Source organism: Mesorhizobium sp. LNHC229A00 (assembly GCF_000502415.1).
Lineage (GTDB): Bacteria > Pseudomonadota > Alphaproteobacteria > Rhizobiales > Rhizobiaceae > Mesorhizobium.
In genome coordinates this window covers 173015-228910 of sequence record NZ_AYWQ01000004.1, presented here as the reverse complement: position 1 = coordinate 228910, position 55896 = coordinate 173015, and the positions used below count along the sequence as shown (strand labels likewise).

The following is a 55896-nucleotide window of genomic DNA, read 5'->3' as shown; positions in this document are numbered from 1 at the left end:
CGGCGGAAGCCGGCGGGCTTGGTCATTTCCGCTTCGCCCTCAACGACACGATGCTTGTCGGCGCCCGCAAGCAACCGCTGCAATCGGTCGACAACATCCGCAAGGCTATCGAAAACGGATCGCGCAAGTTCCGCTCGCCGGCCGAGTTGATCGAGGCTGTCGTCGGCCAGTCGTTCGACGGAATGGCGGCGGAACTCGCGGCACTCAGCGACAGTCTCGACGGCATCGAGGACCGTATCGTCTGCGACGCATGGCACAATGAGCGGCAGGCGTTGGTCGATGCACGACGGCACTTGGTGGTCATCCACCGACAGATGGCGACGCTGACCAATCTGTTTCGCCATCTCGACCATTCGCACCGCAACGACCTGCCGGATTCGATCAACGACATGGCGGCGCGGCTTTCGCATCGCGCCCAGACGCTGCACTATGACGGCGAGCAGTTGCAGGCGCGCACGCGGCTGCTGCAGGACGAGCTGATGGCCAAGCTGACGACGCAGTCTAACCGGCTGCTTTATGTGCTCTCGGTGATGACAGCGGTGCTGTTGCCGATGACCATCATCTCAGGCCTGTTCGGCATGAATGTCGGTGGTTTGCCGCTGGTCAACACCCCATTGGGTTTTTGGGTGGTCACGGCCGTGTCGCTGCTGATCGCGGGCGTGACCTATCTTTTCGTCAGGCGGCTCGGACAGATGTAGCCCGGCGCGCCGTCGCCAGCATGGACCAGGAATAGACCGCAAGGGCCGCCCAGATCAGGGCAAAGGCGACGGCCTGCGTAGTGCCGAACGGCTCGTCGAAGATCAGCACGGCAATCAGAAACACCATGGTCGGCGCTATGTACTGCATGATGCCGATGGTCGAGAGGCGCAGCAGCTTGGCGCCGAAGGCGAACAGCAGCAGCGGCACGGCCGTCACCGGCCCGCAGCCGATGAGCAGCGCGGTGTCGGTGCCATTGCTGGAGACGAAATGGTCCTGTCCGGTGGCGATCAGGAAGACGATATAGCCCAGCGCCGGTACCGACAGCAAAAGCACTTCGAGCAGGAAACCCTGGCTGGGGCCGATCGGCAACGTCTTGCGGAAGAAGCCGTAGGCGGCGAAGGAAAACGCCAATGCCAGCGACACCCAGGGCAGCTTGCCGCCGTCGACTGTCAGCACGGCGACGGCGACCGCCGCAAGCACCACCGCCGCGATCTGCAACCGGTCGAGCCGCTCGCCGAGCAGCAGCGCGCCGACCACGACGTTTACCAGTGGGTTGATATAATAGCCGAGCGCTGTCTCGACGGTGCGGTCGACAGCGATCGCCCAGACATAGATGCCCCAGTTGACCGAGATCAGCGCCGCCGTCAACGCCGCCATGGCGATGGTGCGGGGCGAGCGGATCGCCACCTTGAAGTCGGTTGTGCGGCCGGCCCAGACCAGGACCGCCGCGGCAATCGGCACCGACCAGACGATGCGGTGTGCAATCACCTCGGCAAGCGGCAGATGCGCCACCGCCTTCATGTAGAAGGGCAGCAACCCCCACAAGAGATAGGCACCCAGCGCCAGGAGGAAGCCGCGGCGGGCTTTTCCATCTGCATCGGGGGTAATTGCTTCAACGGCCATGGCCCAACGCTATGGCCCAGTAATCTTGGCAAGACCATCGCAAAGTTCTGATGGATCAATGGACTTTCGCTGATGGTTCAAACTTACTCGGCCGCCACCAACCCCGCCATTTCGCGATTCTTCATCAGCTTGTAGACGATCGAATCCATTAGCGCCTGAAACGAGGCATCGATGATGTTTTCCGAGACCCCGACGGTCCACCAGCGCGCGCCGGTCGAGTCATGCGATTCGATGAGCACGCGGGTAATGGCCTCGGTGCCGCCATTGAGGATGCGCACCTTAAAGTCGGCAAGTTCGAGATCCGCGATCTCGTTCTGGTATCTGCCGAGATCCTTGCGGAGCGCAATGTCGAGCGCGTTGACGGGACCATGGCCCTCGGCCACCGACATCTTCTCCTCGCCCTCGACCAGCACCTTGACCACTGCTTCCGACACCGTCTTCAACTGCCCATTGGCATCGAAGCGGCGCTCGATCATGCAGCGGAACGAGGTGACGTGGAAGAATTCCGGCAGGCCGTGCAGCATCTTGCGCGCCAGGAGTTCGAAGGAGGCGTCGGCGCCCTCGTACGCATAGCCCGAGGCCTCACGCTCCTTGACCACCGATATCAGGGCGTCGAGCCGATGGTCCTCCTTCGGCACATCGATGCCGCGCCGCTTCAACTCGGCGAGGAAATTGGCCTTGCCGCCCTGGTCGGAGACCATGACGCGGCGGCGGTTGCCCACGGCTTGCGGTTCCACATGCTCATAGGTCGCCGGCTCCTTGGCCAGCGCCGAAGCGTGGATACCCGCCTTGGTGGCAAAGGCGGACGAGCCGACATAGGGCGCCTGCGCTTCCGGGGCGCGGTTCAACAATTCGTCGAAGGCGCGCGACAGGCGCGAAATGCCGGTCAGTGCTTCGGCTGAAATTCCCGTCTCGAAGCGGTCGGCGAAAGCCGGCTTCAGCGCCAGTGTGGGTACGATCGAGATCAGATTGGCGTTGCCGCAACGTTCGCCGATGCCATTCAGCGTGCCCTGGATCTGGCGCACGCCGGCCTCGACTGCGGCAAGGGAATTGGCCACCGCCTGGCCGGTGTCGTCATGGGCATGAATGCCGAGATGCTTGCCCGGGATGCCCGCGGCGATGACCTTCTCGACGATTGCCCGGACTTCCGAGGGCTGCGTGCCGCCATTCGTGTCGCAAAGCACCACCCAGCGCGCGCCGGCATCGTAGGCCGTTTTCGCACAAGCGAGCGCATAGTCCGGATTGGCCTTGAAGCCGTCGAAGAAATGCTCGCAATCGACCATCGCTTCCTTGTCCGAAGCGACCGACGCCTCGACGGAAACTTTTATGGAGTCGAGGTTCTCCTCGTTGGTGCAACCGAGCGCCACGCGAACATGGTAGTCCCAGCTCTTGGCGACGAAGCAGATGGCGTCCGATTTCGATTGGACAAGCGCCGCCAGCCCCGGATCGTTAGAGGCTGAGACCCCAGCCCGCTTGGTCATGCCGAACGCAACGAATTTTGCGCGTGCCGTGCGCTTCTGCTGGAAGAATGCAGTGTCGGTCGGATTGGCGCCGGGATAACCACCTTCGACATAGTCGAAGCCGAACTCGTCGAGCAGTTTGGCAATCGCGATCTTGTCCTCGACCGAAAAGTCGATGCCCGGCGTCTGCTGGCCGTCGCGGAGCGTGGTGTCGAAGAGATAGAGGCGCTCGCGCTTCATCGTCATTTGCCCGCAAACTTGTCCGTCGCGCGGATCAGCCGGTCGAGAATGCCGGGCTCCGAATAGGCATGACCGGCGCCTTCGATCAGATGAAAGTCCGCCTTCGGCCACGCCTTGTGCAGCGCCCAGGCGTAGCGCGCCGGGCACGGCATGTCGTAGCGGCCGTGGACGATGGTGCCGGGGATGTCCTTGAGCTTCCCGGCATCGCGCAGCAACTGTCCCTCCTCGAGCCAGCCGGCATGGACGAAGTAGTGGTTTTCGATGCGGGCGAAGGCTACCGCATAGTCGTCCTCGCCAAACGGACCGCTCGTTTCGGGTTCAGGAAGCAGGGTGATGGTCTCGCCTTCCCACAGGCTCCACGCGCGGGCGGCCTCGATCCGCGCCTTTCGGTCGGACCCGACCAGCCGCTTGCGGTAGGCGGCCATCATGTCGCCGCGCTCGGCCTGCGGGATCGGTGCCAGGAAACGCTCCCATTTGTCGGGGAACATCTCCGAGACGCCGAATTGATAATACCATTCGAGCTCGGCGCGGGTCAGCGTGTAGATGCCGCGCACCACCAGTTCGCTGGCTCGATCAGGGTGTGTCTCTGCATAGGCGAGCGCCAGCGTCGAGCCCCAGGAACCGCCGAACACCATCCAATCTTCGAAGCCGGCCATTTCGCGCAGTCGCTCGATGTCGGCAACGAGATGCCATGTCGTGTTGGCCTCCAGCGAAGCGTTCGGCGTCGATTTTCCGCAGCCGCGCTGATCGAACAGGATGACATCGTAAAGCTTGGGGTCAAACAGGCGCCGGTGTTTTGGCGAGATGGTGCCGCCCGGTCCACCATGCAGGAACACGGCCGGCTTGGCGCCCTTGGTGCCCGACCGCTCCCAATAGACCATATGGCCGTCGCCGACATCGAGCATCCCCGAGTCGAACGGTTCGATTTCCGGGTAGAGGGTGCGCAAGCTCATATTTTCAGGCCCTGTTGCGGCCGGTTGGCCGTTTCGTGATCGGGGTGTTGGAAGGAGATGATCTGCTCCTGCCGCGCGTAATAATCGGGATCCTGGTGGACAGGTTGGTCGAAGATCGTCTCGACCCAAGGCAGCCGTGCCGCATAGTTGACCTGGATCCTCGGCGCCAGATCCGAGCGGTCGTCGAAGGCGCCGATGGCGATCTCGAGCCCGCCTGGCTGCCGATAGGTCAGCGGCGTGCCGCAACGGGCGCAGAAGCCGCGATCGATGTTGACCGAAGATTGGAAATAACTTGGTTCTTCATGGGTCCAATCGACGCCATCCTTGGGTACCGTCACAAGCGCGCCGAAGAAGGAGCCGAACTGTTTCTGGCACATGCGACAATGGCAGATGGATGCGCGTCCCAGCACCCCCTTGATGCGGAAGCGCACGGCGCCGCATTGGCAGCCGCCGGTTCGGACAGTTTCGGTCATGGTCTTTCCTCCGGCGGCCATTGGTCGGTGTCGTGGTCGGGATGCTGATAGGAGATGAGTTCGGCGAGATAAGGAGCGGAGCCGATATCCGCCATCGTGTCCTCGCCCGGCAATCGCGGAATGGAATCCACATAGGGCAGTTTCGCTTCCGTGCCCCACTGGATGGTCGGCGCGATGCCAGCCGGATCATCGAAGGCGGCGATCGCCAGAGCCATGCCGTCGGGCGCCTCGAAGGTCAGCGGCGTGCCGCATTCGGCGCAGAAGCCGCGCCATACGGCATTGGAGGAACGGAACCGCTTCGGTTCGCCGCGCGTCCACTCGACCTTGGCGCCGCGCACCGAAACCAGCGGCAGGTAGAAATTGCCGCTGGCCTTCTGGCACATTCGGCAGTGGCAGACCGAGGCGTCGCCGAGCGCACCTTCGACGCGGAAGCGCACCGCACCGCACTGGCAGCCGCCTGTGTAGACCGGCCGGTTGTCGAGGCTCATCGGTTTTCACTCCGGATCATGGCAGACCGCCTCGACATTGTTGCCGTCGGGGTCGAGGACGAAAGCGCCGTAATAGTTGGGGTGATAGTGCGGGCGCAGGCCCGGTCCGCCATTGTCCTTGCCGCCGGCTGCAAGGGCGGCGGCATGGAAGGCGTCGACCTCGGCGCGGTTGCGCGCGGTGAAGGCGACGTGCTGATGATCTCGGGGCTTTTCCCCGGCCGCGCTCAACCAGAACACCGGCCGGTCGCGGCCATAGCCGCCGACCTTGGCGCCGCCGGTGTATTCCTGCGGCACCATATAAAGCAACGAGCCACCCAGCGGCGCCATCGCCTTGTCATAGAAGGCCTTGGAGGCATCGAAATCTGAAACGGTGATGCCGAGATGGTCGATCATGGAACGAGCTCCTCCGTTGCTGGTTCCGGCACGTTGGCCATGCCGGCCGAGTTGACGATGTGCTGGCAGACATTGTCGATATCGCGGATCACGTCGTCGTTCCAGAAGCGCAGAATGGTCCAGCCGAGTGCTTCGAGCCTCGCTGTTCTTGCGTCCCATTCCGAGACTGCGACTTGGGCATGCTGAGACCCGTCCAATTCGACCACCAGCTTTTTATTCGGGCAGGCGAAATCGACGATGCAGCCGGCGATTGGCATCTGACGTCTGAAAGCCAATCCCATGAGACGATGGGCCCTGATCTCTTTCAAGAGCTTTAGCTCGGCTTCGGTCATTGACTTGCGCATCTTGCGCGTGTTGCTGCGATTGAAGGGAGATACCCGATGATGGGTCATCGCGAGCCCCCTCTCTGCCCTGCCGGGCATCTCCCCCTCATGGGGTAGATCAGCAGCTTTGCCGGTCGCGCACAATCTGTGACATTGGCGATTGGGGGAGATGCCCGGCAGGGCAGAGGGGGGGTGCCTGGCGCCACCCTCACCGCTTTACCTCCCACGTCGTCACGCGTTCTCCGGTCGCCGGATCCTTGCCGTCTTTCAACTGCACGCCTTGCGACAGGAGTTCGTCGCGGATGCGGTCGGCCTCGGCCCAGTTCTTGGCGGCGATGAACTGCAGGCGCCTGGCGATGGTTTCCGCAATCGCGGCCTCGTCGACCTTGGCCGCGCCGACGTCGAACCCGAGGAATGCGAGCGAGGTTTTCAAGGAAGCCGCAGCGCCATTCTCGCCAGCGCCGCTGAAGTCGGTCGCCTCGCCGGCAAGCTCGGTCAGTTGCTGGAAGGCCGCGTATGTCGCAAGATCATCCGACAGCGCCTCCACGACCTCCGCCGGCACCTGGCCTCCCGCAGCCGGCGCCAGGTCCGACGCCCGTTTCCATTTGCGAAGCGTATTCTCCGCCTCCTCAAGCTTGCGCACGGAAAAATCGATCGGCTCGCGGTAGTGCGTCATCAGCATAGCCAACCGCAGCACCTCGCCAGGCCATTTGCGGCCGCCGAAGGTCTCGGTCTCGAGCAACTCATGGATCGAATAGAAATTGCCGAGGCTCTTCGACATTTTCTGGCCCTCGACCTGCAGGAAGCCATTGTGCATCCACACATTGGCCATGACATCGGTCCCGTGGGCGCAGCGCGACTGGGCGATCTCGTTCTCATGGTGCGGGAAGATCAGATCGAGGCCGCCGCCATGGATGTCGAAGACCTCGCCGAGATAGGCGGCCGACATGGCCGAGCATTCGATATGCCAGCCGGGGCGGCCCCTGCCCCATGGACTTTGCCAACCGGGCTCTTCCGGCGATGACAGTTTCCACAGCACGAAATCGCCGGGGTTCTTCTTGTGGGCGTCGACGGCGATGCGGGCACCGGCCTGCTGCTCGTCGAGATTGCGCTTCGACAATTGACCATAGTCCGGCATCGACGCCGTATCGAACAGAACTTCGCCTGCCGCGACATAGGCATGGCCGCGTCCGATCAGGCTTTTGATCAAGGTGATCATATCAGCCTTGCCGTCGGCGCGGGGTTCGACGAATTCGGTGGCGCGCGGTTCGACCGTCGGCTCAATGCAGCCAAGCGTGGCGACATCCCTGTGGAACTGGCCGGCCGTTTTTTCGGTCACCCGTCGGATCGCTTCATTGAGCGAAAGGGTTCCCGAAGCGATCTCGCCGCCGAAATCGCGGAGCGCCCGCGCGTTGATCTTGTCGTCGACGTCGGTGATGTTGCGCACATAGGTGACGTGCGTCTCGCCGTAGAGATGGCGCAGTAAGCGAAACAGCACGTCGAACACGATCACCGGCCTGGCGTTGCCGATATGGGCGAAGTCGTAAACGGTCGGGCCGCAGACATACATGCGCACGTCAAGCGGATCGATCGGCACGAAACCCTCTTTCATGCGCGTCAGCGTGTTGTAGAGGCGCAGGCCCTTTGATGCGTCAGACATTCCATGCTTCCCGTTCAGAACTTCTTGTCTGGATGGAGCCAGCCCAGCGCCGAGGCGCCAATCAGGTTCCAGCCTGCTGGCCGGGGCGTTTGTCCAATCTGGGGAAGATGAGGCGAAAACGTCCGGACCAGCGCGAGGCTAGCCAATAATGCAAATGCCACAAATGGCGATAGACGTTTTCATCGGCGGCTTTATCGCCCTGAGCAGTGTTGCCGTCAAGTCGCTGATCCCGGGAAAAAGGTAGCGAGGGCTAGCAAAAGCATCGCCCGATCAGACGGAATCAGTCAGTGAAACATTTTATTAAACATGTCGGCACAGTCATGAAACATTCGCCGGCTAGATCACCACGCGTCACGATTTGGTCGGAATCAACCAGCAAACGCAGACACGGAAACGTTACCAGGGAAGAGAAACATGCCTCGAAGCAAGCAGGAAGCCAACCGCGCCAAGCAACCGGCGCTGGCCAACCACTATCGCGCGATCGGCCCGGCCGCCATCGTCGCCGCCCTTCTCCACACCGCGAAGAAGAACAAGCCGGCGCAGAAGATCGTATCGCCCCGCGCCGCCTGAAATGACGCGGCTGGCGCAATCGCCGGCGATGGGCGCGCGAACAGGCGTCCTGAACATAGACCTAGATAGGTTTCGCTAGAGCAGCGTCATCTGACTGTCGTCCGCGCCAGGTTTCTGGCGCCTCACGTTCTCGAGTTCCGGCCCGATTTCGCCCCTCTCTTGAATCTCTGGTCCGGTGTTGGCAACCTTGTTGACGAGGTCGGAGACAGGAATCGCCTCGAAGAAATCGGACCGCGCCGGCCGCAGCAAATTGACGACATCGCGCGGTTCGAGCGTGCGGCAATCCAGCCAACGGGCAAAGTCAGAAATATCCACCACCACCGGCATGCGGTCATGGATATGGGCGATATCGGCGTTGGCGTTGACGGTCAGGATAGCGCCGGTATCCATCTCCGAGCCACCGGGCTCGGCATAGGTTTCGATCAGACCTGCAAAGGCGATCAACCCGCCATGCCTGGGCCGGATCCAATAGGGTTGTCCCTTCTTGCCTCCGGTCTGCCGCCATTCGTAAAAACCGGATGCCGGCACCAGCGCGCGGCGATGGCGCATGGCGGCCTTGAACGAGGCCTTCTCCATCGCACCCTCGGAGCGCGCGTTGAACAGCAGCGGAAACTCCCTGGTGTCCTTCACCCAAGCTGGGATCAGGCCCCAGCGCACCAGCATCGGTTGCCTGTCCGGCAGATTGGAGCCCGGGGCTCGCGGCACGCCAGCGGTCACCATCAGGACCGGCTGTGTCGGTGCGATGTTGTAGCGTGCCGGGAAATCCTCCAGCTCCGCAAGGCCCAGCGAGGCAGCGGTCTGCTCCGGCGTGGCGGTCAAGGCAAAACGTCCGCACATGATCGACTGTGTCTTTCGAATAGCTCGGTGTTGAAAGTGGCGATCGAACCTGCGTTGCGCAACCGCTAAAGCTTGCCCATGCTGTCGATCCACAAAAGACCTGTCTCGAATGAGTTGATCAGGGATCGATGAACACAGCACGCAAGGTACTTCCGGCCGTCTCGGTAGCCGTCGTGCGCGGCGACACCGTACTCTTGGTCAAGCGGGCGCGTCCGCCCTCGCAAGGGCTCTACGCCTTTCCCGGTGGTAAGGTCGAAGCCGGTGAGACGCTGGAGGACGCGGCACGGCGTGAACTGATGGAAGAGACCGGTTTGCTCGCCGACGGCTTTCGCCCGCTTCGGGAAATCCACATCGACGGCAGGCACGAAAGCCACCCGGTCGATTATCTCCTCACGGTCTTCGGCGCCGCCTATGCCGGTGGCGAGGCCGAGGCCAGCGACGACGCCGAGACAGCCGCCTTCTATACACTCAAGGAGATGATGCTGCTGCCGCTCGCCGGCTCGGTGTTCGCGGTCGCCCAGGAACTCCTCGGTCCCGTTCAAGCCCGCTGACGCAGCACTGAAAAACCGCCTTGCAGGCGACAAATTGTTTCGTCACAAGGCTTATGTTGTCTCGCCAGCCACGACGTCTCAGGCCATCAGGCAGACCACAAGGCCTAAGCCGTCGGGCAGAGAAGGTTTATGAACCGTCCGTCAATGCTCCTTGCCATTTGCCTTGCCGTCAGCGCGGTCGTCCCGGCGCGGACTGCCTTCAGTGCCGAGTCGCCGTTCGAGCCGGGGCTGATGCGATTGGCGGAAGTTCTTGGGTCGCTGCATTTCCTGCGCAATCTGTGCGGGGAGAAGGGCGACCAGTGGCGTGGTGAGATGGAAAAACTGCTCGATTCGGAAAACCCGGACCCAGAGCGCCGCGCCCGCTTCATCGCCAGCTTCAATCGCGGCTACCGTTCTTTCGGCGGCACTTACACCCAGTGCACCGCTTCGGCCACTGAAGCCATCAGCCGTTACATGAAAGAAGGCGAGACGCTGTCGCGCGATATCGCCTCGCGGTATGGCAACTGAGCATTCATCAACAGATATCCGGCCCGTCGCCAGGGATCTCGATATATCCGGCTTGTGCCCGCCTTACCTTGGTGCAATTCTGATGTTGCACTTTTGCCACAGCGTTAATCAAACGTTATCGCGCGAATGCGCAATTAACTCAAACTGAAGGTTTTCGCCCCGCAGGCCAGCCTAATCGGCTAAGTTCGATCCGGGTTGAAACGCAGCTTCGCCAAATACAGTTGGTCCCTGTAAATAATGATCAAAAAAATGTCGTATTTACAGTTACTTAGTTGCAGCTGCGTATGAATGGAACAGATCAAGCCTGATCCACACTGATGGGTTGCCGCTTGGAAGGGTGGACATCGCTTATGGAACATGCTGCCAACGACATCGACGCGCTGGTCAGGGAAGAGAAGCGCCTGACGGCGGTTGAGAGCCACAGCGAAGCCTGGGCGGAAGGCCTCTCGGCCGGCATCGAGCCAGAAATCATCGCCGAGGCCGCCCTTGAGACGGCATTCGGTGAAATGTTGCGCGCCAACGGCGAAACCTCGGCCCTTGCCCTGCTCGACCGCATGCGCGAGAAGGTGATCGCAGGCGCCTTCGAACCTGAGCGGCTGCGGCACTGAACCGATATCAGGTTCTCTGACGATCGAATGCCGTTCGGGCGTCATGCCCGGAAGTAGGGAGATACGGGCAGTGAATTTTCCGGTGTCAGGCAAGCCGAAGGGCTTGGTCCTCTACATCCGCCTCGCTGCTTGCTGTGCCGCGGTTGCCTTCACGACTTGCCTGGCTAGCAGTCCGGCCCATGCACTGAGCGAGATTAAACGCGAAGAGCTCCCCGCGCCAGCCACACCGTCGGACGACGATGTTTCGCCGCCCGGAAGCGCGATTCCCATGCCTGACCCGGTGGGAACGCCGCCTTCGGCCAGCCAGCCGGCCGGTCCCGACGCCGCTGAGCCGGACAGCCCATCGGATGGCGGCAGTAATAGGCCGCGCGTCGATCCCGAGGCGCCTCCGCCGGAAGTCGTCTATGATCTTGGCAAGCTGCCCGAGCCCGTGCGGCGCATGCATGACCTGATCATCGAGGCCTGCAAGAGCGGCGACATCGAGAAGCTCAGGCCCTTGATCGGCAAGGGCGATAGCATGACCCAGCTGTCGCTGGCCGACATCGAAGGCGACGCCATCACCTTCCTCAAGGGGATGTCCGGCGACCCTGACGGTCAGGAGATCCTGGCCATTCTGGAGGAGGTGCTTTCCGCAGGCTACGTCCATGTGGATGCGGGCACGCCACAGGACCTCTATGTCTGGCCGTATTTCTTCGCGCTGCCGCTGGACAAACTCGACTCCAAGCAACGGGTCGAGCTGTTCAAGATCGTCACCGCCGGCGATTTCGACGACATGAAGCAGTTCGGAGCCTACATCTTCTATCGCGTCGGCATCACGCCAGCCGGGCAGTGGACCTTTTTCGTCGCCGGCGACTGAAGGTGCCCTGCCTGGTTTGCGCCAGGATGCGAACAGCATCGTAGACGATGTTGCTATTTGAGCGGGTCGGCAGGTTTTGCACTGATGGCGGCATCCGGCCAAATGCGAATGCTTTCGTTTCGAAGAATCGAAATAGCACCGCTAGCCTTATCAGCGTCCATCTGCAGAATCTCGGCTGCGTAACTCAACTCTTCTCCATCCCGAAGCTTGTTGACCACCCACGCAACCTTGCGTTGGATATCCTGTCCATATGCAGTCCGGGCTTTCGCTAAGGCGTCACTCGGGATCTGCCCATAGGCACCGACCAACATTCCGAGGTCAATAGCGTCGCGATAGCCGACAGCACGGTCTTGGCATCGGTCGGCATTCGCCAATAACTTCTCGGCGAACATGTCCGAGAGAAGCAAAGAAGGTACATTTAGATCGTCATCGAAATGACCTTGCAACGAGATGCGGGCTTCACGAACAATTTCGAACTTGATCAATTGCCCCTTCAACCGCACCACGGTCCTCAAGCCATACTGATCAATGCGAAAATCTCGCATGGCCTCAACTGGTTCAGGAAAGAATGCCCTCACCCCGCGTTCGACTGCTGACGTTCGCAATTGCCGATAGCCGTCGGCATCCGCGCACAGGAAATCGACATCCAACGACCGACGATACTCGCCCAGTTTCAACACTATCGCTGTCCCGCCACCGAACCAGCATTGGGCCGCGGTCAGGAAATCGCGGTCCATAAGCGCGAGGGCTTCAGAGATAATCCTGTGCTCAGGCTTTCTGACTTCCTTCATGGCCTTCGCTCGCGACGTGTCCGGTTTAATGTTGCAGATACGAGGCGAAAAAGAGCACGGGAGGACAATTCAGCCGGCAGTCAGAAGGATACCGTGACCGAATTCCCTGGCGAGATTCTGGATAAGCAATTTCTCGCGCGTCGTAAGCCGTGTCTGATCGACAAAGCGCCAATTGCGCTCGTACAACGCAAATGCTTCGTTGGCCGGGATCAGTCGCGCGACATCGCGATTCCACAAGAGCGCTTGCAGCTCTGGAAACTCGGCGGGGTCAATCATAGGCGCGACATGTGTCTGCATTATGCCTTGAACATAGTGCGGAACGCTTAAAAATCAAAGACGTGACGCACAGCCACAGGTGGCTAACCCGGCAACGCCTCGGAAAACTCCACCGCCGTGCCCAGGCCTGGCGTCGCGATTTCACCGTCCCACATAATGCGCTGACCGCGAATGACCGTGCCGACCGGCCAGCCAGTGACCTGCTTGCCGTCATAGGGGGTCCAACCGGCTTTCGAGCCGGCTTGCGCGTTGGTGATGATCTCGCGCCGCTTCATGTCGACAATGGTGAAGTCGGCGTCATAGCCGGCGGCGATGCGGCCTTTTCTGGCCATGCCGAAGATGCGCTGCGGGCCATGGCTGGAGAGATCGACGAAGCGCTGCAGGGTCAGCCGGCCGGCGTTGACATGGTCGAGCATGATCGGCACCAGCGTCTGCACGCCGGTCATGCCCGAGGGCGAGGCCGGATAGGGTTTTGCCTTCTCGGCCAGCGTGTGCGGCGCGTGGTCGGAGCCGAGCACGTCTACGATGCCTTGCGCTATGCCATCCCAGACGCCGTCGCGATGGCGTTTGTCCCGCACCGGCGGGTTCATCTGGATCAGCGTGCCAAGCCGCGCATAGTCGTCGGCGCTCAGCGTCAGATGATGCGGCGTGGCTTCACAGGTCGCAACATCCTTGTGCTGTTCGAGGAACAAGATCTCCTCGGCGGTCGAGATGTGCAGGACNGGCTTCACAGGTCGCAACATCCTTGTGCTGTTCGAGGAACAAGATCTCCTCGGCGGTCGAGATGTGCAGGACATGGATGCGGGCACGAACGTCGCGCGCGATGCGCACCAGCCGCTCGGTGCAGCGCAAAGCCGCGATCTCATCACGCCAGACCGGATGCGATGACGGATCGCCCTCGATGCGCTCGCCAACGCGCTCGCGCAGCCGGAACTCGTCCTCCGAATGAAAAGCGGCGCGGCGGCGCGTGTTTCGCAGGATGGAGGCGACGCCTTCATCATCCTCGACCAACAGGTCACCGGTGGACGATCCCATGAAGACCTTTATTCCCGCGGCCCCCGGCAAACGTTCGAGCTCGCCAACGTCCCTGGCGTTGTCGCGGGTACCGCCAACCCAGAAGGCGAAGTCGCAATGCATGCGGCCGCTGCCGCGCCGGACCTTGTCGGCAAGCGTTGCCTCGCTGGTAGTCAGCGGATTGGTGTTGGGCATTTCGAACACGGCGGTGACACCGCCCAGCACCGCGGCCCGCGATCCCGTTTCCAGGTCTTCCTTGTGTTCCAGTCCCGGCTCACGGAAATGCACCTGGCTGTCGACGACACCGGGCAGGATATGCAGGCCCCGGCAGTCGATCGTCTCGCCAGCCGATGCTTGGCGCAGATCGCCGATCGCGGCGATGCGCCCGCCCCTCACACCAATGTCGCGCAGTCCTTCGCCGTCATGATTGACCACTGTGCCGCCTGTCAGGATGAGGTCGTAGGTCATGGTGATGCTCTCTTGCGGGGGGAGTGTCAGCGGCTTACGTAATGGCCAACCGTTTTGCAAGATCAGGCTTTTAATCCGCCCCATGCCCTTTGCCCTGCTGAAAGATCGCGCGCTCATCACCGTCTCCGGCCCGGATGCCGAGCATTTTCTGCAGAACATCCTGACTACCGATCTCGATACGCTTGGCAATGGCGAGGCAAAGCCGGGCGCGCTTTTGACGCCGCAAGGCAAGATCCTGTTCGACTTCCTGATCTCGCGGGCAGGCGAAAACGCCTTCCGCATCGAATGCCGTGCCGACATTTCAGACGATTTCATTCGCCGGCTGATGCTCTACAAACTTCGCGCCAAGGTTGAGATTGCCAAGTTGGCGCAGGCAGTTGTCACAGTTGCCTGGGGAAAAGAGTCAATCGCCTCAGAAAGCGATTCAACCGCGCTTGCCGACAGGCGCTTTGGCGACGAAGGCGTCACGCGCTTCGATGCCGGCGCCCCAGACGCTGGCGACATTGGCGCGTGGCAGGCCTTCCGCATTGGCCACGGCGTCGCCGAGAGCGGGGCGGATTATGCACTTGGCGATGCGTTCCCGCATGACGTTCTGCTCGACGAAATGGGCGGTGTCGGTTTCAAGAAGGGCTGCTATGTCGGCCAAGAGGTCGTCTCGCGCATGCAGCATCGAGGCACCGCCCGGCGGCGCGTGCTGATTGTCGAGGCTGGGCTTCCCCTGCCCGCTGCGGGTGCCGAGCTAACTGTCGGTGGGCGGCCGGTCGGCACGCTCGGCTCGAGTGCTACCGTGACAGGGCTCGCCATCGCCCGCATCGACAGGGTGAAGGCGGCGCTTGATGCCGGCCAGCCGATCCTGGCGGGTGACATACCGGTGACGCTCACCATCCCCAGTTGGGCCAAATTCGGCTTTCCGCAAGAAACGCCCGGCGTGGAGGAAGCCTAATGGCGGCAGACCGCGCCGGTGCGCCGCCACGGGCCTGGCAGCGTATGCTGTCCGGCCGCCGGCTCGACCTGCTCGACCCTTCGCCGCTCGATATCGAGATCTCGGACATCGCCCATGGGCTTGCCCGCGTCGCCCGCTGGAACGGCCAGACCAGCGGCGAGCACGCTTTTTCGGTTGCCCAGCATTCACTGCTGGTCGAGGCACTGTTCAACGAGCTGGCGCCCCGGGCTTCGGCCGACGACCAATTGGCTGCGCTGCTGCACGATGCGCCCGAATATGTCATCGGCGACATGATCTCGCCATTCAAGTCGGTGATGGGCGGCAGCTACAGGGACTGCGAAGTGCGCCTGCAGCGCGCCATCCATCTGCGCTTCTCGCTGCCGCCGGAACCGGCTGCCATCCTGCGCAAGGAGATCAAGCGCGCCGACCAGATCGCCGCCTATTTCGAGGCGACGCTGCTTGCCGGGTTTTCGACCGCCGAGGCGACCGAGTTCTTCGGCCGGCCGCGCGGTTTTTCCGCCGAGCGCTTCGACTTCGCGCCACGCTCGGTGACCTCAGCGCAGAATGCGTTCCTGAAGCGGTTTTCGGTGATCGAGAAGTCGCGGCATCACGTTCCGACATCCGCGCTTGGGTAGAAAACGCTAAATTAACCGGAAGCGTCAACAGTGTGATGTTCGATCAAGCATCGCAGGGGCGCCTCATGCCCGTCTTGGATGTCAAAGGTGGTTCGGTCGTCCCGGAACGGGCGGCCGGAGGCATGGAACATCAGCGCCGCATGCAAGATGAGCTGCGCGAGCAGAACGAACGCTTTTCAGCTGCTGTCGAAAACATGTCGCATGGCCTGTGCATGTTCGATGCCGACGAACGCATGATCATCTGCAACGGCAACTATCTCAACATCTTCCGCCTCGACGCCAAAGTGGTACGGCCGGGCATCTGCTTCGTCGACATCCTGCGGCACAGCGTCGATATCGGCGTTGCCTCGCAAAGCGCCGAAGAACTCTACGCCATCCGCAAGCCCTATATCGACCAGGCAAAACCTTCGACTTATGAAGAGACTCTGTCGGATGGCCGCATCATCAACATCTCGCACCGTCCGTTGGCCCTGGGTGGATGGGTCTCGATCTACGAGGACATAACCGAACAACGGCGCGCCGAGCAGGATCTCAAGGAGCAGCATCGCCGTTTCGACGCGGCACTCGCCAACATGTCGCAAGGCCTGCTGATGTACGACGCCGACGGCAAGATGATTGTGCGCAACAGACGTTTTCTGGAGCTCTATAACGTCTCCGCGGAGGACTTCCCGCTTGGAACGACGCACCGCAACGCGCTCGAACGATTGCTGGAACTCGGCATCTACATGAAGATCGACGTCGACAGCGAAGTCGCCAAAACCGAAGCCTGTCTGGCGGCGGCAAAGACGCATTCGGCCTACCGGCATCTGACCGACGGCAGGACGGTTCTGGTCACACGCAGGCCGATGAGCGGCGGCGGCTGGGTGGTGACTTTCGACGACGTGACCGAGCGCCGCCGGACCGAAGAGCGCATGACCCATCTTGCGCATCACGACACGCTGACCGGACTGCCCAACCGCTCGATGTTTCGCGAGCGGCTGGATCTTGCGCTGGAGGACGCGGCAGCCAAGCCGTTGGCGATCTTCTCGCTCGATCTCGACCGCTTCAAGGCGGTCAACGACACCTGGGGACACCCTGCGGGCGACTGGCTGTTGAGAAGCGTCGCCGAGAGACTGCGGCATTGCGTCCGCAACGAAACAGACATCGTCGCCCGCTTCGGCGGCGACGAATTCGTCGTCATGCAGTTCCATTTCAAGGGCATTGGCGATACCGAAAAACTGGCGAAGCGCATCGTCGACGCAATCGCAAAACCATTTAGAGACAAGAGCCGGGACATGCATGTCGGCATTAGCATGGGCATTGCCGTTTTCCCCGGCGACGGCAAGGACGCCGACACGCTGCTGAAAAACGCGGATACGGCGCTCTACCGGGCGAAGAGCGAAGGACGCAACCTCTATCGCTTCTTCGAGCCCGGAATGGATGCTGTCGTGCAGGCCCGCAGGGCGCTTGAAGTAGACCTCGAGGCAGCACTGCCGCGCCAGGAGTTCGATCTGCATTTCCAGCCCATCATGAACATCGCTTCCGGCGAGATCACCGGCGCGGAAGCCTTGATGCGCTGGCATTCGCCAGGGCGTGGCACTGTCGCGCCGGACGATTTCATTCCGGTCGCCGAAGAGACCGGGCTGATCGTGCCGCTCGGCGAGTGGGCGCTGAGGAAAGCCTGCGCAGAGGCCGCAAGCTGGCCACCCGGCTTGCGTATTGCGGTCAATGTCTCGGCCGTGCAGCTCAAAAGCAACGGGTTTGCCCGCGGCGTGATCTCGGCGCTGGCATTTTCCGGCGTTCCGGCTGGACGGCTGGAGCTGGAGATCACCGAAACCGTGCTGATGGACGAAAGCAGGGCCGTGCTGAAAACGCTGCGCCAGTTGCGTGAGCTCGGCATCCGCATCGCCCTGGACGATTTCGGCACCGGCTATTCCTCGCTCGGCTACCTCAGGCGTTTTCCGGTCGACAAGATCAAGATCGACCGATCATTCATTCGCGACATGGGCAACCGCGACACGGCGGCGATCGTTCGGACCATCATCGGGTTGGGTGCCGAGCTTGGCATCGTCGTCACGGCCGAAGGCGTCGAGACCGAGGCGCAACTCGACATGCTGCGCGACAATGGCTGTATCGAGGCGCAAGGCTATTTGATCGGCGTGCCGTCGAAGCCGGCCGACATCCAGCGCCTGCTGAAGTCGCGTGCGACACGCAGTCAGACCGGCTGATGGCGTCAGCGCAAGGTCAGCGCAGCGTTTCCAGGTATTTCTCATGGAAGCTGACATAGCCGGGCTCGACCACCTTGAGATGCCGCTCGATCAGCGCATGAAACAGCGGCAATTGGTGAAACGGAACGCCGGGATAGGCATGATGCTCGGCATGGAACGGCATGTTCCAGGCGAGCTTGCGCACCGCCCAGCTGGTCAGCGTCGTCCTGGTGTTTTCCAGCATGTTGGCCACGAACGGACAACGGCCGTGCTCGGCCAGCAGATAGAGGCGCAGGAATGGCTGTCCGAGCAGAGCGGGAACGATCCAGACATAGAAAAGCACGGTGAGCCGGAAATACACGGCGAGCAGAATGAGGACAGCGTAGAAGGCAATCATGGCGCGCGCCTCGGTCCGCACCTTGCGTCGGCCTTTCGGCGGTACATAGTTCTCCTGACTACCGCCAATCGCATTGGCGTAGAGTGTCTTGAGATGGCCCCACCACACCGGAAGCCCCGAGACGTGGACAATGTATTGCCGCAGGGTCTCGGGCTTCGGGAAGGCAAGCTCGGGGTCGTTTTCGGGATCCTGCGTGTACCGGTGGTGGGCGAAATGGAAGTAGCGGAACCAATCGGCCGGCAGCGCGATCGCCAGGCTGCACAGCCGCGCCACGCCGTCGTTCAGCCACTGTGTTTCGAAAGCCGTCCGGTGCGCCGTCTCGTGCAGCAGCGTGAACAGGAACACGATCAGGATGCCTTGCGGCAGCATCAGCAACGGCCAGAATGGGACCTCGGCCGCGATCAAAGATCCAATGAAGATAATCGCACCCAAGTGAGCGCAGAGCTGGACCATGCCCGCAACATCGGACTTGGCCGTCAAGCGGTTGCGCTCTTCCGGTGTTAATGACGCAATGATGTCGCGATGGTCCATTGGCTTCGATCCAGGCTGAAGATTGATGAAGCCATTCTAGTCGACGAAAAAGCTTTCCAGAAACGACGATTCCTGCGATTTGGATAAGCTTACCTTAGCTATCAGCGATCATGGTCTCATCCCCATCCCTGAAAGGGCTTCAGGCTTTCGAGGCCGCGGCGCGCACCGGCAGCTTTGCCGCGGCGGCGGAAGAGCTTTCGGTTTCGGCCGCCGCCGTCAGCCAGCTTATCCGAACCGTGGAGGAGCAGATGGGGCGCAAGCTGTTTCATCGGGTCAACCGCCGCGTTGTCCTCACCGAGGCCGGCGTGGAAATGCTGCCTCGGCTGACGGTGGCCTTCCAGGAGATCGGCAGTGTCTCGCGCGAACTGGGCGCCGATGCATTCCGCCCGCGCCTGGTGGTGTCGGTGCCGCCATCCATGGCCATGGGCTGGCTCTCGCGCCGCCTCGCCGGCTTTGTCGCAAGCCACGGCGCCGCTGACATATCGCTCCGGGGCGATGACGACCCGGTGTCGTTCGACCGCGAGTTGATCGACATCAGGCTTTCCTATGGTCCGCATTATCGCGAGCACCCGACCGAGGAGATCGCCCGGGACGCCGTCTATCCCGTCTGCGCGCCAGGGCTTGCCGGCATCACCAAGGCGGGTGGCGAGCCGCTCGCCGGGCTGCCGCTCATCCACACCGACTGGGGGCCGACAGGCGCATCGTTTCCGTCCTGGCCCAACTGGTTCGAGGTCGCGGGTGCTCACCCTGGCCGAGCGGCACGGCGCGGCCTTTCGGCCAATTCGTCGCGCGCGGCCCTAGACCTCGCCATTTCGGGGTTGGGCGTGGCGCTGGCGCAAGGGATTTATTGTGCCGAAGCGGTGGAGGATGGCAGGCTGGTCCGGCCGGCCGTCGGCGCGATTGCATTGCGCCAGCCCTATTGCCTGACGGTTCCAGAGCGAAGCGCAAGGCGCGATGTCGTTGCCGCGTTCCGCGATTGGCTGGTCAACGAATGCCAGCACGCGGTTGGCTCGCCGGCGCTGCGCTGACCGGGAGGGTTATGGTCAGAGGTGCCCGCTCAAGGCCGCCACCATATCCTTGCTGGTCGCCACGGGCACGATCTCGAACTCGACCAGATCAGCCCATTCGATGACCCAGCGCTGCAGCGACGTGACGTCATCGCTCTCCACCAGCAGGAAACATCGGCTCATATCAGCCGCGATCCAGCTGTGATGCACGACAAGCTCCTCCGGCTTCAGTCGGCCGCGGTCGCGGAACCGGCGGTAGATTTCCTTGCGGTCGCAGCCGGTGAAATCCTCGATGACGATGAACTGCATATTCCCCTCGGATGAATTACCGCCCAGGCCTGTCGAGCCGCTCCAGGAACCACTGCGTCAGCCGCACCCAGACCTCGTCCTTCTCGCCGGAATCCTCCCAGCCGTGATCGAGGTTTGGATTGTCGTTGACCTCGATGACGAAGACACCGTCCTTGGTCTCCTTGAGGTCGACGCCGTAGAGACCGTCGCCGATGCAACGCGCCGCCTTGACGGCGGTCTCGACGACATGGGCCGGCGTCTCCTTCAGCGTGAAGGTCTTGATGCCGCCCTGGTCGGGCTTGCCATTGGCCTTGTGGTTGACGATCTGCCAATGTTTCTTGGCCATCAGATAGTGCACGGCAAACAGCGGCTGGCCACCGAGCACGCCGACACGCCAGTCATATTCGGTCGGGATGAATTTCTGCGCGATGAGAAGGTCAGATTCCTCCAGCCATTCGGTCGCGAGCCGCGTCAACTCCTCCAGGTTCTCGCATTTCTTGACGCCGCGAGAAAAGGACGAATCCGGGATCTTCAACACGAGAGGAAAACCCAGCGTCTGTGCGGCCAGTTCGAGGTCAGAGGTGCCGGCGATCATCACCGTCGGCGGCACCGGCACCTTGTTGTAGGCCATCAGTTCGTTGAGATAGACCTTGTTGGTGCAGCGGATCATGGACAGCGGGTCGTCGATGACCGGCATGCCTTCCTGCTGGGCGCGGCGAGCGAAGCGGTAAGTGTGGTTGGAGATCGAGGTGGTCTCGCGGATGAACAGTGCATCGTAATTCGCGAGCTTGGCCAGATCCTTTCTGGTGATCGGCTCGATTTCGACCCCCATCTTTTCGGCGATCTTGGCCCAGTAGCGCAGCGAAGAGATTTCCGAGGGCGGCAATTCCTCATGCGGATCGACCAACGTGGCGAAGGTGTAACGCGCCGGCGTGCGGCCCTTGGTGTCGCGCCACTCGCGGTTGGTGTAGGTCTCCAGGCACTGGATGAAGCTTTTTTCCTCGTCCTCCGTCATCCGAGCCAGGGGGTGGAAGCCGATCTTGCGGATCGAAGCCCATTCGGCGCTGTCCTTGATATGGACTTCGAGCGCCGGCGCCCGGAACCAGTCGAACAACAGCTTGGCGAAACGGTCCCAGACCTTGGACGGGCCGATGCCGAAGAAGATGCAGACCTTCGCCGGAAATACGCCGCCGAGATCCTTGCGGCATTTGTTGAGCGCCAGTTCCAGTTCCGGCAAGGCGTGCTCGTAGAGCTTGCGCTCCGACAGGTCGATCATCGTCTCGACCGTCGGGATGACCTTGTGGCCGCGCGAACTCGCCAGCAGCGAGGCATAGTAGCCACGGCTCTGATAGCCGTAGTTGTTCGACAGGTTGATGACCTTAGGCCGCTGACCGCGAAACAGCGAGGGATGCGCGAGATAGTCGCGATTGGTGATGATCTTGTGCGGCGTCGCCACCTGGTCGAGATCGCTCTGCCTGCCGGTAAGAATGACCCAGGTCATTATCTCTTTCCCAAAGTGATGGCGGCACGCAGTCCGTCGCGGCCGAACTGCGCCATGTTCATGAAGATGCCGTAAGGCACGGGAATGTTGGCGGCATCAAGGATGGTTTCCTGCCTTTCATCCTCGACCCACGGATCGTGGATCAGAATATGATCGCCATCATCGCCGATGGCCAGCACCCAGTGCGGCACCTTCTTGCCGAACATCAGGAAGCCGCTGATCAGCACCAGCACCAGTTTGCCCCCGGCGAGAGCCGCCCTGATATCGTCGATGGTGAATGGACGGTAATTCACCGGGATGCCGTAAAGTTCCGCGCGGCGGCGAAAGTCGACCTGTGCCAGTTCCATGACCCGGCGCTTGTCCTCGCTGCGCACCGACTGCAGGAACAATGCGCCGTAGAACGAAACGTAAATCTCCGCCGCAAGCCCGCTTTCGTAGCCCGAGACAGCCAGGCCGAATGGTTCGCAGCCGCCCGGTCCTGACATCATGAAGACGGTCGTCGCCTCGCGCCAGAGTCGGATTTCCATCACGGGGTCGGGCACGAAGCCACGATCGAAATTGGCCATGGCCATCATCAGGCAGCATGGGCCGCAGGTGAACTCGCAGGTCTGCTGATAGAATGGCACCCTGGTGGCGACCGGAAGGTCGCCGCGCAGGGTTTTTTCATAGCGCAGTGCCGTCGCGCCGTCCTCGTAGTACCCGGGCTCGCGGCCAATCTTGCGGTAGCCGGCCTGTTCATAGATGCTGATGGCACGGCCATTGTCCTCGCGCACTTCGAGACGCAGCATCATGCGGCCGTGTTCGAAGGCTGTCTCTTCGGCCGCGGCCAGCAATTGACGACCTATGCCGAGCCCGCCGAAAAACGGTCCAACGGCGATCGAATAGAGCCGTGCCACCCCACTGCCCTTGCGAAACAGCACGATCGCATAACCGCCGACGCGGCCATCGATTTCGGCGACCAGCGTCTCGGCGGTCTCGCGCTCGATGAACAGGCGGAAGGAGCGGCGGGAAATGCGGTCGCTCGAGAATACAGCTTTCTCGATGGCGGCGAGGTCATCGACGTCAGACGCGCGGGCCGTGCGGATCTCGGCAGGCATGCGGCTTGAGAAAACCTCGATTGCGTTGCGGCAACGGCCCCGGTCGAAAAGNCCTACACGACGCTCTTCCGATCTATGCGGCTTGAGAAAACCTCGATTGCGTTGCGGCAACGGCCCCGGTCGAAAAGCGTCGCAGACACCGGCCGAAGCGCCGGTATTCACCAAGCGCTATCGCTCCTTGATTAGGGCCGAATTGTGACAGCTTCCGCGACGGCAGGGAAGCCGGCAAGCTTTGAACGGAACCGCTGTTTTCATGCCAGCCGGCCGCGCAAGATCGCTGCCGGCTCAGCTGGACAGACCGGCCAGAAGCTGGCCATACGCGCTCTTGGCCACGGCCGCCAACTGCTCGCGCGGCAGCGAACCAACGACGGCACAGCCATAGCCCTTATCCAGCCAGTAGACGGCCCGCGGACCGTCCTGCGCCGAAGCATAGGTGCCCTTGGCATTCTCGGTCGATTCCGACGTCACGAAGAGGGATATGCGCTCGCCCTTATCGTCTTCGTAGAGCAGCATCGCGGCCTTGCTTTCCCCCGCCGGCAACAACCGGCCGCCAACCAGCTGAAAGCCGTTCGCGCTTAGGTCCGGTGCCACCAGTTTCAGGCCGACCCGGTTGGAGAGCCAAGTCTGCAGATGATCCTTGTCGCTGGCCGGCACTTCCACCGCGTGCCGCTTCTCGGCGGCATAGATGACATGGGCGGCGATCGCCTGTTCGGCGAGCTGATCCTCCGCCGGATCCTCCTGCCCGATCCTTCCGATACCCGCAAAGTAGCCGCCAAATCCGCCCGTGGCGAGAAGGACGGCCGCGGCGGCGGCAAGCCACCAGCGTGAGCGTGGCGCAGCAAGCTTAACAGGCGCTTCACCGAGGACCACCTTGCGCAAGCGCACTGGCACCACCTCGTCCAGCACGCCGGCAAAGGCCGAGCGCAACGCCTCCCGGTCGGCGGTGAAGCGGGCGCTCCTGGCCTTCATCTCGGGATTGGCGTCGAGCCAGGCATCGTAGGCGGCGCGCTCATCGGCCGGCAGTTCGCCGTCGAGCGCCATATGGATGTCCCGTTCGGAAAAATCGCGGCGGATCATTTCTCGACGATCCTTATGGCGCGGCGGCGCGCTGTGTCGTCCAGCAGCCCGCGCAATTCCTCACGCCCCCGCGCGATGCGCGACATCAGCGTGCCGGCGGGAACGCCCAGAATGTTGGCAGCCTCGGCATAGGAAAAGCCTTCTATGGCAACCATGACAATGGCCGCGCGGCGATCGGGGCTGAGCGCCTGCAACGCGTCCATGATCTCGCGCGAAGCGATGCCATCCAACTGTTGGGGCGGCTGGGCAACCGCCTCGCCCGCCTCCAGCGGCAGCATCGCCGCTTCGCCGCGGCGGTTCACCTTGCGCATCTGGTCGATGAACAAATGATGCATGATCGTAAACAGCCACCTCCTGGGGCTTTCTCCCGTCTGCCAGTTGTCGAGCCGCAACAGCGCACGCTCGAGGCAGTCCTGAACGAGGTCGTCGGCAGCATCACGGCCGCGCAGAAGCGAGCGTGCGTAGCGGCGCAGGCGCGGTATTTCGCCAAGGATTGCTGCCTTTTTTTCGTCCATGACCGCTGGTTCTGAGGTCGCCCTTGTTGATCCCGATAGAACGCGCCTTCCCGGCACGGCGCAAGCAGCCAGCGCGAAGCGGTCCACCGCTCCGGTCACCCAAGCATTGAGATAACGCCGGCGGATGGCGGTTTATTCCCGCACAGCGTTGAATTCCGGCTATTATTGTTCGCCGGCCAGCAATTTCTCCTTTGCCGCCCGCGTCAGCAGCCGCTGGTAGAACAGACCGATGCCGATCAGAACGGCGCCGAGCCCGATGAAGGACAGCGCCCTGAGCACCCCTTCCAGTTCCGACATGTCGAACAGGAAGACCTTCAGGACGGCCACCGCGATCAGCGCGGCGGAGGCGATGCGCAGCACCTGCGATTTCAGCCAGACGCCAGCCGTGAGCAGCGCCACGCCGATAACCAGCCAGAGCGCCGAATAGGTATAGGTCTCCAACTGCCCAAGGCCGCTCCACATGCCGATGAACTCGCCCTTGAACAGGCGCCTGACCGAAAGCGTGGCATAGGCGAAGGCAAGCAGCGCCGCCATCAGCGCCAGCATGGCCGAATACCATTTCGGTCGCTTGCCCCTGCTATAGAGCGCCAGACCACCGGCGGCGACGGCGGGCAGGAGATAGGCGAGGAACAAGAGGTTGAAGACCGGGATCCGGCCGGTCGATTCGTCCGTGAACAACGGATTGAGCACCAGGAAATGCTGGATGACGATGAAGGCGGCCGAAAGCACGCCCACCGCCATCGAACCATAGCGCAGCACCGAGCTTGGCGAGCGCCTGTCGATGGCGATCAGGATGGCGCCGGCACCGATGGCGATCAGCGTGTAGATCGCCTGTTCGGCGAGCGTCGGCGCATCGCTGTTGATGGCGCCGCCATGCATTGCGTGACGCACCAGCATGGCGAGCGTCAGCAGCGCAAACAGTGCCGCCGCCGCTTCCATGGCCAGGCGTGGACGGCCATCGGTGGTTCGGGCGAGTTGCCAGGCCGCGAAGCCGAAGGCGAGCGCCGGCACGCCGTAGCCCGGCAGCAACCAGTTGAAGATCGGTGTCGTCGACAGGAATTCGGCGCCGACGATCGTCGGATCGAAGGCGGCGCGGCCAAGCACCACGATGACAGCGGCGACCGAAATCCAGCCGAGCACAGGATAGGAGCGCCAGCGCGTGGCGAGCGCCGGCACGATCGCGGCGGCACCAAGCAGGATGGTGGTCCAACCGGAATCAAAAGCCATATGCAGCATCAGGAGGCCGGCGACTGCCGCGCCGCCCAAAACAAACGACACTGCGGCTCCGCCCTTGAGCGACGGTTCCTCAGCCCGCGCGATCCACTCGCCGCCGGCGGCGAAGGCCAGGACCAGCAGGGCCGCGACGGCGGCATAGACAAAGTCGCGGTCGAGATTGCCGAAGGTGAACCAGAGCGCCAGCAGGATGACCAGCGGCACGATGACACCCCATGCAGCCCAAGAGGCTGCTCGGATCTGCGCCGTGGCGACGAAGCGGCGCGCGGCCCACAAACCAGCGGCGACGAAAACCAGACCGAGGCCAATACCGATACGCAAGCTTAGCGCGTTGGCGCTGGCCACGGGCGCTCCATCAACACCCAAAGCGCCGCCCGAAAAGTCGGAAGCGATAGACGTTGGCGGGATGATGCCGAGATAGATAAGCACCGTCACCAGTCCAGCGGCGTAAAGTAGTGGCAGCGCCAGTGGGCGGTAGAGGGCGACCGTTACCATCACGATAAGCAGCACCGCGCCCGGCAAAGCATCACCGGCAGCGGCGAAGACCGGGTCAACCGAGAGGCCAAGCGCCGAGAAGGCGACGAACAGTCCAGGCACGATGGATGGCCAGTCGAAAGTCCCTGCTTGTCCGGTCTGGCCGCCACGACTGCTCAGCCAGACAAGGGCGAGCACAGCCAGCGTCACGGCGTCGATGAGCAAGATGGCGGAGAGGTTCGCGCCCGGTGCGTCGGTCATGTAGAGGATGGTCCAGACGCCTGTGCCGAAAAAAGCGGCCGCCATCAGGGCATTCCAGTCGCGCATGCGGGCGATCACGCCAGTGGCGGCGAGCACGATGGCGAGATAGCCGAACAACGCCCACGGATTGGGCGCCTGCGAAGCGATCAGCACCGGCGTCACCATGGCGCCGACGAGACCGATGCCGGCCAGCGCCTGGCCATGGACGAGAGCGGCGGCGATGGTGGCAATGCCGATCGCACCGAGCAGCGTAAAGGCAAGCGCCGGGCCGATAAAACCGTAAACGCCATGGGCGGCATAGACGGTGCCGAACAGGATGAAGGCGCCGGCCGCGGTCAGGATCGCCGGAATATAGGCGCCCGCAATACCTTGCACCGGTACCTTGAAGCCGGTGCGGCGAATGAACTCGCCGCCGGCGACCAGCACCAACCCGAGCACCGCCGCCATGGTGAGCCGCACGCCGGGCCCGAAAATGCCGGCCTCGATGGTGTAGCGGATCAGAAACAAGCCGCCCAGAGCCAGCGCAATGCCACCAACCCAGACCGCCCAACGCGTGCCGAGCGCGGTCTCGACGTCGGACTGGCGAGCGGCTTTGGCGACCGCGGCCGGCGCGACCTCTGGCGTTTTCGGTGTGATCTCGGGCGCGCTCCAAGGGCCGGGCACACTCTCTCCTGCCGGAATTTCCGACTCCGTGGCCTGTAGTGCGGGTGCCGGCTCGCCGATTGCTGCCGGGGCGATGTCGGCAGGCGCGGCCACCGGAGCCGTGTCGGCCGTGCCCTGCGCCACTTCCAGTTCCGATGGCTTGACCGTGGGCGATACCGCGCCCGAAAGCACGAGGCTGCGCAGTGCGCCAAGCTCGCGCTCGATCAGGCCGATGCGGCCCTGCTGACGCGAAATGATGACGAACAAGGCAATGATGGCGACGAGGCCGATCAGGCTCTCAAACATGGCGGTTCCCCCAAACCAGGCCAGTTTTCACTGACGCTTCATCTCACTGACATTCAATTACGGCGGCTAAACGGCTGAAAATTCAACGTGCCGCCAGATTGGCGGCTGGAAATATCGAACATGTCTCGGTACCGAAAGCCAGCAGCTTGCCGCCGGCATCCTTCAGCGTCGCTTCCGAAACGGCAAGCGTGCGGCCTTTGTGAACCACCTTGCCTTCGCAGACAACCTCACCGGTCCTGGGCGTGATCGGCCGCGTTAAGTCACCTTGAACTCTGCAGTGGTGTAAGCCTCGCCGTTCTCAAGCAGGGTCCGCACCCCGCAAGCCAACGCTGAATCGAGCAGCGTCGCCGCCCAGCCGCCGTGAACGCCGCCCAGCGGGTTGAGGTGGCGTTCATTCGGCACGCCGCGGAACAAGGCGCGACCTTCCGATACCTCGGTCAACGCGAAGCTGAGCTGGAGGGAGATCGGTGGTGCCGGGTATTTGCCGTCGACGATTCGCTGCAGCAATTCCAGGCCGGTGTATTTCAGGACGTCGGCATGAGGAATGGTGCCGAGGCCGAGCGGCGGCCCGGATAGAGTTCGACTTCGCTCACCGGATGATTTCTCTGGCCGCGCTCTCTCCGGCGATGGGCCTCTGCGTTGCGTGGTGCTTGCGCAGTGCGGCCAGAAAGCCGGCGCGCGCGTCGGGCTGATCGATGCCGCGCGGCTCGTAGACGTGGCGGGTGAAGAAGAAGCCGGTCAGGCGGAAGGCGTCCGCGATCGCCGCCTGATTGGCGCGCTGGCCGGAGCCACGCTGCAGGAAGGCGGGCAGCACCAGCATCTTGTCGTGCCATGGCGCCCCGGCTTCACGCGACACCGCGCGCCCGGACTTAGGCGAGACATAGGCCAGATCCTGCCTTGTGCCGGTGGCGGCGCATTGGCTGAGATCGAGGCCAAAGCCGAGTTCATCGAGAATCAGAAGCTCGAAACGCGCCACCAGTTCGCCGGCGGCATCCGCGTCGTCGAGGTGCACGATCATCACCGAAAGCGCCTCGTAGAGGCCGCCATGGGCATCGCGCTCGGGCAGCAGGCGCAGATGCGCCGCCATCGTCTGCAGGCCGTAGACGGCAATGGCACTGTCCATCAGCCGGGCGGCGTTCATCTCGATCGCTTCGGCCTGGAAGGTGCCCAGGTGCTCGTCAAGGCGCGCGCGCCACAAGAGATCGACACGATTGCCTGGCTGGAGAACGGGCTGCTGCTTGCGGGAGCGGCCGCCGCGCACGAGGCCGAGATGGCGGCCATGGGCGCGCGTCATCACCTCGAGAATGGCGCTGGTTTCGCCATGCCTGCGGGTGCCGAGAATGATTCCCTCGTCGCGCCATTCCATACTAGAAGCTTTTCACCGAACGGGTGGCGAAATCAAGGTATGGGTCTGGCGCCTGTGCCGGCTCTCGCAACGAGGCAAAAAAACCGCCCGCAGCGATGTGCCGCGGGCGGTTGCTGAGGTCAGTCCAAGCCTTAGAAGGAGCGCTGGAAGCGGAGGATGCCGCCAACGTTGCTTTTCTTAGTCGCGCCAGCCCAAACGGAGTTGGCCGGGGTGTCATTGCCGACGTTCTGGTAATCGACTTCGGCCGTGACCGTGAATCCGGGCACAACAGTATAAGCGATGTTGGCGGCGATGCCGAGGTTCTTCCAGTCGTCATAAGAGACCTGGGCGTTGAACGAAGTCTTGGCGTTGAACTTGTAGGTGCCGCCGCCCCAGACTGCCCAGTTGCCGCCCCACTGCTTGTAGAAGCCGCGACCTTTGGCGTTGATGAAGTTGGTTGGATCGGTGAGGTTGTCATCGGTGCCGTAGCCGCCCATGACGAACAGCGACAGTTCCTTGGTGACGTTGACGTCCAGACGAACCTTGCCGGCCACTTCCTCATAATTGCTGTCATAGGCGACAACACCGGTGATCGCGCCCCAGTCGGCCTTGTACTTCAAGCCGCCGACGACATGCGGGACATAGCTGTCGATGGTGCCGGTTTTGCCAGCGCCTTCTTCGAGCGACACCAGCCCCGAGAAGCCGTTGCCCGCGTCGAAGTAGTATTGAACGACATTGCTCTCCTGTCCGCCATAGGGGACGATCGTATCTTGGATGACGTTGCCGGCATAGCCGATGAACGTATCGAAAGCCGTATCGTCCTTACCGACGCGCAGACCGCCGAGCTGAATCCAGGCGAAGCGCAGCGAGAGAGACTTGTTACGGCCCTGCCAATCGTCGGCGTTGGAGGCGCCTTGATTAATGTAGTCGCCGGAGCTGTTGCCGTAGTTGAAGCGGGTCTCCGTGTAGGTTTTCAGGGTACCGAGTTCGGTTTCCTGCCCCGTCCAGGTCTTCAGTGTGAAGCGGGTGTTCTTGTAGTAGGTCGAATGTGTACTGCCGTCCTGGTGATCCGGAACGTGGTTGACGCCATCGAACGAACCGGCATCGCCGACGCCGATGTCGTAACGGACATACCCGCCGATGCGCAGGCAGGTCTCGGTGCCCGGGATGTAGAAGTAGCCGGCGCCGTAGACGTCGCAGATCTTGACGTATTCGGCCGGTTCCGGTTCGGCGACGACAACCGCGTCCGCGGCGCGCGCGCCGGACACCGCGATCAAAGCCGCGGCTGAGCCGAGAAGGAGGCTCTTGATGTTCATTTTCTGACCTCTCCAGTCAAGTTTGAAAAATGGCTTCTGAATTGTGGCTGGCGGATATGTTTTCCCGCCTCACCCCCACAATGAAAAAGGCCCGCACCGCGTCCCCTTTTCGCGGCGAACATACCCACCAATCGTCCACCTTCAATGACAATTCCATAAATGCGCTGGATTCTCGCCACAGATTAAATCCGTGTTGCACAAATAACACTAGGCGATGCTGGCTTGAGTTTTTTAAATGGCACAAATGGAACGTCGTCATATTTTTGTAATAATTAGATTTATCCTTCTACATTTGCCGGTCAATTCTGTGGATTACAGTCTTCTAAAAGTATAAATCTAAGATAGCTCGATAAATCTGCGATTTCTGTCCTCGTATCGCTGTCGGCGCGAAAACAACACCATCAGCGGCTCCAGATCACCGCGCTGAAAGCCGGCCTCATGGCGCGTCGCCGCTTCGTTGGCGGCTTGCCAAGAATCTGAGTTGGTCTCGCGCCATGGCGGGCCGCGTGGAGGAACCGGCGCTTCGCCTTAGCTGCTTTCCGGCACCCGGGGAGCGGTTCCCGTAAAGCCGCGGCGTGCTCTACAGCTCGTAGCGGCGAATCGGATTCGCCGACCTGCTGTAAGCTTCCGATTTTATGCATGTCGTTGTCCCGGAACCGAGGACACTTCCGGGCGACATGCGTTGGCCTCACGCCCAATGCTTGTGGTCGGCCAGCACCGCGCCGATGACGTGCCAGGATTTTTCGGCCTTAGCGGGGGAACTCCAGCCCCATCTCGCGGTAGCGCTCGGGGTCATCGCCCCAGTTCTCGCGCACTTTCACGAACAGGAACAGGTGGACCTTCTGTTCCAGTATGCCTGATATTTCCATCCGCGCGGCCTGGCCGATGGCGCGGATGGTCTCGCCCTTGTGGCCAAGCACGATCTTCTTCTGGCTGTCGCGCTCGACAAAGATGGTCTGGTCGATGCGCACCGAGCCGTCCTGTTTCTCTTCCCATTTCTCGGTTTCGATGTGCGAGGAATAGGGCAGTTCCTGATGCAGCCTGAGATAGAGTTTTTCGCGGGTGATCTCGGCTGCCAGCTGGCGCATCGGCAGGTCCGAAATCTGGTCTTCCGGATAGTACCAGGGACCGGCCGGCAGCGCCTGCGCCAGATAGTCGAGGAGGTCCTTGCAGCCGGAACCGGTCAGCGCGGAGACCATGAAGGTGCGCTGGAACGGCACTTTCTCGTTCGCTGCCGCGGACAGGGCCAGCAGCGCCTCGTGCTTGACCCGATCGACCTTGTTGAGAATCAGCACCATCGGTTGGCGCACGTCCTTCAGCCGTTCGAGGATGGCGTCTGCATCGCCCCTGATGCCGCGCTCGGCGTCGATCAGCAGCAGCACGATGTCGGCGTCCTTGGCGCCTCCCCACGCGGTGGTCACCATCGCGGTGTCGAGCCGCCGCTTGGGTTTGAAGATGCCCGGTGTGTCGACAAAGACGATCTGCGCGTTGTCGTGCGTGGCGATGCCGCGCACGATGGCACGTGTCGTCTGCACCTTATGGGTGACGATCGAGACCTTGGCGCCGACCAGCTGGTTGACCAGCGTCGACTTGCCCGCATTGGGCGCGCCGATCAGCGCAACGAAGCCGGAGTGCGTGACGGGAGCGGCTGCAGTATCTTCTGCGGTCATGCCGCGCTCCCTTTATTGGCCCACACGCCTTCGCGCACGAGAAATGCCGAAGCCGCCGCTTCTTCGGCCGCTCTGCGGGAGCCGCCGGTACCGATGGAAGGTGCAAAGCCGCTAACCTGCAAAGAAATAGTGAAGACCGGCTGATGGTCGGGCCCTTCGCGTTTTTCGATCACATATTCGGGTCGCGCGTCACTCGACTTGGCAATCCATTCCTGCAAATCGGATTTCGGATTAAGTGGCTTCGTCACAACCGTGCTCGAACGTGGCTCCCAATAACGCAGAACGAACCGCCGCGCGGCGTCGATACCACCATCGATGTAAACTGCCGCGATTAGGGCTTCGACGGCATCAGCCAGATAGTTTCCGCCGTAGCCGCGCGATCGCGTCTTCAAGGCGGCGTCGGCCCGAACCAGATTCTCCAGCTGCATCTCGATGCCGACTTCCGAGCATGTTTTTGCATCGACCAGCGCATTGAAACGGGGCGCGATTTCGCCTTCCGGTGCATCGGGGAATTTCTCGAAAAGCATATCGGCGACGACAAGACCAAGCACGCGGTCGCCGAGGAATTCAAGACGCTGATTGTTGCTTGTCGCCTTGACCGCGCTGGAATGCGTCAAGGCCGTCTCAAGTAAGCGGATATCCCTGAAAACATGCCCGGTCTTGGCCATCACCAAACCGGCCAGAGTCTCGCCTGTCGGGCGCTTCAACGCCATCAGTTGACGAAGTGGAACAGGCGCGAAGCGCGCATCAGCGACGGCCATTTCCAGATTTCGAGCGGAGATCGGAAGAGCGTCGTGTAGGGAAAGNGCGGGCTTGCCTTGCCGGCGATCGAGAAGAAGACAAGGTTGGCGCGGCCGACCAGGTTCTCGGCTGGAACATATCCGACGGTGAAGCGGCTGTCGGCGGAATTGTCCCTGTTGTCGCCCATCATGAAATAGTGGCCGGGGGGCACGTCGAATTCGCGGGTGTTGTCGCCAATCGAGTTCGGCGACAGGTCGAGCGTGTCGTAGCTGACACCATCGGGCAGCGTCTCGCGATAGACGTCGATCGGATAATCCTTTTCCGTGATGTCGGGATTGTCGATCTGGCCGGTCTTGACGCGCGGCACGCCGACGCCATTGATGAAGACTTGGCCATCCTTCATCTGGATCTTGTCGCCGGGCAGGCCGATGACGCGCTTGATATAGTCGACGGACGGATCCGGCGGGAACTTGAACACCACCACGTCGCCACGCTTGGGCACTGAGCCCCAGATGCGGCCCGAGAAAATGTCCGGTCCAAAAGGCAGCGAATAGCGTGAATAGCCGTAGGACCATTTGGTGACGAACAGATAGTCGCCTTCCAGAAGCGTCGGCCGCATCGAGCCCGACGGGATCGAGAACGGCTGGAACAGCAGCGTGCGAATGACCAGGGCGAGCAAAAGCGCCTGGACGATGACGCTGACGGTTTCGCCAAGCCCGCCGGATTTCTTCTGAGATTTTTCAGCCACGCTCATGTCGTCCTCGATTGTGCGTTGGATGGTATAGAGTCTCGGCGCGCGCTGGGCAACGTCCATGCCGGTCGTCAGATGCAATCAATGTGGCGCTTCTTCGACCGGTAGCGCCTCTATGATCACAAAGGCTTGAGCGAGCGGGAAATCATCCGTGATGGTGAGGTGGATCGCTGCCCGATGGCCTCGAGGCACGATCTCTTCCAGCCGCGCCAGCGCCCCGCCGGTCAGCGCCATCGTCGGCGCACCGCTTGGCAGGTTGACGACACCCATGTCACGCCAGAAGACCCCTTGTGCCAGACCAGTGCCCAGTGCCTTGGCGCATGCCTCCTTGGCGGCAAAGCGCTTGGCGTAGGAAGCCGCGCGGGCGCGCCGGTTCTCCGAACGCGCCTGTTCCACCTCGGTGTAGATCCTCTGGATGAAGCGCTGGCCGTGACGCTCAAGCGATTTCTCGATGCGTGTGATGTCGATCAGGTCGCTGCCAATGCCGATGATCATTGGGCGGCAGAACCGACGCTTCCGCCGGAATGAGGCGAATGCTCACGGCGTCTCGCGCGCTCGGCCAGCCGCTTGCGCCTCTGTTCGCGGAAGACATTCATGCCCCAGCGCGTGATGCCGTAGAACACCAGGCCGAACACCAGCCCGAGCGGCACCGCGCCGATCAGCATCGGCTCCAGTACGGGATGCCATAGTTTGGCGAAGGAAAGCGTGTGCAGCATCTCGCCCAGATGCGCCGGCGGACCGTGTGTCGGCAAGCGATCGTGCAGGATGAGCTTGCCGGTTTCCCAGGATGCGCCCCACAAGAGCGGAAAAGTAAGCGGATTGCCGAAGAATACGGCTCCGAGAGCGGCGGCCACCAGATTGCCGGCGATCACCCAACACAGAACGGCGGCAATGATGAAGTGGAAACCGACGGGGAAGAACGAAGCAAAGACACCCGCCGCGACACCCGCGGCCACCGCATGCGGGGTGGCCTTCAGCCGCAGAATGCGCTTGGAGAAATATTGAAGCGAGCGCGAAAACGAACGGCGCGGCCACAGATAGGTACGCACCCGCTCGAAAAGGCCATCAGGCTTGCGGCGACGAAAAAGCACTCTATTCCTATTCCAGACAATTCACAGCTTACACGCCGGCTGTTTCCAGCCAGGTTTCGACTGCCACATCTTGCGCTTTACGGTCGCCAGAAGGCAATCGCGACTTTGATATAGCCATCCGCGAGCCCAACGACAACCGAAGGCCTTACGCTCAGCGTCCGCAGCGCCAGGTTTTTGCTCGGATCCATCTCCTCCACATCGGATAATCGCGGCGAATTTGAGAAGTGGTTTCGGCTAATTGTCGCAGCCGGATGACCGATATGCGGCCAGGGGTTCCGACCGACTTCGACAAGGTCGCCATCAGGGGCCAGACGATAGCCTTCCGGCACGGCGCCTACTTCAGATATTCGCTGACCTCGACCAGATTGTCGTCGGGATCGCGGAAATAGACCGACATCATAGCTCCTTGCGCGCCGACGCGCTCGACCGGACCGACTTCGACGGCAACGCCTTCGGCCGCGAGGCCGGCCTGGATTTCGGCGAGAGGCACCGCCGACACGAGGCAGAAATCGCCAGAACCCGGCGTCGGCGTCCTTGCCTTTGGCTCGAAAGTGCGGCCGACTTCGTGCAGGTTGATCTTCTGCGAACCGAACAGAAGCGCTGTCGGCCGGTTCGGCTGATCCAGGCGCCGCATGCCAAGCACGCGCCGGTAGAAGTCGCAGGTCGCTTCAACCGAGCGGACCGTCAGCACGAAATGGTCGATGCCGGCGATCATTTCGACCTCCTCGTCAGATGTTGCGGCTGCCGGGCTTGATGGCCGGGATGGCGGCAAGCTCCGGCGGCAACCTGTCCGGCGGATAGGCTGGAACTTCATATTCGGCAAGCGCGATCAACGGCACGCCGACATGGGTCTTGCCGGCCGAACGGTCGATGATGCAGGCGGCCGCGACCACCTCTGCGCCAACGTCGCGCAGGCAATCGATGGTTTCGCGGATCGACAGACCGGTGGTGACGATGTCCTCGACGATGACGACGCGGGCGCCTCGATCGATCTCGAAGCGGCGCAGGCGGAACTCGCCCCCCTCCCGCTCCACCCAGATCGCTGGCACGCCAAGGTGGCGCGAGGTTTCGTAGGCAGGGATCAGGCCGCCGATCGCCGGCCCGACGACATAGTCGATCTTGCCTGGCACGGCGGCGCGAATCTTCTTGGCCAGCGCCTTGCAAAGCCGCTCGGTCTTGTCGGCATGCATGAAGACGCGTGCCTTCTGCAGGAAGACTGGACTGCGCAGGCCCGACGTCAGGATAAAATGACCCTCCAGAACAGCGCCAGCCTCACGGAATATGTCCAGCACTTCGTCGGTATTCATCTCGTCCCCCATGGTCGGCTATCGCTAGCCATTGACGCGCCGCGCATCGCTGACGCTCGAATTGTCCTTGAGCTGCGACAGCAGCCGGTTGAGATGCTTCAGGTCCCAGACTTCGAGATCGATCAGCATTTCGGTGAAATCGGGCGCGGTGCGCACCATCGACAGCGTATGGATGTTGGCGTCGTTGGAGGCGACGACCTGGGCGATATCGGCAAGCGAACCCGGCGCGTTGATGGCGGTGACCGAGACGCGCGCGGGGAACCGCTCCTTGGTGCGCTCGTCGATGTCCCAGCGCACGTCGATCCAGCGCTCCGGTTGATCGTCGAAGGCCTGCAGCGCCGGAGACTGGATCGGGTAGATGGTGATGCCGGTGCCCGGCTGGACGATGCCGACGATACGATCGCCAGGGACCGCGCCTTCCGGCGCGAAGCGCACCGGCAGGTCGCCGCGCACGCCGCGGATCGGCACGGCGCCGGCGCCTGGTTGGTCCTTGTCCTTGCGCGCGGCCCGGCCAGGTATCTGGAACAGCATGCCTGCGGCATTGCGGATCTTCGACCAGCCTTCCTCGCGCTGCTTGGGCGCCGCCGGCGTGACGCGCTCGTCCTTGTAGTCGGGGAACACGGCCTTCATGACATCCGTCGACGCCAGTTCGCCGCGGCCCACGGATGCCAGCACATCCTCGATGTCCTTGCGTGCGAGCCTGTGCAGCACGGGCTTGAGGCTTTCCCTGGTGAAGGTCTTGCCGGCTCGTTCGAAGGCACGCTCCAGAATACGCGCGCCAAGGCCAGAATACTGCTTGCGGATCGCATTCTTGGTGGCGCGGCGGATGGCGGCGCGCGCCTTGCCGGTGACGACGACCGATTCCCATGCGGCTGGCGGCACCTGCGCCTTGGAGCGGATGATCTCGACCTCGTCGCCATTCTTCAGTTCCGTCATCAGCGGCATGATGCGGCCATTGACCTTGGCGCCGACGCAGGTGTCGCCGACATCGGTGTGGACCGCATAGGCGAAATCGATCGGCGTGGCGCCCCGCGGCAAGGCAATCAGCATGCCTTTCGGCGTGAAGCAGAACACCTGGTCCTGGAACAGCTCAAGCTTGGTGTTCTCGAGAAAATCCTCGGGATTGTCGCCCTCGGCCAACTGCTCGATGGTACGACGCAGCCAAGCGTAGGCGTTGGTCTCCTTCGAGATCGCATGGCCGGCGCCGTTCGTCTTGCCGCCGGTGTCCTTGTAGATCGAATGGGCGGCGACGCCGTATTCGGCGATCTTGTTCATCTCGCGGGTGCGGATCTGCAGCTCGACGCGCTGGCGCGAAGGGCCGACGATGGTGGTGTGGATCGAACGGTAGTCGTTCTGCTTCGGGGTCGAGATGTAGTCCTTGAAACGGCCGGGCACCATCGACCAAGTGGTGTGGATGGCACCCAGCGCGCGATAGCAGTCCTCGACGCTGTCGACGACAACACGGAAGCCGAAGATGTCGGACAGTTGCTCGAAGGACAGCGCCTTGGCCTCCATCTTTCGGAACACCGACCATGGCTTCTTCTGCCGGCTCTTCACGCCGGCGTTGATGGCGTGCTTCTCGAACAAGGCCGACAGCGCCTTTTCAATGTCGGTCAGAACGCCCTTGTTGCGCTCGAATATCTCGGCGAGCCGGGCGGTGACGGCCCGGTAGGCTTCCGGATTGATGAAGCGGAAGGCGATCTCTTCCAGCTCCTCGCGCATGCCTTGCATGCCCATGCGCCCGGCCAGCGGCGCGTAGATATCCATCGTCTCCTCGGCGATGCGCAGGCGTTTGGCCTCGGGCATGTGATCAAGGGTGCGCATGTTGTGCAAACGGTCGGCGAGCTTGACCAGCAGCACGCGAACATCTTCCGAGATCGCCAGCAAAAGCTTGCGCAGGTTCTCCGCCTGCTCGGCTTTCTTCGAGACGAGGTCGAGCTTCTTGAGCTTGGTCAGGCCCTCGACCAGCTTGCCCATTTCGGGACCGAACAGATCGTCGATCTCGGCCCGCGTCGCCGTCGTGTCCTCGATGGTGTCGTGCAGCAGGGCGACGGCGATGGTCGCCTCGTCCATGTGCATCTCGGTGAGGATGGCGGCGACTTCGAGCGGATGCGAGAAATAGGGATCGCCGGAAGCGCGCTTCTGGTGGCCATGCTTCTGCATGGCGTAGACATAGGCCTTGTTGAGCAACGCCTCGTTGACGTCAGGCTTGTAGCGCTGGACGCGCTCGACAAGCTCATACTGACGCATCATGGGCTAAATCTCTCGGCGATGAAATGAATCATGCGCCGCACTGTTGTACGGCGCATGTCATAGATAGCCACGAAACCGCCGGGACGGAAGTGCCGGAAGATTCAGCGACCGCCGGAACGGACGGCCGACTTAGTAGTCGTCGCTCTTTTCCGGGGGCACCAGGCCTTCGATGCCAGCCAGGAGATCTTCCTCGGTCATCCGGTCGAAGGTGACGTTCTCCTCGGCGTCGTCGGTTTCGGCGGCCGCAACGGCGCCGCCGGTCTGATCGGCGATCACTTCGCCATCGACTTCAGGCTCGTCGACCTCGACATGCTTCTGCAGCGAATGGATCAGATCTTCCTTGAGATCGTCGGGCGACAGCGTCTCGTCGGCGATCTCGCGCAGTGCGATGACCGGGTTCTTGTCGTTGTCGCGCGGGACGGTGATCTGCGCGCCCTGGCTGATCTGACGGGCGCGGTGGCCGGCCAGAAGCACCAGCTCGAAGCGGTTATCGACCTTGTCGATGCAATCTTCAACGGTTACGCGGGCCATGGACTGCCCCTTTCATGCCTGGATTTGATGGAAAACAGGCGCGGTCCTTAACCCGAACGCGGCCAAAATACAAGCATCATGGCGATGCGGGCCCACAGGGCACTCAATCTCAACATCGAACTCCCGATCTGGCAAAGCCAGCCGGGTCCAGGGTTCGGCGCCACGATCACAATTGCTTGCAGTGCGCCACATGCCCTTGGATTGCCACCAAACTGGCGTTATCTCGGTGGGTCCAAGGTCGGCCGGTTTATTATGAGCCTGACCGAAAGTCGCTACCGCATTTCGTTTAGACGGCCGTTTTTTCGAAAAGGACTATTTCCATGTTCGACCCTCGTGAAAAAATCGCCCTGTTCATCGACGGCGCCAATCTCTACGCCACATCGCGCGCGCTCGGGTTCGACATCGACTATCGCAAGCTCCTGGCGAGCTTCCACAAGCGCGGTTACCTGTTGCGCGCCTATTATTACACCGCGCTGGTCGAGGACCAGGAATACTCCTCGATCCGGCCGCTGATCGACTGGCTCGACTATAACGGCTTCAAGGTGGTCACCAAGCCCGCCAAGGAATTCACCGACTCGACCGGCCGCCGCAAGATCAAGGGCAACATGGACATCGAGCTCACCGTCGATGCGCTGGAACTCGCCGATGTCGTCGACCACTATGTCATATTCTCCGGAGACGGTGATTTCCGAACGCTGGTCGAAGCGCTGCAACGGCGTGGCCGCAAGGTGTCGATCGTCTCGACCATGGCCTCGCAGCCTCCGATGATCTCAGACGACCTGCGCCGGCAGGCCGACCATTTCATCGACCTGGCGACGCTGAAGAACGAAGTTGGCCGCGACCCCTCCGAACGGCCGGCACGGCGGCCCGAACCGGCTGAAGTCGACGAGGACGACTACTGAGGCCGGTCGACTTGACCGCCCTCTCGCTTTCCGAACCCAGCCGCGATTGCCCGCTCTGCCCGCGGCTGCATGATTTCATCGCCGAATGGCGGCAGCGCGAGCCGTCATGGTTCAACGCCCCGGTGCCGACCTTCCTGCCACTGGGCGGCGAAGATACCGTCCAGCTTCTGATCGTCGGTCTGGCGCCTGGCCTGCGGGGCGCCAACCGCACCGGGCGCCCCTTCACCGGCGACTATGCCGGCGACCTGCTCTATTCGACACTGATTGCCCACGACTTCGCACGCGGCGAGTTCAAGGCGCGGCCCGATGACGGGCTGGAGCTCGTCGGCACGGCGATCACCAACGCGGTGCGCTGCGTGCCGCCGGAGAACAAGCCGGTCGGTGCGGAGATCGCCACCTGCCGGACATTCCTGGTGCCGACCATCGCTCGCTTTCCCAACCTGCGCGCCGTGCTGGCGCTGGGATCGATCGCGCACCAGTCGACCGTGCGGGCACTGGGCGGGCGCGTCGCCGCCTATCCGTTCAAACATGGCGGCCAGTTGGAAGCCGGCGGCATCATGCTGTTTTCGAGCTACCATTGCTCGCGTTACAACACCAATACGGGTGTGTTGACCGAAGACATGTTCGTCAGGGTGTTTGGCGAGATCGCGGCATTCCTGAAGAATTGAGCTCTCGGGTACCGTGCGGTCCGCGGTGCCTGCTCACACCGGCAGCAAGGCATCCGGCTTCACGTCGCCGATCGAGGCATAGGTATGTGTCTCCTTCACCCCCGGCAGCGGCAGGATGACGCGTTTGAGAAAGTCCTGATAGTCGGCCATCTCGGCAATGCGGGCCTTCACGAGATAGTCGAAGCCGCCGACGACCATGTGGCATTCCAGTACCTCGGGCGCCTTTGCCACCGCCTCGGCGAAGCGGTCAAAGATATGCGGGGCCGCGTGATCGAGCCGCACCTCGATGAAGACAAGCATGCCGCGGCCAATCTTTGCCGGATTGAGCACCGCCCTGACGGCGGTGATGAAGCCGTCGCGAAACAGGCGTTTCACGCGCTGGCTGGCACCGGTCGGTGACAGGCCGACGCGCGCTGCCAGGTCGAGCGTGGTGCGGCGTCCATCTTCCTGCAACAGTCGAAGAAGACCGCGGTCGACGGCGTCTAGGTCGACTGGTTCAGGATTCACGTTCAAGCCATCCTATTTGCGTGAATTACACTTCAAATTGTGAAAAACAGCGTATTTTGTCGCGGCCCTTTCGACAATAGGCTCCGCTTCATCGCAAGGTCGGGGCTGTCTCGTCCTGGCGGCATGAACATGCGGCGGAACTGACATGGCCGACGGACGAGACATCGGAGACACAAGACTGGCGGTGATCGCCGGTCTTGTCATGATCGCCATCTATGCAGCGCAGTTCGTCGCCGCCCGCTTCAGCCTCAGGGAGCATCTGACGGCCACCGACATGGCCGGCCTGCGCTTTGCCGGTGCCGGCGCGGTGTTCCTGCCGATCGTCTGGAGGCGCGGGCTGGCGACCATGAAGGCGCTGGGCTGGCGGCGTGGACTGACGTTGGCGGCACTGGCCGGATTGCCCTATCCGCTGATCATCAACTGGGGCCTGACCCACGCGCCCGCCGCCCATGCCGCGGCGCTCTGCCCGGCCTCGATCGTGTTCTTCTCGTTCCTATTGTCGCTGTTCAGGGAAAGCGCGTCGCGTCGGCGAATCATTGGTGTCGTCACGATCATCGCCGGCTTGTTGCTGTTCATAGCGCCGGCGCGCACCGGCGCCAGCGATGTCCTGTTCGGGGACCTGCTGTTTATCGGATCGGGCGCGATGTTTTCCACATACGCCGTCCTTGTGCAGCGATGGCGTGTCGACCCGGTCACGGCGACCGCGAGCGTCGTGCTTTTGTCCTGCCTACCGCTGCCACTTCTCTATGTCTTTGCGCCAAGCGGCCTCCATGCCGCCGCAGGCGCCGAAATCGCCAGCCAGATCGTCATTCAAGGTCTTCTCGCGGGCGCTGCCGCAATGTTCCTCTACACTTACATTGTCGACCGATTGGGCTCACAAGCCGCATCGCTATTCCTCCCAGGTGTGCCGGTGGCCACCGTGATGGTCGGCATGGTCGTGCTTGGCGAGACCCCGCCGGCTATCCAATGCGTAGCCATCGCCATCATGGCCGCCGGGATGGGCTATTCGGCGATGGGTCGACGCCGGGAAAATCTGGCTGTCTCGACATTAGCTGGATCGTGAATGGTTTCTGGGGCATGGCAGGCTGCCGAAGAACCGGACCGGCATCAGATCGGGCCTGTTCATCAAGGTGTGGAGGCGAGCAGCGCCGCCAACTTCTCCGGCCCGCCCTGCAAAACGTTCAGATCGACGTCCCCCTCGATGCCGTTCACGCGCCCCCTGTTGTGGTACTGCCAGTAGATCCAGTCACGGCGGTCCGGTTCCATGAGCAGTGAGCGTAGCCAGAGTGGGCGAGCGGCGATTTGCCCGCCATAAGCGGCCTCGGCTTCATCCGTCAGATAGACGATCACCGGCTTGCCGAATGCCGCCTCGACAGGTCCGAGGAAGGCCTGAAGTTCGGCATTCAACTGTTCGGGCGACGGTCGCCGCGGGCAGTTGCCGCCGAACTCGATGTCGACCACGGGCGGCAGCAGCGGCTGATCGTGCGGCACCACCGAGATGAAATTCCTCGCCTGGTCGGCGCCCGGCCGGCAGAAGGTGAAGAAATGATAGGCGCCTACGGCGAGGCCGGCGGCGCGGGCCTCGCGCAGATTGCCGCCGAAGGCGTCGTCGACATGGTCGCCGCCTTCAGTCGCCTTGATGACGACGAAAGCCACATCATCCGCGGCAACACGCCGCCAGTCGATCCGGCCTTGATGATGGGAGACGTCGATGCCTCTGAGCGGATATCGGTCGCGGTCGGGAGAGTAGGTGCGGAAATAGGCCACTCCCCCCAAAGCAATGACACATGCCAAGGCAAGAGTGGCCACGCCCCAGAGAACAATCCGCTTCTTCAAGACCATCCCCTGTTGGACTTGCCGGTGTTCGAGGTTGAAAACCCGATCGTTGGCTTTCCAGGCTATCTCCCGATCACCCGCGTTCCTTCAGCAGCCGGCCTTTTTCGCGCGACCAGTCGCGTTGCTTTTCGGTCTCACGCTTGTCGTGCAGTTTCTTGCCGCGGCCGACGGCAAGCAGCAGCTTGGCGCGTCCCTGATCGTTGAAATAGATTTTCAGCGGCACCAGCGTCATGCCTTCGCGGTCCACGCTCTGCGACAGCTTGGCCATTTCGCGCTTGTTGAGCAGCAGTTTGCGGCGGCGGCGCGGCTCGTGGTTGAAACGGTTGGCCTGCAGATATTCCGGCAGATAGGAATTGATCAGCCAGATCTCGCCGCCTTCGACCGAGGCATAGCTGTCCTGGATGTTGGCCTGGCCCTGACGCAGCGACTTGACCTCGGTTCCGGTCAGCACAAGGCCGGCCTCGATCGTGTCGAGCACCTCATACGAAAACCGCGCCTTGCGGTTTTCGGCAACGGTCTTGTTGTTGGGATCGGCTTTTCTGACTTGGTTCATGAGGTCTAGAGTCCGTTTCGAAACTCGCTCCCGCGAGCCAGATGGTGGCGCTACCGAGAACCGGAGCGGAGCGTACATATAGTACGGGAGCACCGGAAGCGCAGGTGGCGCCTTCAGATCACCGTGGGAGCAGACTTCCCAAACGGGCTCGCTAATTGATCAAGCCGGCGTGCTTCATGGCCGCATCGATCCTCTCGGCCGTTGCCGGCTCGACAGTCACCAGCGGCGAACGCAGCACGTTCTCGACCTTGCCAAGCTTCGACAGTGCATATTTCGCGCCGGATACACCGGGCTCGATGAAGATTGCCTTGTGCAGCGGCAATAGACGGTCCTGCAGCTCCAACGCCTTCGCACTGTCGCCCGAAAGCGTTGCTGCCTGGAATTCGGCGCAGAGCCGTGGCGCGACGTTCGAGGTCACCGAGATGCAGCCGACACCACCATGCGCGTTGAAACCCAGCGCGGAAGCGTCCTCGCCCGAAAGCTGGATAAAATCCTTGCCGCAGGTCATGCGCTGCTCCGACACTCGCTCGACCTTGCCGGTAGCGTCCTTGACGCCGACGATGTTCTTGAAGTCGTGTACCAGCCGGCCCATCGTCTCCGGCGTCATGTCGATGACCGAGCGCGGCGGGATGTTGTAGATGATGATCGGCAGCTTGGTCGCCCTGGCGACGGCGGCGAAATGCTCGTAGAGGCCGCGCTGTGTCGGCTTGTTGTAATAGGGCGTGACGACCAGGGCGGCATCGGCGCCGGCCTTTTCGGCATACTGCACGAGCCCGACGGCTTCCTCGGTGTTGTTGGAACCGGCGCCGGCAACCACCGGGGCGCGGCCCTTGGCCACCTCGACGCAGACCTTGACGACATGGCGGTGCTCCTCATGCGACAGCGTCGGGGATTCGCCGGTCGTGCCGACAGGAACCAAGCCCGTCGTGCCCTCGCCAAGCTGCCAGTCGACGAACGCGCGAAAGGCTTTCTCGTCGAAACGCCCGCTCTTCTCGAACGGTGTCACGAGCGCGGTAAGCGAGCCTCTCAGCATGTCGTCCAACTCCTTGGGACTTCTTGGTTCACGCATGTCGTTGTCCCAAAGCCGGTATCCACTTTTGGGCGCCATGCACTTTGTTGGTAATGCAATGTCGTTACCCCAAAACCGGTATCCACTTTTGGGCGCCATGCATCGGCGTTTCGTGGTGCGCGCCTTCTAACCGAAAGCGAAGCCGCGCACCATAGTCTCGACATTGTTGCGCGGCAAGCATTGCCATGGTGCCAGCAAGCGTAATTCCAACGGCCTCGATAACCCTTTGTTTACGAGCCCTTCACGACCTAAGTTTAGGCTTCAAGGCTTCTTCGCCCGCCGGTAAGATGCTGGATTAAGGAAAGACACGTCATCATGCCGACCAGTCGGCCTCATCTGTTCGCGCTGCTTGGCGCCATGGCCGCGCTGATGCCCGGCGTGGCGATCAGCGGCAGCGTCGATGTGCGGGTCACCTCGGCCATCCCGGTGCCTGGTGTACAGGACAAGGCGCAACAGGCCCCCTCACCCAGCGTCGCGCTGTTGAAAAGTGGGCTGGATGCGCTGGCGGCAGGCGATATTGCCGGCGCGCGCGGTGTGCGTGATGCGCTGCCCGCACAATCGCTCGACCAGCACATATTGGCGTGGGCGATCGCGCTTTACGGCGGAGACAAGGTTCCGAGCGGCGACATCGCGGCGGCCGCGAAGATGCTGCCCAACTGGCCTGGCACCGTTGCCTTGCGCAAGAACAGCGAGCGCGCGCTCTACCGCGAAAACCCGGCGGCGGACGTCGTCGTCAAGGCATTCGACGGCAGCCAGCCGCAGACATTCGAAGGCGTGATGGTTCTCGCGCGCGCCTATCTGTCGTCCGGCAACGCCAAGGCGGCGCGATCGGTGCTGTCGCCGTTCTGGCGCACCGCGATCCTGGAAGCCAAGGACGAGACGGCTCTGATCAAGGAGTTCGGCAGCGTTGTTCCTGCCGCCGATCACCGTTTTCGCATGGAGCGCATGTTCTATGCCGACCGGGTGAATTCCGCCTTGCGTGTCGCCGGGCTCGCCGGCGCCCAGCAGCTTGCCGACGCCTGGGCGGCGGCCGACAGGGGCGACAAGAATGCCGCCAAACTGCTGAAGGCCGTGCCGGCCGCGCAGCATTCGGCCGGCTATTTCTTCGCGCAGGCCGAGTATCTGCGCAAGCAGCAGGATTTTGCGGGCGCCGCGGCGGTTGTCATGAAGGCGCCGGCGGACCGTGACTCCCTGGTCGATCCGGATGCCTGGTGGGTCGAACGCCGGGTGCTCTCGCGCGAACTGGTCGACCAGGGCGATATGAAGACGGCATACAAGATAGTCGCCACGCATGCCGCCGAAAGCGCGGCCAATGCCGCGGAAGCCGAGTTCCATGCCGGCTGGTACGCGCTGCGCGGCCTGAACGATCCCAAGCTCGCGGCGATGCATTTCACGCGCATCGCCGACCTTGCCCAGGGACCGATGACCCTGTCGCGCGCCTACTACTGGCTCGGCCGCGCCGCGGAAGTCGGGGGCCCCGGCTATGCCAAGGACTATTTTGGACGTGCGGCGACCTACGGCACCACGTTTTACGGCCAGCTCGCCGCCGAACGTGTCGGCCGGCAGGCACTCAACATCGTCTATCCCCAGCCAAGTGCCGCCGACCGGCAGAGCTTTGCCGGCCGCGAAGCCGTCTCCGCCATCAAGCGCCTGCAGGAGGCGGGCTACGACCGCTATGCCGAAACGCTCTACCGCGACCTTGCCGGGCAGTTGACCAGCCCGGGTGAACTGGCACTGCTCGCCGTCCTGGCGGAAAAGCAGGACAACCATTTCATGGCGCTGAAGATCGGCAAGATCGCCGGCGCGCGGGGCATCGACGTCGGAGCGCTGTCGCATCCGCTCGGTGTCATCCCTGATTCGGCCAATATTTCCGGTTCCGGCAAGGCGCTGGCCTACGCGATCGCCCGCCAGGAAAGCGAATTCAATATTGGCGCCATATCCAGTGCCGGCGCGCGCGGGCTGCTGCAGCTGATGCCGGCAACCGCCAGGCAATTGGCGAAGAAGGCTGGATTGCAGTTTTCGCAGAACAGGCTGACAACCGACGCCGCCTATAATGCAACGCTTGGTTCGGCCTTCCTCGGCGAACAGCTCGATCGCTTCAACGGCTCGTACGTATTGACCTTCGCGGGCTACAATGCCGGCCCGAGCCGGGCCGGCCAGTGGGTGGCGAAATATGGTGACCCGCGCGGCAAGGACATCGATGCGGTGGTGGACTGGATCGAACGGATTCCCTACACGGAAACAAGAAGTTACGTGCAGCGAGTAATGGAGAATTACGAGGTCTACAAGATGCGTATCTCCGGCAAGTACGACATCGTCGGCGATCTCGTGAACGGGCGCAGCTGAGGCTCTTGCTCTTCCTCGTGACGACAAGGAGGAGCCTTTCCCATTTGACCCTCCCGCGCTCCGCCTATAGCAGACGTGGACGATCCTTCGGCTAAGGAGCCCGTCCCGTGTCGAGCAACCCAGGTTTCTCCGACTTCTTCTATGCCGCGCCAGATGGGCTGAGACTTCACGCGCGCGTCTATGGCGAAGCGAATTCCGCTCATTGGCCGGTCGTCTGCTTGCCTGGCCTGACACGTAATGCGCGGGATTTTCACGGGCTGGCGCTCTATCTCTCAACGCGATCCGCCCTAGCGCGCAAGGTCATCGCCTTCGACTACCGCGGACGCGGGCAGTCGGCCTACGATCCCGATGTCAGTCACTATAATGTCGGCGTCGAGGCGGGGGACATCCTTGCCGGGCTGACGGCGCTCGGCATCCAACAGGCGGACTTCATCGGCACCTCGCGCGGCGGGCTGATCATCCATGTGCTTGGCGCGATGCAGCCGGCGGCGCTGAAAGCCATCGTGCTCAACGACATTGGGCCAGTGATCGAACCCGCCGGCCTTGCCCACATCCGCACCTATCTCGATCCCGTGCCAAAACCGAAGAGTCGTGCCGAGACTGTCAACGCCCAGCGCGACACCCATGGCGGCGACTTTCCCGCCCTCGCTTCGGCGGATTGGGAGCGGATGGCGTCAGCGCTCTATCGCGAGACGGATCAGGGGCTGATGCCGGATTTCGACCCGAGGCTGGTTGAAACGCTGGCCGTCCTCGACCTCAGCAAGAAACTGCCGGATCTGTGGAGGCAGTTCGAGGCGCTGGCCGCCATGCCTATGCTTGTCATACGCGGCGCCAACTCCAGACTTTTGTCCGTCGAGACGCTTGAAGAAATGAAGAAGCGCCACCCCAAACTCGAAGCGATCACGGTCGAGGGCCAAGGCCACGCGCCTTTCCTCGAGACCGGCAGCCTGCCCAGCACCGTTGCTGCTTTTCTCGATCGCGCCGAGAGGCAATAAGCCCCAAGACCAGATCAGATCCCGGGGCTGTTACGGCAGCAAAGGCAAACTGTCGGAACTAATTGGCCTTAGAGCTTTTGCGGGTCGCTTTTGGCTGCGCCTTCGCCGAAGCGCCCTCATCCGTCTGCTTCCGCTTCGCCGACGGCGTCGTCACCGGCGACGAAAACAGCGAGCTTTCCGCGCTGCCGGCCGCTTGCTCGCCGCGAGGCTTCTCCAGCACGACAACGCAGCCATCGAGATCATTGGTGGCCGAATGCGCGTAGCGCATGGTCATCGACAAGGGCTGGTGGCCAAGCCACATCTGCACGCTGCGGATGTCGATGCCGCCCTGGACAAGACGCGAAGCGCAGGTGTGGCCCAGGATGTGCGGCACGACCTGGTCGTCGGCACCTTCTGGCGGCGAAACTCGGGCAGGCTGTGGAATATCTCCCATCTTGTAAGCCTTGCGCAGCAGTTTGCTGAGAGCGGCCATCTTTCGATTGATGGTCGCGTTGCGTCGGGTGCGCACCGGAAACCGCGATCAGGGCCGCAGCGGAGCCGAGAAGAAGGCTCTTGATGTTCATCTTCTGACCTCCAGTCAGAATCGTGAGCGAAGGCCGACGAAAAGCAGCCAGACGAGCCGTTTTCTTTTTTATTCCGGACAGATGATCTGGGGGCCGGTTAGCGAGGCTCGGTCTGCAGAACTCCGCAGGGCGTAGGGTGGCGGAGAGGATGGGATTCGAACCCACGAGAAGCTTTTGACCTCTACTCCCTTAGCAGGGGAGCGCCTTCGACCACTCGGCCACCTCTCCGTTGCGCCGCTGGATAAAGAAAAGCGCCGGCACAATCAACAAGCCTGCGCCATTATATGGAAAAATAACAGCGCGCCGGCCCAGAGGCGTCCCCTATGCGGCGGTTATGCGGCAAATCGCTGGCGACTGACTGGCGACCTTCTCTTGATTCCGCGGGCCGGTTCGTCGGATTCGGTTGGAAAGCCGGTTGCGGCGGGTCCGATGGTTAACGAGAGCTTTCTGAGTGAGGCCAAATTGGTGTCATTTGCGCAACAACGCTGGGGGATGGCAGCCTGACAGCCCTTTCGCCGGTACCATCGTGGTTGAACGCCACCGGCTCATGACGTTGTTCCCGGCTTTACGGTCACGGCCGAGGTCGACTATCAGAACGTCGTTAGCGATGATCTGACGCGGGCCTGGGACGGCGCCGAGAAGAAGAGCAATATCGGCGGCATTCTCCGCTTCCAGTGCTCGTTCTAAGACATTTCGGCTTGTTGAAATCGAAACCCGGCGGGCAACCGCCGGGCTTTTTGTATTTATAGCGATGCTCTATCGCGCAGCTTGCACCGACCGGTGGCGCACGTTAGCAAGAAGCCCCCTTCCAAGCGAGCTTCCGGACATGCCTCAACGCCCTGCCCTCTCACCACTCATCGCCGCGCTTCCGTCGACCGTGCCGTTTGTCGGTCCCGAAGCGCAGGAGCGTGAGCGCCGGCGCGCTTTCCGTGCCCGCATCGGCGCCAATGAGAGCAGCTTTGGTCCTTCGCCGCGCGTCATCGCCCGCATGGAGAGTGTCGCGCGCGACCAGTGGATGTATTGCGACCCGGACAATTACGATCTGAAGGTCGCGGTCGCCGAGCATCACAATGTGGCTGTCGAGAACGTCGTGGTCGGCGAAGGCATTGACGGTCTGCTCAGCCTGGTGGCGCGCATGTATGTGGCGCCCGGCGATGCCGTGGTCACCTCGCTCGGCGCCTATCCAACCTTCAACTTCCACATTGCCGGTGTCGGCGGCCGGCTGGTGACCGTCCCTTACGAGAATGACAGGGAAAGCCTGGACAGTCTGCTCGCGGCAGTCGTTAGGGAGAAGGCGCCGCTGGTCTATCTGTCCAACCCGGACAATCCGATGGGCAGTTGGTGGGAAGCCGACGAGGTCATCCGCTTCATCGAAGCCTTGCCGGAAACCACCATGCTGGTGCTCGACGAGGCTTATGGCGAATTGGGACCAGCCTCGGCCCTGCCGCCGATCGACATCTCGCGGCCGAACGTCATCCGCATGCGAACCTTTTCGAAGGCCTATGGACTTGCCGGCATACGCTGCGGCTATGCCGTCGCGGAGACGCAAGTGATCAGCGATTTCGAGAAGATCCGCAACCACTATGGTGTCAGCCGCATGGCGCAGATCGCCGGCGTCGAGGCGCTCGCCGACCAAGCCTATCTCGAGACGGTGGTGGCCCGGGTCGCCGCCGGACGTCGGCGCATTGCTGACATCGCCGAACAGAACGGGTTGAAGCCGCTGGCCTCGGCGACCAATTTCGTCACCATCGACTGCGGCCATGACGGTGCTTTCGCCCTGAAAGTGCTGCAGGGGCTGTTGTCGCGCGACGTCTTCATCCGCAAGCCGATGGCGCCACGGCTCGACCGCTGCATCCGGGTCAGTGTCGGTCTCGTCCACGAACTGGACATCTTCGCCGAGGAATTGCCTGGCGCCTTGGCAGCGGCGCGCGGAAACTAGGGCACTCCGCGGCGTTCGGGAGCCATCGCGGCGCCGAGCAGATGCGCGGCACGCGCCAGCACATCCGAAAATTCCGCGGCTTCCCTGTCATTCAAGTCAGCGGTCAGGCGGGCGAGATCACGATCCGTGGCCGCATCAAGTGCCGCAAGCGCGGCCTGGCCGCGCGCGGTGGGCGAAAGAACGCGCGGCCGGAGTGGCGCGGGACCGGTGCACATCTCGGTCAGGCCGGCGGCAGAAAATGTGCGGATGATTCTCGCAACATAGGCGGCTTCCACCTGGAGGTCCCGGGCGATTGGCGCCATGGCAGGAGCGACGGCCGAGCTTGAACAGCACCCGCGCCTCGACCAAAAATAGACGGAAGCCGGTCGATTTCATCGCGGTCACTCTGTCAAGCCGTTGCCTTCGTTCGATGCCGCGCCAGACTCAATGCAACGGAGCGAGCCATGAATGACCGGAAAAGGGCAGTGCAGGCGCACATATTCGGCACGGTCCAAGGGGTCGGCTACAGGGCGTGGGCACGCGGTGAAGCGACAAGGCTCGGGCTATTGGGCTGGGTGCGCAACGAAAGAGACGGCTCGGTGACGGCATGGCTCACCGGCGGCGACGCGGCGATTGCGGCCATGATTGAACGGCTGCGGCAAGGCCCGCCGTGCGCATCTGTCTCGTGGATCGATGTGGACGAATTGGAGACCTGGACCACCCCTGGAGACTTCAGAATCATAGCATAGACCGATTTCCGCCACTTGAATTAATTGAACGTTCGTTTTATTACGTTCAGTGAGGTGACAATGGCACGCACCACGGGATCAGACGGCGGCCGAACCGAGGCGGCTATCCGCGAAGCGGCGGTCACCCTGATTGCGCGTTACGGCTATGAAGCAATGTCGATGCGCCAGCTGGCCGCCGAGGTCGGCGTGCAGGCCGCCGCGCTCTACCGCTATTTCCCGACCAAGGAAGGCCTGCTGTTCACGCTGATGCGCGAACATATGCAAGGGCTTCGCGAAGCCTGGGAGCACTCCAGGCCGGCTGGCGCGGATCCGGCGCGGCAGCTTGCCGCCTATGTGCGCAACCACATCGCCTTTCATATCGAGCGCCGCCATGCCACGCATGTGTCGAACATGGAATTGCGCAGCCTGTCGCCCGACAGGCTTACACAGATCCTGCGCATGCGCACGGCCTACGAAAAGGAACTTCGTTCGATCCTGCGCGATGGCGCCGAGGCGGGTATTTTCAGCATCGAGGACACCGGCCTGACGGCCATGGCTCTGATCCAGATGATGACCGGCGTCATCGTCTGGTTCCGGCCGGGCGAGCGATTGTCGATCGCCGAGGTCACGCAGACATACCTTTCGATGACAATGCGCCTGGTCGGCGCGAAGATGGCTACCGATACTACAGCGTCGCGCGTCCCTTCGGATGTGCAAAGGATGCTGTAGCATTTTGATTTCGCGCGGGATCCTTTCCGAAAATCGAAGTCGGCTTTCGAGAGGCATGCGGCAGGAGGAACGACATGTACACGAACACGCTCAGCTTCGGGCATGACGAGGACATCGAGGCGCTGCGCGACCTTGTGCGGCGCTTCGCCCAGGACAGAATCGCGCCGATAGCCGCCGACATCGATCGCGAGAACGAATTCNCAGGAGGAACGACATGTACACGAACACGCTCAGCTTCGGGCATGACGAGGACATCGAGGCGCTGCGCGATCTTGTGCGGCGCTTCGCCCAGGACAGAATCGCGCCGATAGCCGCCGACATCGATCGCGAGAACGAATTCCCGGCGCATCTATGGGGAGAACTCGGCGCTCTTGGCCTGCTCGGCATAACCGCCGATCCCGATTTCGGCGGCAGCGGCATGGGCTATCTCGCCCACGTGATCGCGGTCGAGGAGATTTCGCGTGCCTCGGCATCGGTCGGCCTTTCCTACGGCGCCCACTCGAATCTCTGCGTCAACCAGATCAACCGCTGGGCAACGCCGGCACAGAAGGAAAAATACCTGCCGCCGCTATGTTCGGGCGAGCACGTCGGCGCGCTGGCCATGTCGGAACCCGGCGCCGGCTCCGACGTGGTGTCACTCAAGTTGAGCGCCGAAAAGCGCAATGACCGCTACGTGCTCAACGGCACCAAGATGTGGATCACCAACGGCCCGGATGCCGAAACGCTGGTCGTCTACGCCAAAACCGACCCGGACCGGAAATCTCGCGGCATCACCGCCTTCATCGTCGAAAAGGCGATGCCGGGGTTTTCGGTGGCGCAGAAACTCGACAAGCTCGGCATGCGGGGGTCCAACACCGGCGAACTGGTCTTTTCGGACGTCGAGGTGCCGTTCGACAATGTGCTGCACGAGGAAGGACGCGGCGTCGAGGTGCTGATGTCCGGCCTCGACTATGAGCGCACCGTGCTTGCCGGCGGCCCGATCGGCCTGATGGCGGCCTGCCTCGACGTAGCGATCCCCTATGTTCACGAGCGCAAGCAGTTCGGCCAGCCGATCGGGGAATTCCAGCTGGTGCAAGGCAAGCTTGCCGATATGTATACGGCGATGAACGCCGCGCGTGCCTACGTATACGCCGTCGCCGCCGCCTGCGACCGCGGCCAGACCAGCCGCAAGGATGCAGCCGGCTGCGTGCTGTTCGCCGCCGAGAAAGCGACGCAGATGGCACTCGACGCCATCCAGCTGCTTGGCGGCAACGGCTATATTAACGACTATCCGACCGGCCGGCTTTTGCGCGACGCAAAGCTCTACGAGATCGGCGCCGGCACCAGCGAGATCCGTCGCTGGCTGATCGGGCGCGAGATCATGACGGAGGGGGTGTAGCATGGCCGTCTTCCAGACCAAGATCTCGCCCTCCTCCGATACCTTCCGCGCCAATGCCGAACGCATGCGGGCTCTGGTCGCCGACATCGCCGAAAAGGCCACGACTGTCGAGCGCGGCGGTTCGGAAGAGGCGCGCGAGCGCCATGTTTCGCGTGGCAAGCTGCTGCCGCGCGAACGCCTGGCGCAATTGCTGGACACCGGCTCGCCCTTCCTCGAGATCGGCCAGTTCGCGGCCTGGTCCATGTATGGCGAGGAGATTGCGTCGGCCGGCCTGATCGCCGGCATCGGCCGCGTCGAGGGCACCGAGGTGATGGTCGTTGTCAACGACGCCACGGTGAAGGGCGGCACCTACTATCCGCTGACGGTGAAGAAGCATTTGCGCGCGCAGGAGATCGCGCTGCAGAACAATTTGCCATGCGTCTATCTGGTCGACAGCGGCGGCGCCAATCTGCCCAACCAGGACGAGGTCTTTCCCGATCGCGAGCATTTCGGCCGCATCTTCTACAACCAGGCCAACATGTCGGCTGCCGGCGTTCCGCAGATCGCCTGCGTCATGGGCTCCTGCACCGCTGGCGGCGCCTATGTGCCGGCGATGTCGGACGAGACGATCATGGTGCGCAACCAGGCGACCATCTTCCTCGGCGGACCGCCGCTGGTGAAGGCGGCCACCGGCGAAGACGTCAGCGCCGAGGAATTGGGCGGCGCGGATGTACACACCAGGTTTTCCGGCGTCGCCGATCACTACGCGCTGGACGACGAGCATGCGCTCGCCATTTGCCGGCGCATCGTCAGGAACCTGAATCGGAACAAGGCTGTAAGCCTCAATTTGCAGAAACCGATTCCGCCGCTTCATCCAGCGGACGAACTCTACGGCATTGTTCCGACCGACTTGCGCCAGCCCTATGACGTGCGCGAGGTGATCGCGCGCATCGTCGACGGCTCCGAATTCGATGAGTTCAAGCAGAACTACGGCGCCACTCTGATCACCGGTTTCGCCCACCTCCATGGCATGCCGGTCGGCGTCATAGCCAACAATGGAGTGCTGTTTTCCGAAAGCGCGCTGAAGGGCGCGCACTTCATCGAATTGTGCTGTCAGCGCAAGATTCCGCTGGTTTTCCTGCAGAACATCACCGGCTTCATGGTCGGCCGGAGATACGAGGCGGGCGGCATCGCCAAGGACGGCGCCAAGCTGGTGATGGCAGTGGCGACCGCCAAGGTGCCAAAGGTGACCGTCATCATCGGCGGTTCGTTCGGCGCCGGCAATTACGGCATGTGCGGCCGCGCCTACTCACCGCGCTTCCTGTGGATGTGGCCGAACGCGCGCATCTCGGTGATGGGCGGCGAGCAGGCGGCGACGGTGCTGGCCATGGTCAAGCGGGAAGGCATCGAGCGCAAGGGCGGGGAATGGAGCGCCGAGGAGGAGGCGAAATTCAAGAAGCCGATCCTGATGAAGTACGAGCATGAAGGCCATCCGCTCTATTCCTCGGCAAGGCTCTGGGATGACGGCATCATCGATCCGGCCAGGACACGCGAGGTGCTGGCGCTCAGCCTGTCCGCCGCGCTCAACGCCGAGATCGAGGAGACACGCTTCGGCGTGTTCAGGATGTGAGATGAGCAAGGCCCAAGACAGGATCCAAGTCCACACCGGGGACATCACGAAGCTCGACGTAGACGCCATCGTCAATGCCGCGAACACTTCGCTTCTTGGTGGCGGCGGCGTCGACGGCGCCATTCATCGCGCGGCAGGCCGCGAGCTTGAATTCGAATGCCGGATGCTGAATGGCTGCAAAGTCGGCGATGCCAAGATAACCAAGGGTTACAAGCTGCCGGCTCGACATGTCATCCATACTGTCGGGCCCGTCTGGCAGGGCGGTGGCAAGGGCGAAGCCGAGCTGCTGGCGTCCTGTTACCGGCGTTCGCTTGAACTAGCCGTCGCCAATGATTGCCGCTCGGTTGCGTTCCCAGCCATCTCGACCGGTGTATACCGCTATCCGAAAGATGACGCGGCCAAAGTCGCCGTTTATGAGGTCAATGACTTCATCAAGCACAACATGCTTCCCGAAATCGTTGTGCTCTGCTGCTTCGACGAAGCCATGGCAAAACTATACCGACGGCATCTTGCGATATTGGGTGAATATTGAATTTTATAGACCCGGCCCTTCGTTCGCTCACGAAATCGCGAGCTCATCCCGCGGCTCTGGCGGCGCCGGAGAATATTCGCTATCGCTCCTCCTGCACTTTGCAGTTGGGATGGGGTGAGAATGAAACAGAAATATTCACGGAATGTGTCTACTTTAACACTTTCGGCATTGCTGCTAGCCGCCTCGTACGGTTTGGGCGTGGCCGGATCGCTGACGGGAAGCGAGGGAGACAAACGTTTCCCGCCCTATTTGCCACGAAACTCGAAAGATCCATGTACCAAGGCCTACAAGGCGTATGTGGCGGCCGGCGGCCATTCGGCCTACGCCACCACGCCCTATGCCCGGATCATGTCATCATACATAATCTGCGGCGGGCATCTGAACGCGCCGTCACAGAAGGCAGCGGAAGAACTGGCTATGAAATCCTGTCTGGCCACGCGCACGCACTACAAGGTAACCACCGGCGGCGCCTGCGAGATCGCCGCTTCGAAATAGGCCGGTGCCTGCCAAAACGGCGCCGCCCGATACTGACCCGGGAGGCTCCATGTTCACGAAAATCCTGATCGCCAATCGGGGCGAGATCGCTTGCCGCGTCATCCGCACGGCTCGCAAGCTCGGCGTGCACACTGTCGCCGTCTATTCGGATGCCGACGCGAGATCCCTGCATGTCGAGATGGCCGACGAGGCGGTCCATATCGGTCCTTCGCCTGTCGGCGAGAGCTATCTGCGTGGTGACAGGATTGTCGCCGCGGCCCTGGCCACGGGTGCCCAGGCTATCCATCCCGGTTACGGCTTCCTGTCGGAAAACCCCGATTTCGTCGACCAGGTGGTGGCGGCCGGCCTCGTTTTCATCGGCCCGTCGGCGGCCTCGATCCGCGCCATGGGGTTGAAGGACGCCGCCAAGCGGCTGATGGAAAAAGCCGGCGTTCCGGTCGTTCCCGGCTATCATGGCGAGGCGCAGGAAATCGTGCTGCTTGCGTCAAAGGCCCGCGAGATCGGCTATCCCGTCCTGATCAAGGCGCGCGCTGGCGGCGGCGGCAAGGGCATGCGCCGCGTCGAGCACCCCGATGACTTTTCCGAGGCACTCTCCAGCGCCCGGCGCGAAGCAAAGGCCGCTTTCGGCGACGACCGCGTGCTGGTCGAGAAATATGTCGACAAGCCGCGGCATATCGAGGTGCAGGTGTTCGGCGACAATTTCGGCAATGCGGTGCATCTCTACGAGCGCGACTGTTCGGCGCAACGCCGCCACCAGAAGGTAATCGAGGAGGCCCCCGCCCCCGGTATGACGCCGGCTTTGCGCAAGGCAATGACCGAGGCGGCGGTAAAAGCCGCCAAGTCAATCAACTATTCCGGCGCCGGCACCATCGAGTTCATCGTCGACGCCTCGCAAGGCCT

General features: G+C 62.3%; 58 protein-coding genes, 1 tRNA gene and 3 pseudogenes (2 of these 62 only partly in view). 24 read left to right on the top strand and 38 right to left on the bottom strand.

Annotated elements, in window-relative coordinates:
• Window positions 1–698: the 3' portion of a transporter gene (locus X742_RS158515; protein WP_023771664.1), read on the top strand. Its footprint begins 301 nt before the window's first position; 698 of the gene's 999 nt are visible here — the last part of the coding sequence; its start codon lies beyond the left edge, outside the window; it ends in the stop codon at window positions 696–698.
• Here X742_RS158515 and rarD read toward each other — a convergent pair.
• The 8 genes from rarD to cysS form a co-directional block, all read right to left on the bottom strand.
• Entirely contained in the window at window positions 676–1602 is a 927-nt protein-coding gene (rarD, locus tag X742_RS158520; protein ID WP_023771663.1) for an EamA family transporter RarD, read from the bottom strand. The two genes, X742_RS158515 and rarD, sit on opposite strands and share 23 nt — an antisense overlap.
• 83 nt (window positions 1603–1685) lie before the next feature.
• Window positions 1686–3308, bottom strand: a complete 1623-nt coding sequence (gene cimA / locus X742_RS158525) for a citramalate synthase (RefSeq protein ID WP_198019196.1) — start codon at window positions 3306–3308, stop codon at window positions 1686–1688.
• A complete protein-coding gene (pip, locus tag X742_RS158530) occupies window positions 3305–4255 on the bottom strand; it encodes a prolyl aminopeptidase (RefSeq protein WP_031247816.1) in 951 nt (316 codons plus the stop codon). The genes cimA and pip overlap by 4 nt, the downstream gene beginning before the upstream one ends.
• Window positions 4252–4728, bottom strand: a complete 477-nt coding sequence (locus tag X742_RS158535) for a GFA family protein (RefSeq protein ID WP_023771660.1) — start codon at window positions 4726–4728, stop codon at window positions 4252–4254. The genes pip and X742_RS158535 overlap by 4 nt, the downstream gene beginning before the upstream one ends.
• A complete protein-coding gene (locus X742_RS158540) occupies window positions 4725–5216 on the bottom strand; it encodes a GFA family protein (RefSeq protein ID WP_023771659.1) in 492 nt (163 codons plus the stop codon). The genes X742_RS158535 and X742_RS158540 overlap by 4 nt, the downstream gene beginning before the upstream one ends.
• Window positions 5217–5222: 6 nt before the next feature.
• On the bottom strand, window positions 5223–5609 hold the full coding sequence (locus X742_RS158545) for a VOC family protein (protein ID WP_023771658.1): 387 nt from the start codon (window positions 5607–5609) through the stop codon (window positions 5223–5225).
• Window positions 5606–6001 (bottom strand): endonuclease domain-containing protein, encoded by a 396-nt coding sequence (locus tag X742_RS158550; RefSeq protein WP_023771657.1) that lies wholly within the window; start codon window positions 5999–6001, stop codon window positions 5606–5608. Before X742_RS158550 ends, X742_RS158545 begins: the two co-directional genes overlap by 4 nt.
• A 139-nt stretch (window positions 6002–6140) precedes the next feature.
• Entirely contained in the window at window positions 6141–7592 is a 1452-nt protein-coding gene (gene cysS, locus X742_RS158555; RefSeq protein ID WP_023771656.1) for a cysteine--tRNA ligase, read from the bottom strand.
• A gap of 414 nt (window positions 7593–8006) precedes the next feature.
• Here cysS and X742_RS1000000172270 point away from each other — a divergent pair, with 414 nt between their 5' ends.
• On the top strand, window positions 8007–8162 hold the full coding sequence (locus X742_RS1000000172270) for a hypothetical protein (protein ID WP_023771655.1): 156 nt from the start codon (window positions 8007–8009) through the stop codon (window positions 8160–8162).
• Between the two features lie 75 nt (window positions 8163–8237).
• Here X742_RS1000000172270 and X742_RS158560 read toward each other — a convergent pair whose 3' ends face one another.
• Complete coding sequence (locus X742_RS158560) at window positions 8238–8999, bottom strand: SOS response-associated peptidase (RefSeq protein WP_023771654.1); 762 nt, start codon at window positions 8997–8999, stop codon at window positions 8238–8240.
• Window positions 9000–9127: 128 nt separating this feature from the next.
• Between X742_RS158560 and X742_RS158565 the strand changes: the two genes are divergently transcribed.
• The 4 genes from X742_RS158565 to X742_RS158580 all read left to right on the top strand — a co-directional run bounded on the left by X742_RS158565 (window position 9128) and on the right by X742_RS158580 (window position 11521).
• Window positions 9128–9550 (top strand): NUDIX domain-containing protein, encoded by a 423-nt coding sequence (locus X742_RS158565; RefSeq protein ID WP_023771653.1) that lies wholly within the window; start codon window positions 9128–9130, stop codon window positions 9548–9550.
• A gap of 129 nt (window positions 9551–9679) precedes the next feature.
• Complete coding sequence (locus X742_RS158570; protein WP_023771652.1) at window positions 9680–10057, top strand: TIGR02301 family protein; 378 nt, start codon at window positions 9680–9682, stop codon at window positions 10055–10057.
• Window positions 10058–10407: 350 nt separating this feature from the next.
• On the top strand, window positions 10408–10665 hold the full coding sequence (locus X742_RS158575) for a hypothetical protein (protein WP_015318556.1): 258 nt from the start codon (window positions 10408–10410) through the stop codon (window positions 10663–10665).
• A gap of 70 nt (window positions 10666–10735) precedes the next feature.
• A complete protein-coding gene (locus X742_RS158580) occupies window positions 10736–11521 on the top strand; it encodes a hypothetical protein (RefSeq protein WP_023771651.1) in 786 nt (261 codons plus the stop codon).
• A gap of 53 nt (window positions 11522–11574) precedes the next feature.
• On the opposite strand, the gene X742_RS158585 is transcribed toward X742_RS158580, so the two are convergent.
• The 3 genes and pseudogenes from X742_RS158585 to X742_RS01000000169950 all read right to left on the bottom strand — a co-directional run bounded on the left by X742_RS158585 (window position 11575) and on the right by X742_RS01000000169950 (window position 14076).
• A complete protein-coding gene (locus tag X742_RS158585; protein ID WP_023771650.1) occupies window positions 11575–12312 on the bottom strand; it encodes a nucleotidyl transferase AbiEii/AbiGii toxin family protein in 738 nt (245 codons plus the stop codon).
• A 69-nt stretch (window positions 12313–12381) separates the two neighbouring features.
• Window positions 12382–12588, bottom strand: a complete 207-nt coding sequence (locus X742_RS158590) for a hypothetical protein (protein WP_245273871.1) — start codon at window positions 12586–12588, stop codon at window positions 12382–12384.
• An 83-nt stretch (window positions 12589–12671) separates the two neighbouring features.
• Window positions 12672–14076, bottom strand: a pseudogene (locus tag X742_RS01000000169950) (dihydroorotase).
• Between the two features lie 76 nt (window positions 14077–14152).
• Between X742_RS01000000169950 and X742_RS158595 the strand changes: the two are divergent.
• From X742_RS158595 to X742_RS158605, 3 genes are all read left to right on the top strand, one after another.
• A complete protein-coding gene (locus X742_RS158595) occupies window positions 14153–15013 on the top strand; it encodes a folate-binding protein YgfZ (protein ID WP_023771648.1) in 861 nt (286 codons plus the stop codon).
• Window positions 15013–15648 carry an HD family hydrolase gene (locus tag X742_RS158600; protein ID WP_023771647.1) on the top strand — a complete coding sequence of 212 codons (636 nt, stop codon included), beginning with the start codon at window positions 15013–15015 and terminating at the stop codon, window positions 15646–15648. The genes X742_RS158595 and X742_RS158600 overlap by 1 nt, the downstream gene beginning before the upstream one ends.
• Before the next feature lie 65 nt (window positions 15649–15713).
• On the top strand, window positions 15714–17855 hold the full coding sequence (locus X742_RS158605; protein WP_023771646.1) for an EAL domain-containing protein: 2142 nt from the start codon (window positions 15714–15716) through the stop codon (window positions 17853–17855).
• A gap of 16 nt (window positions 17856–17871) precedes the next feature.
• On the opposite strand, the gene X742_RS158610 is transcribed toward X742_RS158605, so the two are convergent.
• On the bottom strand, window positions 17872–18762 hold the full coding sequence (locus X742_RS158610; protein WP_023771645.1) for a fatty acid desaturase family protein: 891 nt from the start codon (window positions 18760–18762) through the stop codon (window positions 17872–17874).
• A 110-nt stretch (window positions 18763–18872) separates the two neighbouring features.
• On the opposite strand from X742_RS158610, the gene X742_RS158615 reads away from it, so the two are divergent.
• On the top strand, window positions 18873–19790 hold the full coding sequence (locus X742_RS158615) for a LysR substrate-binding domain-containing protein (RefSeq protein ID WP_023771644.1): 918 nt from the start codon (window positions 18873–18875) through the stop codon (window positions 19788–19790).
• Between the two features lie 15 nt (window positions 19791–19805).
• Here the strand turns inward: X742_RS158615 and X742_RS158620 are convergent, their stop codons facing one another.
• The 18 genes from X742_RS158620 to rpoZ all read right to left on the bottom strand — a co-directional run bounded on the left by X742_RS158620 (window position 19806) and on the right by rpoZ (window position 38168).
• Window positions 19806–20078 carry a DUF3303 family protein gene (locus X742_RS158620; RefSeq protein ID WP_023771643.1) on the bottom strand — a complete coding sequence of 91 codons (273 nt, stop codon included), beginning with the start codon at window positions 20076–20078 and terminating at the stop codon, window positions 19806–19808.
• Window positions 20079–20094: 16 nt separating this feature from the next.
• Window positions 20095–21558 (bottom strand): RimK family protein, encoded by a 1464-nt coding sequence (locus X742_RS158625; protein WP_023771642.1) that lies wholly within the window; start codon window positions 21556–21558, stop codon window positions 20095–20097.
• Window positions 21558–22655, bottom strand: coding sequence for a peptidase C39 family protein (locus tag X742_RS158630; protein ID WP_023771641.1), 1098 nt, complete (start codon window positions 22653–22655; stop codon window positions 21558–21560). The genes X742_RS158625 and X742_RS158630 overlap by 1 nt, the downstream gene beginning before the upstream one ends.
• A gap of 285 nt (window positions 22656–22940) precedes the next feature.
• Window positions 22941–23732, bottom strand: a complete 792-nt coding sequence (locus tag X742_RS158635) for an anti-sigma factor (RefSeq protein ID WP_023771640.1) — start codon at window positions 23730–23732, stop codon at window positions 22941–22943.
• On the bottom strand, window positions 23729–24247 hold the full coding sequence (locus X742_RS158640; protein ID WP_023771639.1) for an RNA polymerase sigma factor: 519 nt from the start codon (window positions 24245–24247) through the stop codon (window positions 23729–23731). The genes X742_RS158635 and X742_RS158640 overlap by 4 nt, the downstream gene beginning before the upstream one ends.
• 162 nt (window positions 24248–24409) lie before the next feature.
• Window positions 24410–27163, bottom strand: a complete 2754-nt coding sequence (locus X742_RS158645) for a DUF2339 domain-containing protein (protein ID WP_023771638.1) — start codon at window positions 27161–27163, stop codon at window positions 24410–24412.
• An 82-nt stretch (window positions 27164–27245) separates the two neighbouring features.
• Window positions 27246–27371 (bottom strand): hypothetical protein, encoded by a 126-nt coding sequence (locus tag X742_RS1000000176495; protein ID WP_263486561.1) that lies wholly within the window; start codon window positions 27369–27371, stop codon window positions 27246–27248.
• 47 nt (window positions 27372–27418) lie between these two features.
• A complete protein-coding gene (locus X742_RS1000000175640) occupies window positions 27419–27670 on the bottom strand; it encodes a PaaI family thioesterase (protein WP_245273872.1) in 252 nt (83 codons plus the stop codon).
• A gap of 82 nt (window positions 27671–27752) precedes the next feature.
• Window positions 27753–28529 carry a DNA repair protein RecO gene (gene recO / locus X742_RS158650; protein ID WP_023771637.1) on the bottom strand — a complete coding sequence of 259 codons (777 nt, stop codon included), beginning with the start codon at window positions 28527–28529 and terminating at the stop codon, window positions 27753–27755.
• 131 nt (window positions 28530–28660) lie between these two features.
• Window positions 28661–29824, bottom strand: a complete 1164-nt coding sequence (locus X742_RS158655; RefSeq protein ID WP_023771636.1) for a porin — start codon at window positions 29822–29824, stop codon at window positions 28661–28663.
• A 749-nt stretch (window positions 29825–30573) separates the two neighbouring features.
• Window positions 30574–31494, bottom strand: a complete 921-nt coding sequence (gene era, locus X742_RS158660; RefSeq protein ID WP_023771635.1) for a GTPase Era — start codon at window positions 31492–31494, stop codon at window positions 30574–30576.
• On the bottom strand, window positions 31491–32207 hold the full coding sequence (gene rnc, locus X742_RS158665) for a ribonuclease III (RefSeq protein WP_023771634.1): 717 nt from the start codon (window positions 32205–32207) through the stop codon (window positions 31491–31493). Before rnc ends, era begins: the two co-directional genes overlap by 4 nt.
• A gap of 860 nt (window positions 32208–33067) precedes the next feature.
• A complete protein-coding gene (gene acpS / locus X742_RS158675) occupies window positions 33068–33481 on the bottom strand; it encodes a holo-ACP synthase (protein ID WP_023771632.1) in 414 nt (137 codons plus the stop codon).
• Complete coding sequence (locus X742_RS158680) at window positions 33478–34077, bottom strand: DUF2062 domain-containing protein (protein WP_023771631.1); 600 nt, start codon at window positions 34075–34077, stop codon at window positions 33478–33480. The genes acpS and X742_RS158680 overlap by 4 nt, the downstream gene beginning before the upstream one ends.
• Window positions 34078–34411: 334 nt before the next feature.
• Window positions 34412–34792 (bottom strand): VOC family protein, encoded by a 381-nt coding sequence (locus tag X742_RS158685; RefSeq protein ID WP_023771629.1) that lies wholly within the window; start codon window positions 34790–34792, stop codon window positions 34412–34414.
• A 13-nt stretch (window positions 34793–34805) separates the two neighbouring features.
• Window positions 34806–35384: an orotate phosphoribosyltransferase gene (pyrE, locus tag X742_RS158690; protein ID WP_023771628.1), complete on the bottom strand. Its 579-nt coding sequence runs from the start codon at window positions 35382–35384 to the stop codon at window positions 34806–34808.
• Between the two features lie 24 nt (window positions 35385–35408).
• Window positions 35409–37637 carry a bifunctional (p)ppGpp synthetase/guanosine-3',5'-bis(diphosphate) 3'-pyrophosphohydrolase gene (locus X742_RS158695; protein WP_023771627.1) on the bottom strand — a complete coding sequence of 743 codons (2229 nt, stop codon included), beginning with the start codon at window positions 37635–37637 and terminating at the stop codon, window positions 35409–35411.
• A 129-nt stretch (window positions 37638–37766) separates the two neighbouring features.
• Window positions 37767–38168: a DNA-directed RNA polymerase subunit omega gene (rpoZ, locus tag X742_RS158700; RefSeq protein WP_023771626.1), complete on the bottom strand. Its 402-nt coding sequence runs from the start codon at window positions 38166–38168 to the stop codon at window positions 37767–37769.
• Window positions 38169–38488: 320 nt separating this feature from the next.
• Between rpoZ and X742_RS158705 the strand changes: the two genes are divergently transcribed.
• Window positions 38489–39070 (top strand): NYN domain-containing protein, encoded by a 582-nt coding sequence (locus tag X742_RS158705; RefSeq protein ID WP_015318582.1) that lies wholly within the window; start codon window positions 38489–38491, stop codon window positions 39068–39070.
• A gap of 11 nt (window positions 39071–39081) precedes the next feature.
• Window positions 39082–39738, top strand: a complete 657-nt coding sequence (locus X742_RS158710) for a uracil-DNA glycosylase (protein WP_023771625.1) — start codon at window positions 39082–39084, stop codon at window positions 39736–39738.
• A gap of 33 nt (window positions 39739–39771) precedes the next feature.
• Here the strand turns inward: X742_RS158710 and X742_RS158715 are convergent, their stop codons facing one another.
• Window positions 39772–40245: an Lrp/AsnC ligand binding domain-containing protein gene (locus X742_RS158715; protein WP_023771624.1), complete on the bottom strand. Its 474-nt coding sequence runs from the start codon at window positions 40243–40245 to the stop codon at window positions 39772–39774.
• 145 nt (window positions 40246–40390) lie between these two features.
• On the opposite strand from X742_RS158715, the gene X742_RS158720 reads away from it, so the two are divergent.
• Window positions 40391–41308, top strand: a complete 918-nt coding sequence (locus X742_RS158720; RefSeq protein ID WP_023771623.1) for a DMT family transporter — start codon at window positions 40391–40393, stop codon at window positions 41306–41308.
• 62 nt (window positions 41309–41370) lie between these two features.
• On the opposite strand, the gene X742_RS158725 is transcribed toward X742_RS158720, so the two are convergent.
• The 3 genes from X742_RS158725 to dapA all read right to left on the bottom strand — a co-directional run bounded on the left by X742_RS158725 (window position 41371) and on the right by dapA (window position 43667).
• Entirely contained in the window at window positions 41371–42081 is a 711-nt protein-coding gene (locus X742_RS158725; protein ID WP_023771622.1) for a GH25 family lysozyme, read from the bottom strand.
• Window positions 42082–42154: 73 nt separating this feature from the next.
• A complete protein-coding gene (gene smpB / locus X742_RS158730) occupies window positions 42155–42634 on the bottom strand; it encodes an SsrA-binding protein SmpB (protein WP_006202221.1) in 480 nt (159 codons plus the stop codon).
• Window positions 42635–42785: 151 nt separating this feature from the next.
• Entirely contained in the window at window positions 42786–43667 is an 882-nt protein-coding gene (gene dapA / locus X742_RS158735) for a 4-hydroxy-tetrahydrodipicolinate synthase (protein WP_023771621.1), read from the bottom strand.
• A gap of 351 nt (window positions 43668–44018) precedes the next feature.
• On the opposite strand from dapA, the gene X742_RS158740 reads away from it, so the two are divergent.
• The gene (locus tag X742_RS158740; protein WP_023771620.1) at window positions 44019–46049 is read left to right on the top strand and encodes a lytic transglycosylase domain-containing protein; all 2031 of its coding nucleotides are present in this window, start codon (window positions 44019–44021) and stop codon (window positions 46047–46049) included.
• 107 nt (window positions 46050–46156) lie between these two features.
• Window positions 46157–47044 (top strand): alpha/beta hydrolase, encoded by an 888-nt coding sequence (locus X742_RS158745; RefSeq protein ID WP_023771619.1) that lies wholly within the window; start codon window positions 46157–46159, stop codon window positions 47042–47044.
• 58 nt (window positions 47045–47102) lie between these two features.
• Here X742_RS158745 and X742_RS158750 read toward each other — a convergent pair.
• Both X742_RS158750 and X742_RS158755 read right to left on the bottom strand, forming a co-directional pair.
• A pseudogene (locus tag X742_RS158750) lies at window positions 47103–47435 on the bottom strand (tyrosine-type recombinase/integrase); the annotation flags it as partial.
• Between the two features lie 309 nt (window positions 47436–47744).
• Window positions 47745–47835, bottom strand: a tRNA-Ser gene (locus tag X742_RS158755).
• A 598-nt stretch (window positions 47836–48433) separates the two neighbouring features.
• Here X742_RS158755 and X742_RS158760 point away from each other — a divergent pair.
• Window positions 48434–49546 carry a pyridoxal phosphate-dependent aminotransferase gene (locus tag X742_RS158760; RefSeq protein ID WP_023771617.1) on the top strand — a complete coding sequence of 371 codons (1113 nt, stop codon included), beginning with the start codon at window positions 48434–48436 and terminating at the stop codon, window positions 49544–49546.
• Here X742_RS158760 and X742_RS158765 read toward each other — a convergent pair.
• Complete coding sequence (locus X742_RS158765; RefSeq protein ID WP_156939370.1) at window positions 49543–49821, bottom strand: hypothetical protein; 279 nt, start codon at window positions 49819–49821, stop codon at window positions 49543–49545. The two genes, X742_RS158760 and X742_RS158765, sit on opposite strands and share 4 nt — an antisense overlap.
• A 168-nt stretch (window positions 49822–49989) precedes the next feature.
• Here X742_RS158765 and X742_RS158770 point away from each other — a divergent pair, with 168 nt between their 5' ends.
• The 8 genes and pseudogenes from X742_RS158770 to X742_RS158800 all read left to right on the top strand — a co-directional run.
• Window positions 49990–50274, top strand: coding sequence for an acylphosphatase (locus tag X742_RS158770; protein ID WP_023771615.1), 285 nt, complete (start codon window positions 49990–49992; stop codon window positions 50272–50274).
• Between the two features lie 60 nt (window positions 50275–50334).
• Window positions 50335–50982, top strand: coding sequence for a TetR/AcrR family transcriptional regulator (locus X742_RS158775; protein ID WP_023771614.1), 648 nt, complete (start codon window positions 50335–50337; stop codon window positions 50980–50982).
• 74 nt (window positions 50983–51056) lie between these two features.
• A pseudogene (locus X742_RS1000000175635) lies at window positions 51057–51182 on the top strand (acyl-CoA dehydrogenase family protein); the annotation flags it as partial.
• A 14-nt stretch (window positions 51183–51196) separates the two neighbouring features.
• Window positions 51197–52360 (top strand): isovaleryl-CoA dehydrogenase, encoded by a 1164-nt coding sequence (locus tag X742_RS158780; RefSeq protein ID WP_023771613.1) that lies wholly within the window; start codon window positions 51197–51199, stop codon window positions 52358–52360.
• A gap of 1 nt (window position 52361) precedes the next feature.
• Entirely contained in the window at window positions 52362–53969 is a 1608-nt protein-coding gene (locus tag X742_RS158785) for a carboxyl transferase domain-containing protein (RefSeq protein ID WP_023771612.1), read from the top strand.
• A 1-nt stretch (window position 53970) separates the two neighbouring features.
• On the top strand, window positions 53971–54501 hold the full coding sequence (locus X742_RS158790) for an O-acetyl-ADP-ribose deacetylase (RefSeq protein WP_023771611.1): 531 nt from the start codon (window positions 53971–53973) through the stop codon (window positions 54499–54501).
• A 120-nt stretch (window positions 54502–54621) separates the two neighbouring features.
• Window positions 54622–54996, top strand: a complete 375-nt coding sequence (locus X742_RS158795) for a hypothetical protein (protein ID WP_023771610.1) — start codon at window positions 54622–54624, stop codon at window positions 54994–54996.
• A gap of 49 nt (window positions 54997–55045) precedes the next feature.
• Window positions 55046–55896 carry the beginning of an acetyl/propionyl/methylcrotonyl-CoA carboxylase subunit alpha gene (locus tag X742_RS158800; RefSeq protein ID WP_023771609.1) on the top strand. Its footprint extends 1135 nt past the window's final position, so the window shows 851 of its 1986 coding nt (coding positions 1–851); the start codon lies at window positions 55046–55048; its stop codon lies off the right edge, out of view.

Bases quoted from the DNA above. Each gene is read 5' to 3' on its own strand.
- smpB (WP_006202221.1), bottom strand. From the start codon at position 42,634: ATGAACCAAGTCAGAAAAGCCGATCCCAACAACAAGACCGTTGCCGAA.
- rnc (WP_023771634.1), bottom strand. From the start codon at position 32,207: ATGGCGTTGAAGCGCCCGACAGGCGAGACTCTGGCCGGTTTGGTGATG.
- X742_RS158705 (WP_015318582.1), top strand. From the start codon at position 38,489: ATGTTCGACCCTCGTGAAAAAATCGCCCTGTTCATCGACGGCGCCAAT.
- X742_RS158695 (WP_023771627.1), bottom strand. From the start codon at position 37,637: ATGATGCGTCAGTATGAGCTTGTCGAGCGCGTCCAGCGCTACAAGCCT.
- X742_RS158600 (WP_023771647.1), top strand. From the start codon at position 15,013: ATGGCGGCAGACCGCGCCGGTGCGCCGCCACGGGCCTGGCAGCGTATG.
- X742_RS158645 (WP_023771638.1), bottom strand. From the start codon at position 27,163: ATGTTTGAGAGCCTGATCGGCCTCGTCGCCATCATTGCCTTGTTCGTC.
- X742_RS158640 (WP_023771639.1), bottom strand. From the start codon at position 24,247: ATGGACGAAAAAAAGGCAGCAATCCTTGGCGAAATACCGCGCCTGCGC.
- era (WP_023771635.1), bottom strand. From the start codon at position 31,494: ATGACCGCAGAAGATACTGCAGCCGCTCCCGTCACGCACTCCGGCTTC.
- X742_RS158630 (WP_023771641.1), bottom strand. From the start codon at position 22,655: ATGCCTGCCGAGATCCGCACGGCCCGCGCGTCTGACGTCGATGACCTC.
- X742_RS158625 (WP_023771642.1), bottom strand. From the start codon at position 21,558: ATGACCTGGGTCATTCTTACCGGCAGGCAGAGCGATCTCGACCAGGTG.
- X742_RS158575 (WP_015318556.1), top strand. From the start codon at position 10,408: ATGGAACATGCTGCCAACGACATCGACGCGCTGGTCAGGGAAGAGAAG.
- X742_RS158550 (WP_023771657.1), bottom strand. From the start codon at position 6,001: ATGACCCATCATCGGGTATCTCCCTTCAATCGCAGCAACACGCGCAAG.
- X742_RS158795 (WP_023771610.1), top strand. From the start codon at position 54,622: ATGAAACAGAAATATTCACGGAATGTGTCTACTTTAACACTTTCGGCA.
- rarD (WP_023771663.1), bottom strand. From the start codon at position 1,602: ATGGCCGTTGAAGCAATTACCCCCGATGCAGATGGAAAAGCCCGCCGC.
- X742_RS158780 (WP_023771613.1), top strand. From the start codon at position 51,197: ATGTACACGAACACGCTCAGCTTCGGGCATGACGAGGACATCGAGGCG.
- pyrE (WP_023771628.1), bottom strand. From the start codon at position 35,384: ATGAATACCGACGAAGTGCTGGACATATTCCGTGAGGCTGGCGCTGTT.
- X742_RS158565 (WP_023771653.1), top strand. From the start codon at position 9,128: ATGAACACAGCACGCAAGGTACTTCCGGCCGTCTCGGTAGCCGTCGTG.
- dapA (WP_023771621.1), bottom strand. From the start codon at position 43,667: ATGCTGAGAGGCTCGCTTACCGCGCTCGTGACACCGTTCGAGAAGAGC.
- X742_RS158540 (WP_023771659.1), bottom strand. From the start codon at position 5,216: ATGAGCCTCGACAACCGGCCGGTCTACACAGGCGGCTGCCAGTGCGGT.
- X742_RS158535 (WP_023771660.1), bottom strand. From the start codon at position 4,728: ATGACCGAAACTGTCCGAACCGGCGGCTGCCAATGCGGCGCCGTGCGC.
- X742_RS158720 (WP_023771623.1), top strand. From the start codon at position 40,391: ATGGCCGACGGACGAGACATCGGAGACACAAGACTGGCGGTGATCGCC.
- X742_RS158785 (WP_023771612.1), top strand. From the start codon at position 52,362: ATGGCCGTCTTCCAGACCAAGATCTCGCCCTCCTCCGATACCTTCCGC.
- recO (WP_023771637.1), bottom strand. From the start codon at position 28,529: ATGGAATGGCGCGACGAGGGAATCATTCTCGGCACCCGCAGGCATGGC.
- X742_RS158685 (WP_023771629.1), bottom strand. From the start codon at position 34,792: ATGATCGCCGGCATCGACCATTTCGTGCTGACGGTCCGCTCGGTTGAA.
- X742_RS158570 (WP_023771652.1), top strand. From the start codon at position 9,680: ATGAACCGTCCGTCAATGCTCCTTGCCATTTGCCTTGCCGTCAGCGCG.
- X742_RS158790 (WP_023771611.1), top strand. From the start codon at position 53,971: ATGAGCAAGGCCCAAGACAGGATCCAAGTCCACACCGGGGACATCACG.
- X742_RS158770 (WP_023771615.1), top strand. From the start codon at position 49,990: ATGAATGACCGGAAAAGGGCAGTGCAGGCGCACATATTCGGCACGGTC.
- X742_RS158585 (WP_023771650.1), bottom strand. From the start codon at position 12,312: ATGAAGGAAGTCAGAAAGCCTGAGCACAGGATTATCTCTGAAGCCCTC.
- X742_RS158610 (WP_023771645.1), bottom strand. From the start codon at position 18,762: ATGGACCATCGCGACATCATTGCGTCATTAACACCGGAAGAGCGCAAC.
- X742_RS158605 (WP_023771646.1), top strand. From the start codon at position 15,714: ATGCCCGTCTTGGATGTCAAAGGTGGTTCGGTCGTCCCGGAACGGGCG.
- cysS (WP_023771656.1), bottom strand. From the start codon at position 7,592: ATGTCTGACGCATCAAAGGGCCTGCGCCTCTACAACACGCTGACGCGC.
- X742_RS158560 (WP_023771654.1), bottom strand. From the start codon at position 8,999: ATGTGCGGACGTTTTGCCTTGACCGCCACGCCGGAGCAGACCGCTGCC.
- pip (WP_031247816.1), bottom strand. From the start codon at position 4,255: ATGAGCTTGCGCACCCTCTACCCGGAAATCGAACCGTTCGACTCGGGG.
- rpoZ (WP_023771626.1), bottom strand. From the start codon at position 38,168: ATGGCCCGCGTAACCGTTGAAGATTGCATCGACAAGGTCGATAACCGC.
- X742_RS158545 (WP_023771658.1), bottom strand. From the start codon at position 5,609: ATGATCGACCATCTCGGCATCACCGTTTCAGATTTCGATGCCTCCAAG.
- X742_RS158590 (WP_245273871.1), bottom strand. From the start codon at position 12,588: ATGATTGACCCCGCCGAGTTTCCAGAGCTGCAAGCGCTCTTGTGGAAT.
- X742_RS158655 (WP_023771636.1), bottom strand. From the start codon at position 29,824: ATGAACATCAAGAGCCTCCTTCTCGGCTCAGCCGCGGCTTTGATCGCG.
- X742_RS158760 (WP_023771617.1), top strand. From the start codon at position 48,434: ATGCCTCAACGCCCTGCCCTCTCACCACTCATCGCCGCGCTTCCGTCG.
- X742_RS158740 (WP_023771620.1), top strand. From the start codon at position 44,019: ATGCCGACCAGTCGGCCTCATCTGTTCGCGCTGCTTGGCGCCATGGCC.
- X742_RS158620 (WP_023771643.1), bottom strand. From the start codon at position 20,078: ATGCAGTTCATCGTCATCGAGGATTTCACCGGCTGCGACCGCAAGGAA.
- X742_RS158635 (WP_023771640.1), bottom strand. From the start codon at position 23,732: ATGATCCGCCGCGATTTTTCCGAACGGGACATCCATATGGCGCTCGAC.
- acpS (WP_023771632.1), bottom strand. From the start codon at position 33,481: ATGATCATCGGCATTGGCAGCGACCTGATCGACATCACACGCATCGAG.
- X742_RS1000000172270 (WP_023771655.1), top strand. From the start codon at position 8,007: ATGCCTCGAAGCAAGCAGGAAGCCAACCGCGCCAAGCAACCGGCGCTG.
- cimA (WP_198019196.1), bottom strand. From the start codon at position 3,308: ATGACGATGAAGCGCGAGCGCCTCTATCTCTTCGACACCACGCTCCGC.
- X742_RS158775 (WP_023771614.1), top strand. From the start codon at position 50,335: ATGGCACGCACCACGGGATCAGACGGCGGCCGAACCGAGGCGGCTATC.
- X742_RS158615 (WP_023771644.1), top strand. From the start codon at position 18,873: ATGGTCTCATCCCCATCCCTGAAAGGGCTTCAGGCTTTCGAGGCCGCG.
- X742_RS158595 (WP_023771648.1), top strand. From the start codon at position 14,153: ATGCCCTTTGCCCTGCTGAAAGATCGCGCGCTCATCACCGTCTCCGGC.